This is a genomic window from Marinospirillum insulare DSM 21763, assembly GCF_000686905.1.
Lineage (GTDB): Bacteria > Pseudomonadota > Gammaproteobacteria > Pseudomonadales > Halomonadaceae > Marinospirillum > Marinospirillum insulare.
Map to the genome: position 1 here is coordinate 1 of NZ_JMLW01000009.1, position 57,671 is coordinate 57,671.

The following is a 57,671-nucleotide window of genomic DNA, read 5'->3' on the forward strand; positions in this document are numbered from 1 at the left end:
GAGCTGTGTGTAGTGTCTCATGTTTGCTTCTCATTCTTGGTCGATTGAAAAGCATAAGATGCTACAGCAGCTTGCCATCCAATCCTAGTTTAATGAGTTGCACTTGAGAGTTGAATCCAGGTCACTAAATAACAAATACATGCGATACTTTATGGTTGGGTGAATAGAATACATCATAAGATTAGAGTTGGGAGCCAAGATGAAAAAGAAATTAACTAAGCCCACTCTAGGCCAGTTCATTTTAGGCTGGTGGCGTTTTGTAGCTTTTACTGCCTTTTGTTTAGTGTTTCTTTTAGCCAGCAATGCTTGGTTGGTGGGTATGACTTCAGAGAGGGTTATTCAGCCAGGAGAAGGCTGTTCTAGCGACTTTGAAGTTGCACTAGTGTTTGGTACTAGCCAGTTCTTACGTTCAGGTCGCGCCAATCCGCACTATTACGGGCGAATTGATTTAGCTGCAGAGCTTTATCAGCAGGGTAAAGTAGAGCATTTGCTTTTGTCGGGCGATAACCGAAGCCTTTACTATAACGAGCCTGCCAAAATGCAGCAGGATTTGTTAGATAGAGGAGTACCCTTGGCAGCAATGACGCTAGATGCAGCCGGATTTAGCACCTTTGATAGCTTAAAACGTAGTCAAGATATTTATGGCCTACACCGACTGCTGTTGATTACTCAAGACTACCATTTGCCACGCGCACTGTTTATTGCTGATAACCTAGGTATAGAAACGAGTGGTTGTGCAGCTGAAGGGCCAGAATGGTCGGCCATGCGTAAAGTGTGGTTTAGAGAAATAGCCGCTAGATTAAAAACCCTCGGTGATCTGTATATTTGGCAAAGAGAACCACGTATTTTAGGTGACCCTCAGCCAATTAGTCTTGGAAACTAATACGCATTAATAACAAGTAATCTTTAGTGACAAGAAAATAGCGACAAGAAACTAGACCTTTTGCTCTAAGTTGCCTAGATTATCTAAATGTCAGCCTATTTATGTGGTATTAATGAGCAGCTTATGAATTTACTATCTTTCTCCACTACTAGTTCAACATCGAAAGAAAATGATGAATTGCTCTACTTTACCGACGAGTTAGAAACTTCGGCAGATGCAAGCCAAGATGACCCTGCTGCGGTGTTTAAAGTTTTGATTGTTGATGATGATGAAGACATTCATTTGGCTACACGCCTGACTTTAAAAAATATGCGGTTTAAAGGGCGAAGATTAGAGTTTATTGATGCCTACTCAGGCGAAGAAGCTTATTACCTACTCCAAACCCACCCAGATACGGCAGTGATGCTCCTAGATGTGGTGATGGAAACCGAGCAGGCAGGTTTAAACTTAATTGGGCAAATTCGTCATCATCTAGGTTTGCAAAGCCTACGAATTATTTTGAGAACAGGGCAGCCGGGTTACGCTCCAGAACTGCAGACGGTTGCGCGTTATGACATTAACGACTACAAAACCAAAACAGAGCTAACGCACGACAAGCTGCACGTTATTATGATGACGGCTCTACGCAGTTACCTGCTGTATGAAGAGCTAGTGACTCTCGCTTATGATGATGCCTTAACAGGCTTGCTTAACCGTAATGGTTTGATAAACATGCTAGACCTGCAGCTAGGCATCTGCTTAGACCAAGATGAGCAGTCGCTACAGCTAGCTTTGATTGACCTTAACCAATTCTCTGTTTTGAACGATACCTTTGGAACACGCCAAGGTGATCTGCTTTTAAAAGCCTTTGCACGGCGTTTAGAAAGCCAAGCAGGATGTGTGGTTGCTGCTAGATTAAACGCAGACCATTTTGCTTTAGTTTACAAGGGTGATGCTGAACAGTTAAAGGCTAGAGAATCACTGACTGAGCCTATTTTATTTGACGATATAGAACACCCTTTAAGCTTTTGTATAGGTGTTGCTACCTGTACAGAAGGTATGACAGGTGATGAGCTACTTAGTTATGCCACCATGGCTTTGAAGCGAGCGAAGAACCAAGGGCATGGTAGCTGTGTTATTTTCAATCCTTCCATGGTTGAAGAGCTACGTTATCATTCACAAATGTTACGAAGCCTAAAGCGTGATTTAGATTTAGGGCAGCTATTTTTAGAATATCAACCGCAAATTGATCTGGCGACCAGTCAACTCTTAGGTGTAGAGGCTTTAGTGCGCTGGCACCCTGCTGGTGGGCAACGCATTCCGCCGGATCAGTTTATTCACCTTGCCGAACAGTCTGGCTTAATCATTAAATTGGGCGACTGGGTTCTACAGCAGGCTCTACTTGACTTACAAGAGTTGCTCCCTGAGTTTCCAAACATTCGTATGGCAGTGAATGTTTCAGCCCTTCAGTTTAATCAGCCAGATTTTGAAACAAAAGTTGCTAAGGCATTAAAAAATAGTGGCGTAAGTGGACAAAATTTAGACCTTGAAATTACTGAGTCAGTAGGTGTACTCGGTTCTCTTGAAGTTGAAAATAAGTTTACCTACTTAAAACAGCTGGGGGTTACACTTTCAATTGATGATTTTGGTACTGGCTTTTCTTCACTTTCTTACTTAGAAAAACTCAGTGCGGATAGATTGAAAATTGACCGCAGCTTTGTTGCAAAACTTGATGCTTCAGACTCAGGCCAAAGAATTGTACAAATGATTATTGGGCTAGGTCAGCGTTTAAACCTACAGGTTTTAGCTGAAGGCATAGAAACCAACTCACAACTAGAAGAGCTAAAAGCTTTGGGCTGCCATGAAGGGCAAGGCTACCTAATAGCTCGACCACTAGCCTTAGACGCTTTACTGGAGTGGATAGATCAGTGGGACTGCTGATTGCTAGTATTCTATTTCTTAGCGGTGCGCTTCTGCTGGCTTTATTATTTGTTATGCAGCGTGAAAAAACCTTAAAAGCACGCGAAATTCAACTGGAATCAATTTTTGACACCTCGCCGACTCCTTTATTAGTGGGCTATTGGCTAGATGGCGACTATGCCACTGAACGGGTGAACTCTGCATGGATTAAAAAGTTTCAAATTCCTGAGGCGCAAGTTGCAGGTATTAAGGCGGGTGAGTTTTCTTGGTGGGTTTCTGCTAGTGATAGAGCAAGGCTGATACACCAAGCACATGCTGGCCTAGCTGTTAAAGAATTTAATGTTTGGATGAGGCGAGCTGATGGAGAAGAATTTTTAGGCTCTCTGTCTTCTCAAACACGGTTGGTTAAAGGGCGACAAATGCTGGTTATTGCCTATGAAGATATTTCTAGCAACTACCAAATGCAGCAGCAGCTGAGGGAACTGAACCGAACCTTGGAAGATAGAGTTGAACAGCGCACCTTCGATTTAAAACAAGCCAACACCAAGTTAGAAGAAACCTTACAAAGCCTAGAAAAAGCCCAGCAAGATTTAATTCAATCAGAAAAGTTAGCTGCCTTGGGCTCCTTGGTTGCTGGTGTTGCTCACGAGCTAAATACACCGCTAGGTAATGCGCTTATGTCTTCAACAACCTTAGGTAAAGATATAGAAAACTTAAACCATGCTTTGCAAGCGGGTTTAATGCGCTCAACCTTAGAAGATTTTTTAACTGAAAGTGGACAGTCGCTAGCTATTTTGCAGCGTAATTTACAAAGAGCCTCGGGCTTGATTAGTAGCTTTAGACAGGTTGCTGTTGATAGAACAACCTCTCAGTTAAGGCAGTTCAACTTAAACAAAGTGCTAATAGAGGCAATCACGCTTTTACAGCCACTATTAAAAAACACCCAATATGAAGTGCTCATTGATGTGCCTGAAAGCATTGAGATAACGAGCTATCCTGGCCCGTTAGGGCAGGTTATTACTAACCTAGTTCAAAACACTCTTCTGCATGCTTTTGAAAACCAAGAACAAGGGTTAATTACTCTTAAAGCTCACTTAATTAGCGATCAGTCGTTAGTTGAGTTAAGTGTGCAAGATAATGGTGCGGGTATGAGTGAAGGTTTACAAAAAAAGGTGTTTGATCCGTTTTTTACCACTAAGATAGGTCAAGGCGGTACGGGCTTAGGTTTGCACCTAGTACACAATATTGTTACGGGTATCTTAGGTGGGCGTATTCAATTGACCAGTGAGTTAGGCCAGGGTAGCAACTTTATACTGACCTTCCCTAGCCAGATATAAAGTGATTGCTTGGTTAAGCTTTAGCAATTAAAGCTGCTTTGCTTTCTTCCATGGCTGCTAGTTCATCTTCATAGAAAAACTTTTCTTCACCTAATGCAGGTTCTAGGTGGTTAAGCCAGGTTGCTTGGTCGTTATACTTAGCAAAGAAAGGTTTTTGTACCCAGTCAGCATCTCGCCCTTGAATTAAACGCAATACCATAACCTTTTCGCCATGAATTTCAGTCACCCCTTGAATTTCAACTTTACCAGGGTCAGCAGACATGGATGGACCACGCGCAGTACGACACAAGCCAGGCACTTGCTTCATGGCTGTACGGTAAATCTCCCAGGCTTCCACTAAGGGTATTTCAAAATAATGCCTAGCGCCCGTATCACGCTCAACAAACATATAGTAAGGAATCATGCCCTGCTGTACCTGCACCTTCCACATTTTAACCCATTGATCAGCATCGTCATTTATGTGGCGTAACAAAGGTGCTTGAGTGCGAATTTCTGCACCCGTGGCACGAATACGCTTGACTGCTTCACGGCAAACAGGGGTATCCATTTCTTGCCAATGATTAAAGTGCGCCATAAAGGCAATATGCTTACCCGCAGCAATGAGTTCACGGAAAAGCTCCAAAATATCCTTGGCATCTTCGTCGGTTACAAAACGGTAAGGCCAGAAAGAAAGGCTTTTCGATCCAATGCGAATATTTTGTACATGGTCTAGTTCTGGCTTCATTAAGCCTTCTAAATACATGCGCAGGTGCCTAGCTTTCATCACCATAGGGTCACCACCGGTTAATAACAGGTCGGTCACTTCTTTGTGCTCAGCTAAGTAAGCATGCAGTGTTTCAGCCTCGTTAGATGAAAAACGTAGGTCTTTATCGCCCACAAACTGTGCCCAGCGGAAACAAAAGGTGCAGTAACTATGGCAAACCTGGCCTTGGCTAGGGAAGAACAAAACAGTTTCTTGGTATTTATGCTGCATACCAGGTAAGGGTTGGCCATTTAACATCGGTAGATTCATGTCCATTTGCCCTGCAGGGTGAGGGTTCAAATCTTCACGAATGCGCTCAACAGCAGCTTTTAACTCAGCAGCGGGGGCTTGGTTTTTTAACAGCTCAGCTACTTCATCAAAATGTTCTGGTTTTAGCATGCCACGTTGAGGAAAAGTTAGCTGGAAAACGGGATCATTCGGTACAGCTTGCCAGTCAATTAGCTCATCAATAACATAATCGTTAACACGAAAGGGAAGCACTTGGCTAACAACCTGCATATCAAAGCGCAGGTCTTCAGGTAGGTTTTTTAAGGCTTCAATTTTATCGAGCTGGCGCTGGGTATAAACTTTGAAGGGGCGGGCCTCAATAAAAGGCGTAGTTAGAGTTGTGTGTTGATTCATCGTCCGTCTCCTCGGTAGAGCACAATATTTATAATCTATATTTATTGGGAGAGACTTTTACACAAGAAGGCAAATATTTGCAAGTTAAAGAGGGCTTTATAGCTTTTAGACCCAAAAAAAGCCTTTAATGCAAAAATATTTGCGTTAAAGGCTGGGCTGACAAACTAGCGATTAGCTTTTTTCTGCTTGATGAAAAACCCTTTGCGGGTAAGGAATGGTGATTTTTTGTTCATCAAAAGAAATTTTAATTCGCTCCATTAAGTCCCATTTTAATGCCCAGAAATCAGCAGAATTGACCCAAATTCTAAGGGTGAAATCGACTGAGCTTTCACCAAAGTTAAGAATAGCAACTAGGGGTGCTGGGTCTTTTATGCTGCGTTCATCAGCGTTAGCAAGCTCTAGTAACAAGTCTTTAACTTTGCGTACATCATCGTCATAGCTGACTCCAACAAACAAGTCTAAACGACGCTTAGATTCAGTTGAGTAGTTAACTAGGTTGCTGTGAATTAATGAGGAGTTGGGGATCATGACTGTTTTGTTATCAGGCGTTTTTAGGTAGGTGTGAGACAGGGTGAGTCTGTCTACACTGCCGCCAGTACCTGCGCCCTCTATATAGTCACCTTGTTTGAAAGGTTTGAGTGCAACCAATAAAAAGCCAGAAGCAAGGTTTTGCAAAGAGTCTTTTAATGCTAAACCTATAGCTAAGCCAGCAGCACCTAAGGCAGCAAGTAAAGAAGTTGTGTTGATACCTAGCTGACTTAAAGTTGCCATAAAAAGCATTATTAACAATAGAATACGCACTATTTGGTCTAGAAAATGGGCAGTAGCGCTATCCATTTTTTTGGTTAGTAGTTTTACCATTAACTTACGTAGCCAGCCAATTGCTATCCACCCACCAACGAGCATTGCTAGGGCAGGCCAAAGAGTGTTTATAGCTAACCAAGCTTCAGGTGTTAAGCTACCCGATTCACTTATTAAAAAGTCCATCAAAATTCCTCAAAAATAAAGTTAAATCTAGACTAACATGACCAAAGGCATTGGTTAAAAGGAATTTATAGGCTATACCTTAGCCAGCCCTACTAATTACAAATGCCAGCTAAGAGGCCTGCTTATGAGCAACTTGATCGCAACCTTCCTAACAACAGTTTTACGTGCCTTTGGCTTAAAAACGCTGGATAAGCAGTTTTTATTTTCTTATGCCTTAATTTTTTTATTGGCTTCCACTGCTTCTATCTCTCTTTATATGAGTCTCTCTGTTTCACCTGAAACAATTAATGTGGCCGGTGCGCAGCGAATGCTAAGCCAAAAAATGACCAAAGAAGCCTTGTTAATTATTGGTAAGGTTGAAAATAAAACCGTGCTAGATAAAACGGTAGCTAGTTTTGAGACTGCCCATAAAGATTTGATTGCTGGAAACCGTGATAGAGATATAACAGCCTTTGATGATTCAGAAATACAGCAACAAATGCAGCAAGTTGATCAACTCTGGCAGCAAATGAAAGTTAGGTTGGACCAGGCTTTAGTTCAGCAAGACAGTAAAAGTATTCAAAGGCTTCAAGACCAGTCTATGCAGCTATTAAAAGAAATGAATAATGCGGTAGTTTTAATGACACGCAAGGCTGAAACTAGTCAAAAATTTCAAGTATGGCTAGCCTTTGGAAGTGTCACCATTATTTTAGTATTGGTAGTGTTTGGGCGTATTTTTGGTATGAGCCAACTGATGGATAACATTCAAGTTTTATTAGCTGGTATGCGTCGGGTGGGTGAGGGCGACTTTAAAATGCGCATGCAGGTTAAATATAAAGAAGATGAAATTGGGCAGATGTTTACTGCCTATAACCGAATGCAAGAAGAAGTTTTGCGTTTAATGGTGCAAACCAAGCAAACAGCACAAACAACCAGTCAACACGTAAAAGAAGTGGTAACAGCTGCTCAGGCTACAGGTGAGGGCGTTAGGCAACAGCATGAAGATTTAGATCAGGTTGCAACGGCCATGAATGAAATGACTGCAACGGTTGCTGAAGTAGCTAACCATGCAGCCAGCGCGGCAGATGCAGCCGATGCAGCAGACGATCAAGCTAGAACAGGTCAAGCGCTAGTACTGCAAACAGCAGAGCAGCTTAAGCACTTGTCGAATAATTTAAAAGAAGGCGCTAAAGATTTACAAGAACTACGTGAAGAAACCAACTCAGCGGGTACAGTGCTAGAAGTAATAACTGCCATAGCAGAACAAACTAACCTGCTGGCACTTAATGCAGCCATAGAAGCTGCAAGGGCGGGTGAAGCCGGAAGGGGCTTTGCGGTAGTAGCTGATGAAGTACGTAACTTAGCTAGCCGTACTCGTGACTCTATAGGTGAAATAGAAACTATAGTCGCCAATCTACAAGCAGAAGCTGGTAAAGCTTCCAAAGCAATGGTGGTTTACTCTGAGGAAGCTGCAAGCAATGTTGTGCAGGTAGAAGAAGCTACCACTGCCCTAGAAGCGATAGTGGGCGCGGTAGATATGATTCGTGGTATGAACACACAAATAGCTGCAGCAGCTGAGCAGCAGCATCAGGTGGCTCAAGATATAGATCAACGCCTAGTACATATTGCAGGTATTGCAGACAGTAATAGCCAGGCAGCTGAGAAGGTAGTCAGTACCAGCAAGCTAATTCAAACAGAAGTGGGGCAGCTGAATGAACAGCTAGATCATTTTGAAACCTAAGTGAGTCTCTGTTTTTTAGTAGCTTTAAACAAAGCCTTTAATATAAAAGCCCCTAGTTTAACTGAATAAGCTAGCTTGACAGAGACCGGGGGCTTAGTTATTTGAGTTATTGAGCTACTGGTTAAGCTAGTAGTTGTACCAATCACCGTTAGCTTGAGGCATTAGCCATTGACGGGTAAACCAGAAATAGCGATTTTGGGTTTTGTGAGGTGCAGTACAGTTGTAGCGGGGTCGTCCCGTGTGTAAGTCTTTATCAGAAGTAACATTAATTTCTAAGTTGCCATCTGCAAGGGTCTTTCTACTCACTTGCAGCAGTTCAGCATTCGGTCCATAACAGCGAAATTGCTTGATTCGGTATTCTCCGGGCATGACTGTTAGCTTTAAACTGGGGCGGCGATTACTACCATCTAACACGGCAGTTACAGGTTCCTCATTAACAACAGGAAAGGGTAAGGCATGTAGCTTGGTGCGCAGGCTAGTAGGGTTAGCTGAGGTTCCATTAGCAGCATAGCGTGGAAGGCTGGTTATATTGGTGTAAGGACTAGCTGCACCAGAATGTTGCCCAAAAGCTATATAGCCCATTTTTTGAACAAGCTTTTGAATTTCAGGATTATATTCGCCATAAGGGTAGGCAAAAATTTTGGGTGCGCTACCTAAGTGCTTAATAATTTCTTGTTGATTAGCGGCTATTTCATGTTCAACCCGTTTAAGCCATGCTTCTTCAGTTTCATCGTCTAGTTTACGAATGAGGTGGGTGTGACTTAAAGTATGGTTAGCAATGATTCCACCAGCCTCCTGAGCCTCCTTCAACTCAGCCCAGCTCATATACAAAGGGCGCTTTTCATTGATTGGGTCGGCATTTACAAAAATAGTAAAAGGTAGTTCTCTTTCTTTTAAAATAGGTAGGGCTTCTTTATACACGCTGATATAACCATCATCAAAAGTAATAACAGCTACCTTATCTGGCATTGGGCGACGGCGTTTTATTTGTCGGGCAACTCGGTCAATTGGCCAAACTTCAAAGCCATCTTTTTCTAGCATATCGAGGTGTTGAATAAAATCTGCTGGCGAGGTGCTGGTAGAAGGTGGTGTGCTAGTACTAATGTGATGATACATCAGCACGCTAGCATGGTAGTAGGCAACGGGAGTTTCTTGCTCATCAGCCTTAGCTAGGGCTGTTAGGCTGCCTAAGATCAACAATAGAGGTAGTAGTTTTTTTAATAACATAGTTAGGTATTCCAGCATTTATTTAAGCAGGGGGCGTAGTACTTCCATTGCTTCATTAATGGTTTGTAGTTTTTCTGCATCGCCACCTCGGTCTGGGTGATGCAACATAGCTAATCTACGATAGCTAAGTTTTATTTCTTTAGTCGATACACCTTCATGTAAACCCAGGGTTTTCAGTGCTTTAGCTTTAAGTCCACCACCACTAAAAACACTTTCCTCGTGTAAGCGTTTCCAAAAGTTGTTCAATGCTGTTTCTATGTCTTGTTGGGTGGTTTTTTCAAGCATGTCCATGTCTAGGTAGTAGTCACGCATAGGGTCATGCTCTTGTAGGGCAGGGCTACCAGGTATATAGGCTTGTAGTTGTAAGCGCACAGCTGTAATTTCTAAGTGGCCTTTAGCAGTTTGCCATAAGTCATCGCGTAACTGATAAAGGGCATTGTAAAGAAGGAAATGGGTGCGAAAGAGTTTTACGTTATCACTAAAAGTGTCTGGTTCAAGTTTAATCGTTCCTTTTTCATCTAGCGCTTTTAATAGAGTATGTTCGTTAACGCCTTCGGGAAAGGAGCGTAAAACTTCAATTAAATCTTCAAAAAGTCTAGTTTCCTGTAACGCTGTCATAGCTGAGGTGGCCTTAAATATTTTATTCTAGTCGGGATATTAGCAGGACTAAGCGCGTTAGAATACGCTTCTGACCATTTACATTTTATGAGACTTTGGTTAACTTGCGCCTTTTATAATTAAGTAAAGGGTACTAGCCATGCAGGATTTACTTCCTAAAGCCCGAAAAGAGTTTAATAAATTACAAAAACGCCTGCGCCGAGAAATGGGTCAAGCCATTGCTGACTTTAACATGATACAGGAAGGTGACAAGGTTATGGTCTGTCTCTCTGGAGGCAAAGACTCTTTTACCCTTTTGCATATTTTAATGGCGTTGCAAAAAAGTGCCCCTATTCAGTTCGAGTTGGTTGCGGTCAATTTAGACCAAAAACAGCCCGGCTTTCCTGAAGAAGTTTTACCTGCTTATTTGCAACAGCTAGGTGTTGATTTTCATATACTTGAAAAAGATACCTACAGTATTGTTAAAGAAAAAATTCCTGAAGGTAAAACAACCTGTGGCTTATGCTCCCGCTTGCGTCGGGGCAACCTTTATGGTTTTGCAGAAAAAATTGGAGCAACTAAAATTGCCTTGGGTCATCACAAGGATGACATGCTAGAAACCTTGTTTCTGAATTTGTTTTTTGGTGGTAGTTTAAAATCCATGCCGCCCAAACTTTTATCTGATGATAAGAAAAATATAGTTATTCGGCCTTTAGCCTACAGCCGTGAAAAAGACATTATAAGCTTTGCTGAGCAAATGGATTTTCCAATTATTCCTTGCAACTTATGTGGCTCGCAAGAAAACTTACAGCGCCAGACCATTAAAGGAATGCTTGCAGATTGGGAAAAACAGTACCCAGCGCGTATTGAAACCATGGCAAATGCCCTACAGAAGGTTGCACCCTCTCAGTTGGCAGATACTAGTGCTTTTGATTTTGCTGGCTTGGAAGAAGAAAGAGCCAAGGCCCAAGCTGATAGAATACAGCTAGTGAACACCTTGGCTACAGAGGCCTGAGAAGAAAAGGCAGCTATTCGCCTTCAAAGGCCATAATTGAGTAAGCACTAATGCCTAACTCAAGCAGACGTTCGCTACCGCCTTTATCGGGAAGGTCAATTAAGGTAGCGACTTCGTGTACTTCAGCTTTTTGACGACGAATAAGCGTTGCTGCGGCAATTAAACTGCCACCACTAGCGAGTATGTCATCAAATAAAAGTACTCTGTCACCCTCATTTAACATACCTTGACGCATTTCTAAGGTACGGTCACCCTGGGTGCTAGGCGCACGTTCAAATAAGACTTCGCCTGGCTCTTCACCAAAGTCTCTAATAAGTGCCAGTGGTAAATTAAGTCGATAAGCTAAGACAGCAGCAAACATAGTGCCACGACCTTTTAGAGCAACAATACGATTGATTTTAGAGCCCAGATAACGCTGAGCTAATTCGCTGGTTATAAAGTGGAGTGCGCCAGTTTCATTGAGTAAACTTGAAAGGTCTCGTGTATAAGACCCTTTTTTAGGGAAGTCCTTATGTATTTTAACTAGCTGTTTAAGCGAAAATTCATCAAGCATAATTCTTGCCCTCTTCTTTTATTAACTAGATGCATTATTTACTGGTTTGCAGCAATTTTACTGCCTATCTCTGCATCATAGTCATTTAGATCAGCCACTTCTAATAATTGTTGCTGGTCTGTAATGTGAACTTCCTTACCATTGACTGCAATCATTTTTGTGCTTTGGAAACGCGTGAAAACTCGGCTGACTGTTTCTACCGCTAAGCCTAGGTAATTACCTATTTCGTTGCGAGACATGGGTAAACGGAAGGTATAAGGCGAATAGCCTCGTCGCTTAAAACGAGCCGAAAGGTTAGCTAAAAAAGTGGCAACCCTTTCTTCGGCACTTTTTTTAGAAAGAAGCAGCATCATTTGCTTGTCTTCACGCAGTTCTTTACTCATGCAGCTAAAAATTTGCTGGCGTAAATCTGGCAGGGTGTTAGACAGTTCTTGAAGTCTTGAATAGGGTATTTCACACACAGTGGTCGTTTCTAAAGCTTTAGCGGAAATAGGGTAAGAAACACAGTCTATTCCATCTAAGCCTATAAGCTCACTGGGCAGATGAAAATTAGTGATTTGCTCTTCGCCATCGTTAGTCATTATGTAGTTTTTTAAGCTACCCGACCTAACAGCATAAATTGAGTCAAATTCATCACCTTGTCTAAAGAGGTGATCACCTTTTTTTAAAGGTTGCCGACGCTTTATAATGTTATCAAGCTGGTCTATATCTTCTAAACTAAGTGATAAAGGCAGGCAGAGTGAACTTAAACTACAAGTCATACAGCGTGGCTCTTTACTTAAGTTCAGGCAGCTTCCTTTTTTTTGTAATCTGCTGTTCATCACCAACTCTCCTGGTTCAAAATCTTGATATATCGCAACTACTTTTACCATGAGTTAAGCGGTATGGCAATTAAGCTAGGGCTAATGCTTAGTCGGCTAAGGTCAAGGCTAGTACTAAAGATTTAGATGATTCGAGAAAATGCTTTCCCTAAGGTATTTTTATCTAAATAAGCATCAAACACCATACAAATGCTGCGTACTAGTAAACGTCCTGCAGGAGTGACCTCTAGCTGATTGCCCTCTATTTTTACTAGTCCATCGGCCTGGTGTTGTTTTAATAGGTTAAGCTCTTTAGCAAAATAGTCAGCAAAGTTTATTTTATGCTGCTCAGAGAAAAGGTCACCGTTTAATTTGAAATGGCATATTAGTTGGTTAATTGCAGCACGACGAATAATGTCATCTTGGCTAAGTGTCATGCCCTTAATGGTAGAAAAATTGCCTTGGCCAATTTTTTCTTCGTAGCTTTCTGTCGTGTAATCATTTTGAGCATAGGTAGGCCCTACTTGGCTTATTGAGGAAGTACCCATAGCCACTAGGTCGCATTCAGAGTGAGTAGTATAGCCTTGAAAATTCCGGTGTAGACGACCTTCACGTTGGGCTATAGCTAGGCTGTCTTCAGGCTTGGCAAAGTGATCCATGCCAATATACACATAGCCTGCATCAACTAAACGAGTAATGGTTTGTTCAAGAATTTTTAACTTGTCATCTGGGCTGGGTAAATCTTCTGCATTAATTCGGCGTTGAGGCTTAAAACGTTCGGGTAAGTGTGCGTAGTTAAATACAGACAAACGGTCAGGATTAATTTCAATCACTTCTTCTAGCGTGGCAGCAAAAGTTTCAGGCGTTTGGTGTGGAAGACCATAAATAAGGTCTAGGTTCAATGAACGAAAGCCAAGCTGTCTAGCTTGAACAATGGCTGCTTCGGTCATTTCTCTGGGTTGAACACGATTGACTGCTTCTTGTACTTTGGGGTTTAAATCTTGTAGACCAAAACTAACCCGATTAAAACCTAGCTCACGCAGCATGGCTAGAGTGTCTTCTTGAATTTCTCGAGGGTCAATTTCAATAGAGTAATCACCTAGGTCATCATCACGCAAATTAAAGCGTTTGCGAGTTTCAGACATAAGTTCACGCATTTGCTCATGGGATAAAAACGTGGGTGTTCCACCGCCCCAATGCAATTGATTGACGGGGCGGCTGGTATCTAAGTGTTTTGCTACTAAATCCATTTCTTTAAAAAGGTGTTCTAAATAGGGTTCACAGCGACCTGTGTCTCGGGTAGCAATTTTATTGCAGCCACAATAAAAACAAATTTTAGCGCAGAAAGGGATATGAAAATAAAGGGAAAGGGGTGCTGAGCTGGCATTACTATTGATAAGTGCTTGGGTAAATTCATTTGATTGGAAGCCAGTATGAAACTGGGGTGCTGTAGGGTAAGAGGTGTAACGAGGCCCGGCTAGATTGTAACGATCAACCAGCTTAGGGTTCCACTCAAAAGCCTTGTAGTTTATTTCGCCCATGATTTACCCCTTTATTGAGTCAGTAATAAGAAAGTTCATTAATTGATTAAAGGCCAGGCTAACCAGCCAGCAAAGCCTAGCAGTAGAAAGGCAGATATTTGTCGCCACACAGGTTGGCGCAATAAACTGGTTAATTGCCTTGCCGCAGCGCCAGTGGCTAAAAGTGTAGGAAGTGTGCCTAAACCAAAAGCTAGCATTAGTAACCCACCGTTAAAGCTGCTGCCACTACTTAATGCAAGCAGTAACATTGAATAAACTAGCCCACAGGGTAACCAGCCCCAAATTAAGCCGATTAATAGTGCTTGGCCAGGGTTTTGCACTGGCATAAGTTTGCGGCCTAAAGGTTCTAGGTAACGCCAAAGGTATTTACCCAAGGCTTCAACACGGGTGAGTCCTGTCCACCATTGGCCAACATAGAATGCCATAAGTACCAGCATGACCACGGCCAGCCAGCTAAGTAATTGAGTAATGGCTTTTATTTCGCCAATAAGTAACTGGCCTAAGCCACCAATTAACATGCCTGCCAAGGTGTAGCTAGTTATACGCCCTAGGTTATAAGTCAGCATTAAGGCTGCAATACGCAAGGGGTGGCGGCGGCTGGGTGGTAAAGCAAAACTTAAAGCACTAACAATGCCGCCACACATGCCTATGCAGTGACCACCGCCTAAAAGACCTGCCATAAAAGCGGTAATCAGTCCTGCACTTAATAACTCAGTCATTTCTCACTGGGTTCTTTGGTAGGTGTTTCTTTTGTTTCAGATTCTTTTATTTCTGATTCTTGGTTAGTGGTTTTTTCAGCTTTATTAGCTTTGGGCTCGTCATCATCAAAAAGGATGGAGTAGGCAGGTCCTTCTAAGTCTTCAAACTGGTTGTTTTTAACTGCCCAAAAAAATGCCCAAATGGCTAAGCTAAGTAGCACTAAAGATAGTGGTATCAACAGAAATAATATATTCATAAGTTGCCCCTTAAATGCTTTTGGCAGATTGCTGAGTTTGCACTTGTTTTCTTTGCTCGCTCAAGCGCTGCTCGCTGGCTTTGTCTCTTAAACGTAGTGCATTGAGTACAACTAACAAGGAGCTGCTTGTCATTCCAAGTGCTGCAAGCCAAGGCGGTACTAAACCCATACTAGCAGCAGGTAAGGCAATTAGGTTATAGACTAAGGATAAGCCAAGGTTTTGTTTTATCACTTGGCTAGTTAAGCGTGCCTTTTTAAATGCATGTGGAATTTTTATTAACCGGCTAGAAAGTAACAGGGTGTCAGCGCTAGTTTTAGCTAAGTCTGTAGAGTCACCCATAGCAATAGAGACTTGAGCACCAGCTAAAACAGGAACATCATTAACACCATCACCCACCATTACTACTTGACGCCCTTGCTTTTGTAGCTCTTTCAGTCGCTCAAGTTTAAGCTCGGGCGTTGCATTAGCTGTGAAGTGAAGCATTCCCAACTCTTTAGCGATGCTTGCTACCGAGCCTTCTTGGTCTCCAGAAAGCAGTTCATAGGTAATTCCCAGGGACTTAAGCTGCTCAAGCATTGCTTGGCTATCTGGGCGTAACTGATCGCTTAAATGAAACCAGCACAGGGGAGTATGTTCATCTGCAAAGAGTAACCACTGACCTTCTTCTTCGGGCGGTGTTAAAACTGCATTTTGCCAAGCAAAGTCTGCCCGTCCAAGGCGGTATTTATTTTCTCCGATAACTCCACTTAAGCCCTGGCCAGTGAAGGCCTGAATGGATTCTGCCATTAAATTGGGGTCACGCGCTTCAGCAAAGGCTCTAGCAATAGGGTGTTCAGATTGAGCTTCGAGTGCAGCAGCGTAGCTTTTAATTTGATTTTTTCTAGGGTCAGTTGCACTTCCCAACCAACGCACAGCTTTTAGTTCGAGCCTACCTTCTGTCAGTGTTCCTGTTTTATCGAAAATAACATGATCTGCTTTAGCTAAGCCTTCTAACACATGGCCTCTTGTGATGAGCACACCTTGGCGTGCCAAGGTGGAGTTGGCAACCGCCAGTGCTGTAGGGGTTGCAAGGGCAAGCGCACAAGGACAGGTAACAACAAGCAAAGCTATTAGCACCCAAAAAGCTCGTGAGGAATCGATACCTAACCAAACAGTAAAGACCAGAGTTGAGATAATCAGTAAGGCTGCAACAAAGTAACGTGAGGCTTCGTTTGCAATACTGGCAATGCGGGGCTTTTCAGCAAGCGCACGCTCACTTAACCTAGAAATGCTAGCGAGGCGAACATCTTGCCCTGTTTTTTCAACACGAACAGTGAGAGGGCTGTCAATATTTTGTGTGCCTGCTAAAACCTGGTGCCCAGGGTGGCAAGCTACAGGTAGGTATTCACCTGTCATAGTAGCTTGGTTAACACTAGAGCGACCGCTAACAATTACGCCGTCTATGGGTAGCGTATGACCCGGCTTAACGAGTATTAGATCACCGGGTTTTAGGTTACGGCTAGGAATAAAACTTTCTTGCTGATTTTCATCGAGTAAAATTGCAGCTTGAGGAATTAGGTCTTGCAGCGCATTTCCACTGCTACCTATACGGTGGCGAGTGCGCATTTCAATATAGCGCCCAAACAGCAGAAAAAAAGTGAACATGGCAATAGCATAAAAGTGTAGCTCACCCGTTTGAGTGACCAATGCCCAAACACTAGCGGAATAGCCTAAACCTATCGCGAGTGAAACAGGAACATCCATATTTAAACGGCGATTTTTAAGCTCATTTAAAGCACTAGCAAAGAAAGGCCAGGCAGAGTAAATAACGACGGGTGTCGTGACTAGGAAAGAGAGCCATTGAAAAAGGAGGATAAACTCTGGTTCCATAAAGTTGGCCAGCATGCCAGCTTCTAAGGAAATACCAAACATCATTGCTTGCATAGACCCTAAGGCAGCAACAATTAAGCGACGTATGGCTGTTTTTTGTTCTTTTTCTAGCTTTTTTTGCTGCTCATCAGCTTGCCAAGGCTGAGCACTGTAGCCAATGGATTTAAACTCAGCTAATAGCTTGCTTAGTGGAAGTTTGTTTAAGTTCCAGCGCAGCACAGTTCGTTGAGAGGTGAGGTTAACGCCTGTGTATTCAACACCTTCCAAACCATTGATTTGGTTTTCAATTAACCAAGCACAGGCTGCACAAGTAATGCCCTCTATTGCTAGGGTAGTTTCAGCAAAGCCTTCTTCATTGACATGAACAAACTCTTGTAGCAGCTCGGGAGCATCGTAAACCTTGAGTTCAGCAAGCTCACTTTCACTTAACTCAGGTCGAGCGGGTAGCTCAGTACGAAACTTATAGTAACTTTCTAGGCCACCATAAACGATTGCATTAGCAACAGCCTCGCAGCCTGGGCAGCAGAGGCTTTCTTGTTGTTCGTTAACAGTGACACTAAAGTGGCTATTTTTTGGAACAGGTTCACCGCAGTGAAAACATGCTTCCTGTGACATGGTGATTAAGTCCAAACGGCCTAAAGACCGCTAATTATGTTTAGCGTTTACTAGGCAAAAGATCTAGAGGTTGCTGCAAAGGAAAATGACCACGACCATAGAGTCGCCATTCTTTTTGCGGCCCGTAAAGCTTTACATCCCAATCATAGTTAACTTTTTGGGGTAGGTTGCCAAGGTAGCGACCCGAGCCTAGGTGTTGCACAGGAACAGAAAAATCTAAAGATGAACGGGTAGGATTTTCCATTAAAACAACTAGCTGATCTGGAAATGGAGCTAAGTCGCCCACCAAAACCATATTAAGCTGACCCTGTGCAAAGCTCAGGCTAGCCTTCAAACCTTTTCTTTCTGCAACTCGGTCTTGTTCAAAAGACTGGTTAATACCCCGGCCTTCCTTATAGTAATTTTCGTTTACTGTTCCATCATAGTTAATTGAACCAACAACTAGCAGAGTAAGGCCGGTTAAAACACCGGCAATGGCCGGCGAAAACGCCAGCCAAACCATGCCATTTTTATACCAAGGTTGATTGTTAGAGTGACTACTCATTAACGAGATGCCCTTATATAGAAGCGTGATGTACGAGTGCTATGGATACTTGGATCAGACTCGGATTCTAGGTGTAGCTCTATTTCAACGGCTGGTGATTTAGGCAATTGCTTAGGGTCACCAATTAATTGAATAGGGTATTGCTGAACCTCACTGGCTACCAAAGTGAATACCGTTTGAGAGTCTATTCTAATACCATCAGCGTTTTGCAAACTGAGCTTGTAGGTATGCTCTTTTTGGTCTTTATTGGCAATACGAATCAGGTAGCTGTTTTCAATTTCGCCAGTATTAATCATACGGAAAAGTTGGTTGCGGTCACGAAGCACCTCTAGTTCTAAAGGTACTCTACCACTGAGGGCGATAATAAAGGCAATCACCATAGCCGTTAATACAGTGAAGTAACCGATTAGGCGTGGACGCAAAAACTTGGTGGTACGACCAGCCAACTCTTCTTCTGTAGTGTAGCGAATTAGCCCTCTTGGATAATTCATTTTATCCATAACCTGATCACAGGCATCAATACAGGCTGCACAGGTAATACACTCATACTGTAAGCCATTGCGGATATCGATGCCTACTGGGCAAACTTGCACACAAAGGTCGCAGTCAATACAAGAGCCTAAACCTAACTCTTTTGGATCGGCAGATTTTTTACGTCTTCCACGAGGTTCGCCACGAGCTGCATCGTAAGAAACAATGAGGGTGTCTTTATCGAACATAACAGCTTGGAAGCGTGCATAGGGGCACATATAAATACAGACTTGTTCCCGTAACCAGCCAGCAAAGAGGTAGGTAAAGAAAATAAAGAAACCTAACCAGAAGGTTTCCCAAGGCCCCAAGTTAAAGGTAAATACACGTGGTATAAGTTCACGAATAGGCGAAAAATAGCCTAAAAAAGCTATCCCTGTAGCTGTAGCTATCAGCAGCCAAATTAGGTGTTTACTTCCCTTGCGAAGTAGCTTGTTAGCAGACCAAGGTGCTTGGTTAAGCTTTTTACGTTGATTAGGGCTACCTTCGGTTTTGTCTTCAACAAAGATAAATATCCAGGTCCAGACAAACTGTGGGCAACTGTAGCCACACCAAACACGGCCAGCAAAATTAGTAACAAAGAAAAGGGTAAAGGCTAGAATAATGAGTAGCCAAGCCAAAAGCATAAAGTCATGCGGGAAAATAGTGGTGCCAAAAAAATGAAACTGGCGGTTAGGTAGGTCAAATAGTAAAGCTTGACGATCGCCATAAGGAATAAATGAGGCTAGAAAAAAGCCTGTTAATAATACCCAGCTAGCAGCAGCACGCAGTTTTTGGAAAAGCCCCTGCACGCGTTTAACGTATATATGTTTGCGTTTGGCGTAAAGTTGGTTTTGTGGTCCGCCCGTAGTGGGAGATTTGCGTTTACTCCCAGCATTTACAGGAGTTACGTCTTGGGTAGGAATTTTATCAGTCATTCAATCATCACCAGGCTGGAGTTAGCTTTATGGTAAAACTGAAACCTTTGGCTTGTTAGCAACAAACTCAGGTTTTCTTAGAAAGGAATATTTGTATATGTATTTTGCTACTATCCTCCAGTAAAAAGCAAAAGGGAATGCGACAGCCTGCCGCATTCCCTAAAGCTAGTACTTACTTACCTTGGTTAAGGCTATAAATATAAGCCGTTACCAAGTGAAGTTTTGGCATTAGTTCAGCTTTCTCTTGTGAAGTCAGTGAATTAATGTTTGCGGGTAGCTCAACACCATAGTCTAGGTAACGTGCCTGAGCAGGCATTAAGCCGTTACGACCATGACGCAGGGTATAGCTAACCGAATCATAAACGCTTTCGCCTGGCTGTTGGTACAACCAAGTGTTAGCGGTTAAGTCAGGTGCACCAATGCTATCGATGCCCATAGCTGCACTACCCTTACCATCTGTACCGTGACAGGAAGAGCAAATAGCTTGGAACATAGGTGCTGCTTCTTGTGCTTTAGCAGCGTCATGTTCAAGACCCGAAAGTTCTAGAACATAGTGAGACATAGTGTCTACACCTTCATCACCTAACATATCAACCCAAGGCGGCATTAGGCCGTTACGACCATTAATAATGGTGTGACGAATGGTTTCTACATCACCACCATAAAGCCAGCTGTTATTGGTTAGGTTAGGGAAGCCATAACCACCGCGAGCAGAAGAACCATGACAAACTGCACAGTTGTTCTGATAAAGGCGGTTAGCTACCTGCATAGCTTCAGGATCATTAGCTAGAGTCTGAACGTCAATTTGAGCGTACTGATCAAAAATGGGCGCATAAAACTCTTCTGCGTGGGCCATTTCGTCTTCCCATTGACCGGAAGAACTCCAGTTTAATAAACCCTTATAGTTACCTAGGCCTGGGTAAAGTGCTAGGTAAGAAAGACCGAAAACAATGGTGATAACGAACATAAGAAACCACCAGCGAGGCAGGGGGTTGTCATATTCTTCGATACCATCAGCTGCGTGGCCAGTGGTTTCAACTTCACCATTAGTAGCCTGCGCTGAATCGGTTTTGCGGTTTCCGTAAAGGAGCCACCAGCAGAAGGCAATCACACCCAGTGTGATTACTGAGATCCACAGGCTCCAGAAGCCGCTCATGGCTTGGCTAGTCATGCTTTTTATTCTCCAGTGATGAGCTTGCATCTTGGTTAGGGTCGTCGTTTTCAGCCTCGTCAGCAAAAGGCAGGTTAGCTGCTTCATCAAAAGATTTCTTTTGCTTCTTACTATAAGCCCAAGCAATGATGCCTAGAAATGCAAATAATAAGACAACTGACATTAGGCCACGAAAAACGTTGATATCCATAACCTTACCGTGTGTCTTTTAGGACAGTGCCCAGTTGTTGTAAATAAGCAACAACGGCGTCCATTTCGGTTTTTCCATTAACGAAATCCTTGGCACCTGCGATATCTTCATCGGTGTAAGGTACGCCAAGCACTCTAAGACGCTGCATTTTAGTGCCAGTGTTGCTGCCATCCATTACTTGGTAGTTCATCCAAGAATAGGCAGGCATTACTGACTCAGGTACTACATCACGAGGGTTGAACAAGTGAGCATAGTGCCAGTCATCACTGTAGCGACCGCCAACACGGGCTAAGTCTGGACCAGTACGCTTAGAGCCCCACTGAAAAGGGTGATCATAAACAAACTCACCCGCTACTGAGTAGTTACCATAACGCTCAGTTTCAGCGCGGAAAGGACGAATCATTTGTGAGTGGCAGGTATAGCAACCTTCACGCACATAAATGTCGCGACCTTCAATTTCTAACGCGTTAAGTGGTTTTAAGCCTTCTACTGGCTTAGTGATATTATCTTGGAAGAATAGCGGGGTGATCTCAGCAAGACCACCGAAGCTGATTACAACCAAGATAAGAACCATCATTAAGCCAACGTTCTTTTCTACTATTTCGTGTTTCATTCAGCTAACCCCTTTAGGCCGTTTGTGCAGCAGCTTTTTCGGAAGCTTTGCTGGATACAGTCATATAGACGTTGTAAGCCATAATCAGCATACCCGTTAGCCAAAGAACACCACCTAACCAGCGAACGATAAAGCCAGGGTGGCTTGCTTCAACTGATTCGATAAAGGTGTACATCAGGGTGCCATCAGCGTTGACCGCACGCCACATTAGACCCTGCATGATGCCGTTAACCCACATAGAGGTAATGTAAAGCACAGTACCTACAGTGGATAGCCAGAAATGCACGTTGATTAGATCAACAGAATGCATGTCTTTTTTGCCAAACAATCTAGGAATCATGTGGTAAACGGAACCGATAGAAATCATCGCAACCCAACCTAATGCACCCGCATGAACGTGACCTACAGTCCAGTCAGTGTAGTGAGATAAGGCGTTAACGGTTTTGATAGACATCATCGGGCCTTCAAAGGTAGACATACCATAGAAGGAAAGAGAAACAACTAGGAAGCGTAGGATGGGGTCAGTACGCAGCTTATGCCAAGCACCAGACAGGGTCATCATACCGTTGATCATACCACCCCAAGATGGAGCTAGTAGAATTAACGACATAACCATACCTACAGATTGTGCCCAGTCTGGCAAAGCTGTGTAGTGAAGGTGGTGAGGACCAGCCCACATATAAACACAGATTAAAGCCCAGAAGTGCACTATAGATAAGCGGTAGGAGTAAACAGGGCGCTCAGCTTGTTTAGGTACAAAGTAATACATCATACCCAAGAAGCCAGCTGTCAAGAAAAAGCCTACTGCGTTATGGCCGTACCACCACTGAACCATTGCATCTGTCGCACCAGCGTAGATGGAATAAGAGTGAGTGAGGCTCGTTGGCAGTTGCATGCTGTTTACAATATGTAAAACCGCTACGGTCAAGATAAAGGCAGCAAAAAACCAGTTGGCAACATAAATGTGCGAGGTTTTGCGCTTATAAATTGTACCGATAAAAACAGCAGCATAGCTTACCCAAACGACTGCTATTAGCGCATCAATTGGCCAGATTAGCTCAGCGTATTCTTTACCTTGAGTTAAACCTAAAGGCAAAGTAATGGCTGCTAACAAAATAACTAGCTGCCAACCCCAAAAGGTGAAAGCGGCTAACTTGTCAGATATTAGGCGTACCTGGCAGGTGCGCTGAACAACATAGTAAGAAGTAGCAAATAATGCTGAACCACCAAAAGCAAAAATGACTGCGTTGGTGTGAAGCGGACGTAAACGTCCGAAGCTTGTCCATGGAAGGTCAAAGTTCAAAAGTGGCCATGCCAACTGAGCCGCTATCCAGACGCCGACAAGCATGCCGACGATACCCCAGACTACGGTCATTATGGCAAATTGCCGAACCACCTTATAATTATAGGTAGAATGTTCTATTGCTGTGCTCATGTCAGGTTCCCATTACAGCAGTTAGTTTGGAGGAATCCAGCGCCAAGTTTCGAGGAGCTGAGGTTTCCCAGCCATGATACAAGTCAATGGATCCTACTCATTCTATCGCAGCCGCTGTATGACCTGAACCTAAGTGTGCCTATTAGTTTCATAATTATTTACATTAAATAAAGCTTATATAATAAAAACTATGTAAATCAATAGGTTAGCTTTATGTGACAAAATACCGCTTAGACGAAAGTCTGGTTGTGGGTTGACAGAGTTTGTTTTCAATAAAAACCGGTTATTTTAATGTTGAGCGTGTTAAATAAGGTGTTTTGCTTAACCAGACTTGGCTGCAAACTAGAAAGTAACTGCTGCTATTTATACGGAATTCAAGTTTTAATGTGAAAAAAACACACTGAGTTGCATGGAAGTTTCTGAAATAGTTTAAAAAAAGGGTTTGACAGGCGGTCAAAAGACTGTAGAATGCGCTTCGTTATCAGGAAGGGCGGTTAGCTCAGTTGGGAGAGCACCAGCCTTACAAGCTGGGGGTCACTGGTTCGAACCCAGTACCGCCCACCAACTCTTAGTTAGTTATTTACTAGCATAAAAGTTCCTTCCCTTGATGACGACTGTAATGCGGACCGGTAGTTCAGCTGGTTAGAATGCCGGCCTGTCACGCCGGAGGTCGCGGGTTCGAATCCCGTCCGGTCCGCCACACAGTAAACCTAAGTTAAGAAAATATGCGGACCGGTAGTTCAGCTGGTTAGAATGCCGGCCTGTCACGCCGGAGGTCGCGGGTTCGAATCCCGTCCGGTCCGCCAATTCTTAGCCTAAGGGCGGTTAGCTCAGTTGGGAGAGCACCAGCCTTACAAGCTGGGGGTCACTGGTTCGAACCCAGTACCGCCCACCATTTAAAGTTCTAAATAGATTAAACCGCCGCTACTTCAGCTGCGGTTTTTTTGCGTTTAGTGTTTTTATTTCCTTTCTGTGCTATCTCCATCTTTTTATTCAATATATTCAATGCCTTGTCTATTTTAATAACATGCGTTTCAAACGAGCGCTTGACACTTTGCTAAGACTTAACAAGACTAGGCTATTCATAATAAAAAGTTAATTAGGAGCTTGCCGTGAGTAGCCAAACCTACCCCCATATTTTTCAACCCCTAGATTTAGGTTTTACCACGCTTAAAAATCGCGTGTTAATGGGTTCCATGCACACCAACCTAGAAGAGACTAAAGGTGGCTTTGAACGCCTAGCTACCTTTTATGCGGAGCGCGCTGCAGCAGGAGTAGCTTTAATTGTTACTGGTGGTATAGCCCCTAATGAGCAGGGCGTGGTCTTTCAAGGCTCTGCAAAAATGACTAGCCCAGAAGAAGCTGCAGAGCATAGGGTAGTTACTCAAGCCGTGCATCAGGCAGGTGGTAAAATTTGTATGCAGATTTTGCACACAGGTCGTTATGCCTATTCAAACAAGCTAGTTGCACCCTCAGCAATACAGGCACCAATTAACCCTTTTGCACCAAGAGAGTTGACTGCTGAAGAAATAGAAGAGCAGTTAGCAGACTATGTGGTCAGTGCAAAGTTAGCTAAAGAAGCTGGCTATGATGGTGTTGAGGTGATGGGTAGTGAAGGCTACTTAATTAACCAGTTTATTTCCTTGCGTACTAACCAGCGCCAAGATGAATGGGGTGGCAGTTATGAAAACCGTATTCGCTTTGCTGTTGAGTCTGTGCGTCGAGTGCGTGAAGCAGTAGGTAAAGAGTTTATTATTATTTTCCGCTTGTCCATGTTAGACCTAGTAGAAGAAGGCAGTAGCTGGCAAGAAATAGTTCAGCTAGCTAAGGCCATAGAAGCTGCAGGGGCAACTTTAATTAACACGGGCATAGGTTGGCATGAAGCGCGGGTACCGACCATAGCAACCAGTGTGCCTCGAGCAGCTTTTACACAAGTAACTCAGCGGATGAAGCAAGAAGTTAACATCCCGTTAATAACCACTAACCGTATTAATATGCCAGAAACTGCTGAAGAAGTTCTAGCCGCAGGTCATGCAGATATGGTCTCTATGGCGCGACCCTTTTTGGCAGATGCAGAATGGGTTGCCAAGGCTGAGGCAGGGCAAAGTAAGACCATTAACACCTGTATTGCTTGTAACCAAGCCTGTTTAGACCAAGTGTTTACTGGTCAGCCTACTTCCTGTTTAGTCAACCCACGTGCTTGCCATGAAACGCTTATGCAATCTGAACCTACTCAACAAGCTAAAACAATAGCTGTGGTAGGTGCAGGTATGGCAGGTTTGTCTTGTGCTACAGAGGCTGCAAAGCGTGGGCACCAAGTCACCTTGTTTGAAGCAGCAGCCGTTATAGGTGGGCAGTTTAACCTAGCTAGAAAAATTCCGGGTAAAGAAGAATTTAACGAAACTATGCGCTATTTTGGTCAACTACTAGAGCAAACCGGGGTTAATTTACAGCTAAATACTCGGCCCAGTGTTGATCAGTTGGCAGGTTTTGATGAGGTAGTGGTTGCTACGGGTGTAGTGCCTAGAAAACCAGACATTAAAGGCATAGATCATCCAAAAGTTAAAACCTATGTGGAAGCCATTCAAAACCCAGATTCCCTTGGAAAGAAAGTTGCTGTACTAGGTGCGGGTGGTATAGGTTTTGATGTTTCCGAGCTGTTAGTACAAGCACCTGCCTCACCAGAAGGCCAGTCTACTCAAGACTTTATGCAAGAGTGGGGAGTTGACTTAGAAGTGAAACAACCCGGCGGTTTAGTAGCACCCCAGCCACCTAAGCCTGAGCGGGAAGTTTACCTGCTACAACGCAAAGCATCTAAGCCAGGTAAGGGTTTAGGCAAAACGACTGGTTGGATACATAGAGCGTCTTTAAAAGCTTACCAGGTAAAAATGCTTGCAGGTTGTGAATATTTAAGCATTGATGACCAGGGTTTACACCTGAGAGTTGCAGGTGAGGAAAAGTGCTTGGCGGTTGATAATCTAGTGCTTTGTACTGGGCAGGAGTCAGTGAACCAACTGTTTGCCGAGCTAGAAACTGCAGGGCAAAAAGCTCATCTAATTGGTGGTGCAGAATTAGCCGCCGAGCTAGATGCTCGACGGGCTATAGAGCAGGGTTATAAATTAGCAATTAGTTTATAACTAGTTAGCAAAATACTGCTGCAGATAAGTATCAAAATCGATCTTATCTGCGGCTTCTATTTCTTGCTGTTGCTTAATGGAATGGCTGCTGAGCTGAGTAAACAAAGTTTCTCTTGCCTGGTTAATTGGGCTAGCAAGCAATTGTTCGCGTTGTGCTCTGGCTAGTTCTAAAACAGCAGGTACAAAACCATTGCGTTCTTGGGCTAATTTCAACATTTGTGCCGAAGGGGTTAGGTTTACATCATCTACCTTGGCTTGTTGCTGGTTAAGCGCATCGCAAAAAGGAGTTAGGTCTGGGGTGCCACCATCTAAAAGCTGGCATACCGGGCGCAAACGCTTTAAGAGAGCAGCCGCTTCTTGGCGCAAAGGTTTTCCGTTAATCAGTGTTTCAGGATCACGCGCAGCATTAACGGTTTTCTTTAAATTGATGTCAATGTTTTGGCAGGCTTCGTCATTTAGCTTAGGGCTAGGTTCTAATAAGCAGAAGAGCAAAAATGCATCTAAGAAATACATTTGAGCAACGTCTATTCCGCCGGGTAAGAAGGGATTGATATCTAAGCAGCGAACTTCAATATACTCTACGCCTTTGGTTTGCAAAGCTTCATTGGGTTTCTCGCCACTGTGCATGACACGCTTAGGGCGAATATCACTGTAGTATTCATTTTCAATCTGCAAAATACCAGTGTTTAGCTGACGGTATTCGCCGTCAACCTTAGTGCCAATTTTTGCATAGTCAGGGTAGGGCTGACTAATCGCTAGCTCTAGGGTATTAATATAATTTTCTAGTGAGTTGAAACAAATTTTCAAACTGCCTTGTACTTGGTTTTGGTAGCCTAAATCAGACATGCGTAAGCTGGTTGCGGTAGGTTCGCCCCAAGTACCAGCGGCAAGCTTTTTAAGGGGGTGCTGATCATGGCCACTTAAAAAGCTTTCATCTAAAACTGGGCTAGCACCGAACAAGTACATGAGCAACCAAGAATAGCGGCGGAAATTACGGATAAGATCGAAGTAGCGAGTAGAACGCCAATCTTTATCTGCAGCTTCTTCAGGTAAGCCCTCTAGTTTAGCTAGTAGAGGCCAGAGTTCGTCAGGAAAAGAAACATTGTAGTGAATGCCAGCAATGCTTTGCATAATGCGGCCATAGCGAGCATCTAAACCACGGCGGTAAACATGCTTCATAAAACCTACATTGGAGCTGCCATATTCACCGATACGCACACTGTCATTACCGTCAAGCTTACAAGGCATGCTCGCAGGCCAGAGTAGCTCTTGGTTGTCTAAGTTAGACAAGCTAAAGCGGTGCAGGTCTAGTAAAAACTCAAGTGTTGTTTCGCGACTCGTACTGACAGGTGTAATAAACTCGACGAGAGCTTCAGAGTAGTCAGTAGTAATATGCGGATGGGTCAGCGTTGACCCTAAAGCTTTGGGGTGATCCCCTTGGCTTATTTCACCTTGAGGAGTTGTGCGCAGGGTTTCTTTTTCAATGCCGCGTCGAATTGAATTAAAAAGCCCTTGGTCTGCAGTGCTTTGTAAGCCTTGCAGGTAGTCATTTAGATTGAGTGTCACTGGACATTAGCCTTAGAAAAGTTGAGAGCCACAGTAGGACTAGAGATATTGGGCGCATCTTAGCTAGTTTCAACAGCTGCAACAAGTCGAAATAAAAAACACCCTAACCTGTTGCAGCAGTCCTAGACACTAAAGAATTAACTGTTACCGCTTGAGTTGTGAGGCAGCAGAACGAAGTGCGGTACGAACTCCTTCCTCAAGTACAGGATGGTAGAAAGGCTGAGCAAGTATTTCTTTTAAGGTGAGCTTTTGCTGAATGCTCCAGGCTAAAAGGTGCACTAGGTGCTCAGCTCTAGGTCCAAAAATTTCTGTGCCTAATAGCTGCCCCGTTTTTTTGCAGGCATAAATTTTCATTAAACCCTGGTTTTGCTGCATAACCCGCGCACGACCTTGCTTAGAAAAATCCATACTGCCAACTACAACACCTTCTTCACCTAAGCGCGCTTGAATTTGTGCTAAAGACTCACCCGCTAAGGCAATTTGTGGTTCACTAAATACCACCGCTAAAGGTGTGCGGCGTGCTTTAGGCTTAAAGTTAGGCCAGCCAGCAGCATTACTGCCTGCAATAAAACCTTCATCATTGGCTTCATGTAATAAGGGCCTAAAGCCTGCGACATCACCAGCAATAAAGATATGCGAAGGGCTGCCATCAGCATTAATACACTGGGTGGTTTCAGGATTAAACTCAGGTTGCTGACGCTCATTAAGTTTTAAGCCAGCCGCCTCAATATTAATTTTATCTAGGTTGGCTTTACGCCCAGTAGCAGCTAATAAATAGTCGAAAGTTTCAGTGGTGGGCTGGCCTTGGTTATCTATAAAGCTAATAGCAACACCTCCATCTGTACGGGTGATAGACTGGACTTCATTGCCTGCCATGATTGGAAACTCTTTATTAAAAGTTTCATGGGCCAGTGTTTTCATGCTTGGGTCTTGTAAAGGACCAATACCATCACCACGGCCAAATAAACGTAAGCGCACACCTAAACGACTCAGCGCTTGGCTTATTTCTAAACCAATCACACCTGGGCCGAATACAGCCACTGACTCGGGCAAATCATCCCAATCAAAAACGTCATCGTTAATAATTAAACGGTCGCCTGCAGCTTCGAACATGGGTGGCACAGCTGGGCGAGAGCCCGTGGCAATAATAATATTGCGCGCTCTAATTTTTTTACCACTGGTGGTTTCAAGGGTATTAGGGTCAATAAAGTGGGCTAGCTCATCTATACGTTGGTCATCTGCTAGCTTAGCTATATCTTGCAAAACAAAACTAACAAAACGATCTCGCTCAGCTTTTACCCTTTGCATCACTGCTTTGCCATCTACCTGGTAGCCAGCAGTCAGCTGAATACCAAAAGCTGGTGCAAGCTGCATTTGGTGAGCGCTTTCAGCAGCAGCGATCAACAACTTGCTAGGCATACAGCCAACACGAGCACAGGTAGTGCCATAAGACCCACCTTCTAGCATTACTAAGGAATCAGTTACTTTGCGGGCTGCATTAAATGCACTCATGCCTGCGGTACCTGCACCAATAATGGCAATATCGACCTGTTGAATCATTGCAACCTCTCAAAATTAATACTCATTCAAATAAGCGCTAGTTTAACAAAAACAAATATAAGTATCTGCTTATTTAATCTTTGCTCTAGGTAAAGGCTAGTCAGTCTAGTTTAGATTATTTATAATTCGTTAACTTAAAAACAAGCAAGGGTTAACCAAGTGATCTATTTGTGGAGTGTGACTTTTTTATGGGCTTTTTCATTTAGCCTGATAGGTGTGTACCTGTCAGGTAGTGTGGATGCCTATTTTGCAGTATTAACACGTACTTTTTTAGCTAGCCTCGTATTTTTGCCCCTGCTTAAATTTGCTCGTATTCCCTTAAAGCTGGCGCTGAAGCTAATGCTTATAGGCGGTTTTCAGTTAGGTGTTATGTACCTTTGCTTGTATCAGTCATTTAGTTATTTAACTGTGCCAGAGGTGGTGCTCTTTACCATTTTCACCCCAATTTATATCACTCTAGCGAATGATTTACTGCAAGGGAGGTTTACCCTCTGGTATTTACTGACTGCCAGCCTAGCAGTAGTGGGCGCAGGCATCATTCGTCTTAATGCTATTAGCGCAGATTTTTTTGTTGGGTTTTTACTAGTGCAGGCAGCCAACCTTTGTTTTGGGCTGTCTCAAGTGGCCTACAAGCACCTAATGGCCAATTTAAAAAGTTCGGCTTCCCATCTTAAGCATAGAGATGTGTTTGGCTACTTTTACTTAGGTGCATTGTTGGTTGCCAGCTTAGGTATGTTCCTGTTTGGTAATTGGCAAAAGTTACCCACTACAAGTACTCAATGGATTGTGCTTTTATGGCTAGGTTTGGTGGCTTCTGGGATAGGTTACTTCTTGTGGAATAAAGGAGCTACCCTGGTAGATGCAGGCGCCCTAGCGATAATGAATAATGCCCTTGTACCTGCGGGTCTTTTGGTTAATTTAATTATATGGAACCGTGATGTGGATTGGTTAAGGTTGTCCTTGGGAGGCTTGGTTATTCTTCTTGCGCTCCTTATTAATGAGCGTTGGGTTAAACCCAGAGTTGAGTTACAAGAAGTAAAAGCTGGTTAAACACCACTCAAAAACTGGCAATCAATGCTTTTTAAGTGTTTAATCAGCCTCTAGATTTTTGAAAAAAACTAAGGAGAGTACCGATGTTTCGCTGGTTGCCTGCTGTTTTAGTCGGTTGTTTACTTTTACCTAACGCTGGTCAGATTTATGCCTACGATGATTATAGTGAAATTCATGGCTATGTAAGTGGTGGTTTGCATCACTGGACCAGTGATGATTCGAGTGCTGAAGGCCTTAAAATACGGTTTGGTCAGCAGCTAACAAGTTTTATAGGTGCAGAAGCCCAGTTTGCTATAGGTGGCGAAGACTCAGAAACAGAAGTTTCGCTAGATCGCCTCTTTGGTATTTATGGTAAGTTTGGCTTGCCCTTAGGTATGTTCACACCCTATGCAAAATTAGGAATGACCTCTGCTTCTTTAAAAGCAGCCGATGAAAGCACAAGTGAATTTGAAATGAGCTACGGTGTGGGTTCAGAGTTTAACCTAACATCCCGCTTTTATGTTGATTTGGAATATATGGTTTACTTAGATACTGCAGACCTTGAGCTAGAAGGCTTTACTTTTGGTATAGGTTATAAACTACCATGAAAAACCCTGGCTTCCGCAATATTGGTTTAATCGGACGTTTGGGTAGTAACAAGGTAGTTGAAACACTTAAGCGGTTAATGCGTTATTTGGGCGAGCATAACTATCAGGTAATTATTGAGTCTCGTACTGCTGAGGTTATCTTAGGTCATGGATGTCAAGAAGCTGACCTAAAAATGTTAGCCGAAATTTGTGATCTGGTCATAGTGGTGGGTGGTGATGGCAGCTTACTAGGTGCAGCTCGAGCTATGGCTAAAACGGGTGTGCCAGTTTTAGGTGTTAACCGAGGCCGTTTAGGCTTTTTAACCGACATACTGCCTGAAAAAGTTGAAGAAAAGGTTGCCGAGGTTTTAGCTGGCAAATACACCTCAGAAAGACGTTTTTTATTAGATGCTGAAGTGTATCGTGAAGGCGAATTGATCGGCAGTGCTGATGGTCTTAACGATGTAGTGCTCCACCCGGGTAAATCAGCACGAATGATAGAGTTTGATTTACACATTGAAGGGCAATTTGTTTATAACCAGCGGTCTGATGGATTAATTGTTGCCACCCCCACAGGTTCTACAGCCTATGCACTATCGGGTGGTGGCCCTATTATGCACCCCAAGTTAGATGCATTAGTGCTTGTACCTATGTTCCCTCATACCCTATCCAGTCGCCCTATAGTGGTGGATGGTAATAGTGAAATAAAAATCTTCATTAGTGGCAGCAATGAAACCTACCCGCATATTTCTTGTGATGGTCAAACTCACCTAGTCACTAAGCCAGGTGATGTACTTTATATACGCAAAAAGTCTCAGAAATTAAAACTGATTCATCCCTTAGGATATGACTTTTACGAAATCTGTCGCACTAAGCTGGGCTGGAATTCACAGCACAGTAATTACTGATCGACACTCGTTAAAAACGGATAGTTTATGCAAGGTTATGATCTGATAGGTGATGTACATGGTTGTGGTAATACCCTAAGGCGATTACTAGAACTCATGGGCTACTCACGTCAGTCAGGTGTATGGCGACACCCTGCTGGAAGGCAGGTGATCTTTGTTGGCGATATTGTAGATCGTGGCCCAAGAATTCGTCAGGCATTACATGATGTGAGAGAAATGGTTGAAGCAGGCACAGCGCTGATGGTGTTAGGTAACCATGAATACAACGCCCTGGCCTACTCAACGCTTAACCCACAAGGCGAGCCTTTACGCTCCCACTCTCCTAGACACCAAAGAGTCATACAAGAAACCCTGGATCAGTTCGACCCTTGGCCTAATGAATGGCAAGACTTTTTGAATTGGTTTATGACCTTGCCGCTGGCCCTAGATTTAGAACAACTCAGGGTTGTTCATGCCTGTTGGGATGACCAACTCATGCCAAACTTCTTTCAAAACTACCCTGACGGCACTATGACTGAAGAGTTTTTACAAGCTTCAGCGATTATAGGTACCGATGAGTTTAGAGTGGTTGATCGTTGTACACGGGGCACTTGGTTACGCTTACCTGAAGGGCAAACCCAGAAAAGTGGTGATGGTTTTGTAAGAGACCGCTTTCGCACTTCCTTTTGGATAGACAACCCACGCACTTGGGGCGATGTGTTGTTTCAGCCAGATAGACTAACCCCAGAAATAGAAGCAACCCTTATATCAGCAGAAGACCAGCGCCGTTTAAGCTATTACCCACCCGAAGATAAACCCTTGTTTTTTGGTCATTATTGGTGCCAAGGCTTTCCATCAGTCATTCGGCCTAACCTAGCTTGTTTAGATTACAGCGCCGTTAAATATGGCAGATTAGTCGCCTATCGTTTTGATGGCGAAGCAAAACTTGATGCTGAAAAATTTGTGTGGGTTGAAGTACAAAGAGACGAGTATCCACTACTAGAAGAGTTGCGGGCAGAAATGCTTGCAGAGCATATTCAAAAAATTTAAAAAAAGTGGGAACTAAAATAGTTAAGCTGCGTCTTATTAGTCGTAGTTTCCTCATGATAGTCCTGCTTTGGCGGCTCCTTCTTTTTTTATTAAAGAGTAGCCGCCATTTTTTTTAACCCCATCGATTAAAAATTAGCGACTAGATTAATGTTTAAATTCCTGGTCTTACCAGCACACCAAGACCCTATGCCACTTTCACGCCACTTATGGAAAGCGCGTATCGGTCACCGTATTCTGCCGGATGAAGCAGGTAACCATGCTTTTTGGTTGCTGGATGTTACTCTGCTTCCTTATGTGCAACTGGCAATAGATGACTGGCAAGCTGGTCGACCAACTCAACCAGCAAATATTAACCCAACCTCTTTAGCTTATCGTATTAAAAAAGTACCTGTAACTCTTACACTGCTCCTGCTTGGTTGTTTGGTTACCTTGGCTTTTGAATGGCTATTTGGCCCTATTGTTTTTTTACTGGTTTCTTTTACACCCATGGAGTTTGCAAATGGTCAGGTGGTTAGCCTGCCTTTAAGCGCAACACTTACCTCCGGGCAGTGGTGGCGCTTAATTACGCCAATTTTTTACATTTTGGCATAATGCACTTGGTTTTTAATTCACTTTGGATTTGGGTTTTAGGTGAAATGATTGAAAGAAACCAAGGACAGGTTAAACTTATCTTATTAATACTTTTTACAGCCTTGGTATCTAATTCAGCACAATTTTTAATCAATGGTTCTAGTCAGTTTGGTGGCTTATCTGGCGTGGTCTATGGCTATTTAGGTTATATCTGGCTAACGGGTCGGCTTAAACCTCAAGAAGGCCTAGCCCTCAGTAATGCCTTGGTAATATTTATGCTGGGCTGGATGCTTTTAGGTATGACAGACTTTTCACGTTCTTTAGGCTTAAATATGGCCAACGAAGCGCACCTAGGTGGGCTTTTAGCAGGGTTAGCTTTTGCACTTTTACCCTGGCCTAAAAAGAGGAAACACGTATGACCTTTGCAGCTATGATAGAAAAAATGAGTCCGGAAATTTATACGGCATTAAAAAGCGGTGTAGAACTAGGACGCTGGCCTAATGGACAGGCATTAACTCAAGAGCAAAAAGAAATTAGTATGGAAGCCGTGCTACGTTACGAAGCACAAAGCAATATCCCTGAAGAAGAAAGGGTGGGTTATATTGCACCTAAAAAGAAAAAGCTCGCGACCAATGAAGAAGCGCCAGTAAAAATTTTAGGGCAGGAATAATAGCGTGCTAAGTTTAGCCGGTCGTTTACGTAAAATGGGTACAGAGCATACTGCACAGGTAAGTTATGAGTTAAAACTTGCCGATGGTGAAGGTGGTTTGCAAAGCCTAGCTTTAAACCCCTTGTTAGGAAAAGTGCTTAGCCTTGAATTTAGCGGCAATATTCATTGCATTCATTGTGAGCGAAAAACCAACAAAAGCTTTGCGCAAGGTTATTGTTACCCCTGTTTTAAAAAGCTAGCGCAGTGTGATACCTGCATTGTTAAACCAGAAACCTGCCATTATCACCTAGGCACTTGCCGCGAGCCAGCTTGGGGTGAAGCGCATTGCTTTAAAGAGCATACGGTTTATCTAGCTAGTACTACCGGCTTAAAAGTAGGCATAACCCGCGAAACCAATATGCCAACACGCTGGATGGACCAAGGAGCGATTGCTGCTTTACCTTTAATAAAAGTGAATAACCGCCTAGCTTCAGGCCTAGTAGAAACCACCCTAGGTCAAACCATCAAAGATAAAACCGCTTGGCAGCGTATGCTAAAAAATGAAGTCGAAGACTTAGATTTGGTGAAAGAAGCACAGCAAGTCTTGACGGAATACCAGCCCCAGTTAACCGCCCTAGATAACCTGGAATATGAAACGCTGACATTAAAACCTTTGTTTTTTGATTATCCAGTTTTAGAGTATCCAACCAAGGTTAAGTCACTTAACCTAGATAAAACACCTAAAATAGAAGGGCAACTACTGGGTATTAAAGGCCAGTATCTTTTGTTAGATATAGGCGTTATTAACCTGCGCAAATACGCTGGCTATGAGGTGCGTTTTTCTGCTCATTAATCAGCCAATAAAAAATGGCTCAGCAGTTAGTCTTTATTGGTTGGGCTTACTGCTGTTTTTATTGTTGAATCTGTTTTATTTCCCGCAAGCTGCTGCCGCAGACAAAAAACGCTCAGCTTTGGTTTTAAAACTAGAGCCAGAGCTAGCCCCAGTGCGTAATAATATTGAAGCCTACCTAGGTACTATTGAAGAGCGTAATACCGATGAAATGCGCCGCTATGCACGTTTTGCTAGAGAGCAAATAGCTCAGGCTGTAGAAGCTTTAGGTTATTATCAATATGGCCTTCATTTAGAAGTCAAACCTGGTGACCCAGCTCAGTTACAAGTTAATCTGCTGCTAGGGGAGCCTGTTAAATTACAGCAGGTGAATATAAAACTGGCTGGAGAAGCCGCTGGCCAAGCCAATTTTACTCTACCCTCAACTAAGAACCTGCAAATAGGCCAACAATTAAATCATGCTCACTATGAAGCAGCTAAAAAACACTTTTTAGACCAAGCCCTAAGTTATGGCTATTTTGCTGCTGATTTTTCTAAAAATACCCTAACAATTCTGCCTGAAGCTAATGTAGCTAATATAGACTTGCATTTTAATTCAGGGCCTCGTTACCGCTTTGGTGAAGTCAGTTTTGAGCAGCAGGGTCAGTTTCAAGAAAGCTTTATTAAAAAGTTTGTGCGTTTTAAAAAGGGTGATGCCTTTGATGCAGAACGCCTCAGTGAATTAAGTCGTGAACTACGCGCCAGCAACTACTTTAATGAAGTGTTAGTTGATATAAATGAAGACCTAACCACAGCTAACCTTGAAGTGCCTGTTGAAGTGCTACTGACCCGTCGCAAACCCCACAGTCTAGATTTAGGTATAGGTTATTCAACCGATATAGGCCCCCGCCTAAGTGGTAGTTGGACACAGCATTGGTTGAATGACCTAGGGCATAGTCGAGGCGTGAACAGTGAGCTTTCCTTACCGCGCAAAGCTGTCAGTGCTTGGTATCAGTTGCCCCTTAGCCCGCCTATGACAGACAAGCTACGTTTTACCACCTCTGTAGAAGATGAACGCTTTGACGATCATAAAAGTCAGCGCTTTAGTGCCGCTATTCAATGGCAACATCAACAAGCTAATAGCTGGGATAGAAACCTCTCATTAAAAGGGCTACAAGAAAACTTTCAAATTGGTGAAGAAGAAGACCGAACCTGGTTAACCTTGCCTGGTATTACTTTAAACCGTTTATACACAGATCAGCGAGTAGACCCAACAAAAGGCTACCGTTTACATTTTAATTTAGCTGCTAGCCATCAAGAGTTTTTGTCAGATATTAATATATTTCAGGTCACGGCTTTTGCGCGAGGGCTCTACACTTTTTATGATAATCATCGCTTCTTAACTCGAGTGCAAATGGGTGATTTATATACAGAAGACTTTTCAATTACCCCTGTTTCCTTGCGTTTCTTTGCTGGGGGTGACCAAACGATTCGTGGTTATGGTTATCAAGAAATAGCACCCAAAAGTGAAACAGGTCGCCTTTTAGGTGGGCGTTATTTAATAGTAGGCAGTACCGAGTACCAATACAGCTTAAGCCCAACCTGGCGCTTAGCTGTATTTGTTGATGCGGGTAACGTCAGCCTAGAAAGAAAAGAATTACAAAACCTTAAGGTAGGCCGAGGTATAGGGCTACGCTGGATATCGCCCGTAGGGGCTTTACGTTTAGATGTAGCCCAAGGTTTAGATGAGCTAGAGGGTGGCTGGCAGCTGCACTTTTCTATGGGGCCAGAATTATGATGCGTAAGCTTGCTTATGGATTGATTACAACCCTCACTAGTTTGCTAGTAACCCTCTTAGCCCTAGTGGCTTGGTTAGCTTTTACTAGCTCGGGTGGCCAGTGGCTAGTAGGGCAGCTACCCGGCTTAAAAGTGAATGGCTTTCAAGGGCAGTTAGCCAACCAGTGGCAAGCAGAGCGTGTTGAATGGCAAAACACTCAGCTTAAATTGGTTTTAGAGAAGCTAAGCTTTAGTTGGCAGGTGAGTTGTTTAACTGATAGAAAAGTCTGCTTAAACAAGCTACAGCTAGCTAGGGTTGAAATAACCACTCATACTCAGCAGCCAGCAGAGCCAGGTGTTGATTTTAACTGGCAAGATTTGCGTTTGGCTGACCTAAGCCTTCCCGAGTTGAGCCTTCCTCAGCTGAATTTACTAGAGCTTACTCAACTTAAAGGCCTAGAAATAAACCAGCTAGGTATAGAAAGTTTGGTTATTAATAATCAACAACAACTCAGCCAATTAAAGCTAGCTGCTAACTGGCAAGCTGAAAAAATTAATATTCAATCTTTAGAAATAGCTAGTCCCTGGTTTAGTAAATGGCTAAGTAAAGGGTCAAGTAAAAGGCTAAGCAAAAGGTTAGGTAAAGCTATAAAAGAAAGTCCTGATCAGCCAGCCAAGGTTAGGTTAACCGGTTGGCTAGCAACCCAAAATAACTGGCCATTGAAGCTAAATTTAGCCAGCCAGTTGAGTGACTACCCCTTGCAGCTGGCGCTGGCGGGTGACTTAGAGAAACTACAAATACAAACCACCTTAAACCTTTCAAACTTAAGCCTTTCAAACCTAGAAGAAGATGCCTCAATTAACCTAAAAGGTTGGGTTAACCTGCTGAACACCAAGGCACCGCTAAATTTAAACCTGAGTTGGCAAAACCTTAACCCTAGTCAAACTTACTCAGAATTAATGAATGGCCTAGAAGATTTACAATTAAAAACAGGCCAGCTAAACCTAACCGGTAATCTAAAAAAAGGCTGGCAACTAGCCCTTGATAGTCAACAAACTGTAAATCACCAACCCGTGAGTTTAAGTTTGGCAGCCAATATCAGCTGGCAAGCCTTAGCTTTAGAAGAGCTATACCTCAATTGGGCTGGTGAACACTGGTTAAAGGCAAAGTTTAATTTAGTGGAGTTAAAGCCAAAAGAGTTGAGCCTAGATGGAGAAATAGCGGGGCAGCTAAAAGATGAATTACTGAGTGATTTAGCCTTTGCTACTAACTTTAGTGGCTTTTTAGATACAGCGAGTCTTAACAACAGCGACTTAAAAAATAACAGCAACTCAAAAGACAACAGCAGCCAAAATAGCCAAAAAATTAATTACCAATTTAATTTAGATGACCTAGTCATATCCACCAAGCAAGAAAGCTTAGCTTTGGCGCTCAATCTAAATTCTGAAACCTGGCAAGCAGAAACCAAACTAGAGCTAGCTAACCTTAGCAATTTAGCGCAAACGCTTCTTAAAAGGCTTAAGCCTCACCAAGCAGAAGCACTAATTGCCAACGACCCTTTAGCTGGTGATTTAAAGCTAAATGCCAGCCTAAGCTTGCCAGCCTTGCCTTTAACAACACAAGCAGACTTACAGCAAGTTTTGTCGCGAGTGGACCAGGGGCAGTATCACCTAGAATTAGTATCTAATGAATTAAGCTATGCTGCTAACCAGCTAACCAATACCGATTTAAACTTTAGCTACCTAGATAAGCAATCTAATCTAACCCTGACTAGCCAGCAGCTAAACCTTGCCACAGATAATACAGATAATACAGATACCAACAGTGAAGTTTTACTGGAGGCAATCAAAATAAGCCTTGCAGGCTTAGTGAGTAATCACCAGTTGAGCGCTGCTTTGCAGTTGAATAAGCAGCCTTTACAGCTGAGTCTTCAAGGTGGACTAGACCTAGAAGATCCACTAGGAGTGAATTGGCACTACACTTTAGCTGAGGTATCAACAGAGCTAATTAAGCCTTGGTTGCCACCAGACTTACGTTGGCAAGATAAAATTACCGGTGAACTGCAAGGCCAGTGGCACAACCAGCAGCTTAGCAGCCGGTTAGACTTATACTCTGGCCCGGGAGAATTAGCCGTTAAGCTAGAAGACAAGCTGAATGAAACCTTTAGCTGGGTTCCCTTAACCTACCACCTTTTAAACCTAAGCTTTGAGTTAGAAAATGAAAGCTTGGTCACCCGCTTAACGCTTGATGGCGACCAACTAGGCTATTTAAACAGCCAAGTGGCTATTAATTTAAAGCCAGATGCAAGCAGCAATACAAGAAAAATTAAAGGCCATTATCAACTGGAAGGTTTGCAGATTCAGGCTTTCTCACCTTTTGTTAACCTAGATGAACTTAAAGGTAGGATTAAGGGGCAAGGAGAAATTCGAGGGCATCTTTTAGCACCAGAGTTGTGGGGTAATTTACAGCTAGAAGAAGTGGTAGCTGTTAATTCACGTTGGCCAGTCACCTTGCAGCGTTTAGATGGTGAGTTATTGCTGCAAGGCGAACAACTAAGTTTAACGGCTGACTTTTCTACAGGTGAAGGGGGGGATGGTCAGTTAAAGGGAGAGTTGCTTTGGCAGCCAAATTTATCAGCAGCTTTAAACTTAACTGGTGAAGCCTTCCAAGTTAGGGTGGAGCCTTGGGCAAATTTACAGGTAACGCCAGACCTCAACTTTAGCTATCAACAAGAAACCCTAAGCCTAGCAGGAAAAATAAAAATACCTAGTGGGGCTATTAGCGTGAAGCAACTACCTAAACAAGCCATTAAAGTTTCAGATGATGCGCAAGTTTTAGGCAGAGAACAGGCAGCTAAACAAGCACCTAACTTGAATTTAGATATAGAGCTACAGTTAGGTAATAGCCAAGAACCCGATAAACCACCTTTAAGCTTAGAGGCCCTGGGCTTAAATGCTGAAATTCAAGGCAGGCTTAAGCTAGGTAACGAACTGCAAACTCGAGGTGAGCTAGCCCTAATTAAAGGGGTTTATCAGTCTTGGGGGCAAGATTTAAAATTAAGAAAAGCCCGTTTAAATTTTGCTGGGCCAGTTAGCCAGCCATTTTTAGACCTAGAAGCTGTGCGAGAAGTGCAAGATATTACTGTGGGCATTCGCATCACAGGACGAGTTGACCATCCTGAATCTGAAATTTTTTCAGAGCCTCCTATGGCTAATGAGCAGGCTTTATCTTGGCTGATTTTAGGTCGCCCATTAAAAACGGAAAAAGATGAAAATACGCTCAATGCTGCTGCTATTTCCTATGGTTTAAAACAAGCTTCAGGCGTAACAGAACGCCTAGGTAAAAGTTTAGGTTTAAAAGACTTTCAACTGGTTGCCGAAGGGGGTGGAAGCGAGGCCAGTGTGGTTGCCTCTGGCTACATTAATGATAAGTTAAGTGTTGGCTATGGCGTTGGGGTTTATGATGAAGTGAGCCGCTTTGTGGTGCGCTACGAGCTTTCACGCCAGGTTTATATTGAGGCAGCTAGCGCTTTAGCCAGCTCCCTCGATATTTTTTGGCGCTTAAATTTTTAGTGGGTTTAACCATTTAGCAGGTTTTACTTTAAAGATTGTCTAAGCCTCGTTCAGCCATAGCCACTGCCCTAAAAATAGCTCGGCCTTTATTTAAAGTTTCTTCCCATTCCATTTGCGGAATAGAATCGGCGACTACGCCAGCACCGGCTTGAACATGCAACTGCCCATCTTTTATAACGGCTGTGCGTATCGCTATGGAGGTATCCATATTGCCGTACCAGCTTAAATAGCCCACTGCACCACCATAAACTCCACGTTTAACGGGTTCTAATTCATCTAAAATTTCTAAGGCTCTAATTTTAGGTGCGCCAGATAAAGTGCCAGCAGGAAAAGTTGCTCTTAACACGTCGATTGCACTGAGCTCTGGGCGCAGTTTACCTACCACGTTAGACACTATGTGCATAACATGCGAATAGCGCTCTATAGCCATGCTGGCGGTTACTTCCACACTACCAGTTTGTGCAATACGGCCAACATCGTTGCGTCCTAAATCGATCAGCATTAAATGTTCTGCTATTTCTTTAGGGTCAGCTAAAAGTTCTTTTTCTAAAGCCAGGTCTTCTTCAGGTGTTGTGCCGCGCTTACGCGTGCCAGCTATAGGGCGCACTGTTACTTCACCTTCTTCTAAACGAGCTAGAATCTCAGGGGAAGAACCCACAACTTGAAAGGTATCTAGGTGCAAATGAAACATATAAGGCGAAGGGTTTAAAACCCTTAAAGCACGATAAAGCTCTAAAGATTGCGCTTTATAAGACAGGCTCATACGTTGGGAAACCACGCACTGCATGATATCGCCTGCATGGATATAACCTTTTATTTTATCCACAGCGGCTTTAAATGCCGTTTCAGTAAAGCCCGATTCAAAGTCACTTTCTTTGACGGGTTCACGACCCGTACCCGGGCTAGTGGTATTTAAAGTCGCTGTACGCAATTTGACTTCAAGTAACTCTAATTTTTGCTGAGCTTTTTCTAAGGCATTATCTTCAGCAGGGTTGGCATGGGTAATTAAGGACAATTTACCTGAGAGGTTATCGAACACCACGACATCCTCAGAAACCATTAAAAGAATATCGGGTACTTTTAATGGGTCTGCCATACGAGCTGCAGCTTCAGGGTTATTTAGGCTCGGCTCAATGTAGCGAATGGTGTCATGCCCAAAGTAGCCCACCAGCCCACCGGTAAAGCGTGGCAAGTTAGGCAAAGGTGCAACCTTATACTGAGCTTGGAAAGCTTCAATAGTGGCCAGTGGATTAGCGACTGTCTCGCTACTGATCAGCTGATTATTTCTAAATAATTTAAAATCGTAGCCATCTACTTCAAGGCGTTCATTAGAAGGCAGACCAATAATGGAATAGCGACCCCATTTCTCACCCCCCTGAACTGACTCAAGCAAATAACTGTAGGGCTGTTGTGCTAACTTCATATAGGTAGAAAGCGGCGTATCTAAGTCAGCCAAAACCTCACGGCTAACAGGAATACGGTTGTAGCCTTCAGTGCTTAGGGCTGCAAATTGTTCAGGGGTCATGCTTAAATTCCTTTAAGTTCTTCTCTCAGTGCTTTAATCACTGAGTCATAACGGTTAGGGTCTTCAGCTTGGGCAGCGCCAAAAATAGCGGAACCAGCTACAAAAGCATTGGCACCAGCGGCGGCAATTTCAGCAATATTATTTACGCCAACACCACCATCAACTTCAAGTTTTATGGGGCGTTCACTAGCAATAATACGCGCTCTTGCTTCACGCAGTTTTTGTAGGGTTTGCGGGATAAACTTTTGCCCACCAAAGCCAGGGTTCACACTCATTAGTAGAATTATATCTAATCGATCCATGACATAATCCATTAGGTTCAAAGGTGTTGCAGGGTTAAATACTAAACCAGCCTTGCAGCCACCATCACGAATCATTTGTAAGCTGCGGTCGATATGCTCAGAAGCTTCAGGGTGAAAAGTAATGCTAGTAGCACCCGCTTCAATAAAGTCACCTATCATACGATCAACCGGCTTAACCATAAGGTGTACATCTATTGGTGCGGTAACACCATGGTCTCTCAGTGATTTACACACCATTGGGCCAAGGGTTAAGTTAGGTACATAGTGATTATCCATCACATCAAAGTGAACCCAGTCTGCACCAGAAGCGAGTACTTTATCGACTTCTTCACCCAAGCAGGCAAAGTTAGCAGAAAGAATGGAAGGGGCAATAATAAAGTCAGAAGTATTGGCAGACATAGTAAGTTTGTGTCTCTATTAAGAAGTATTTAGAAGCCTTTAGGCATTTTAAGGCATTCAGCCAAGTTGTGCAGCTTTGTTACATCTTTACAGGGGTTGCCGTGTGTAGCAACATTGGTACCGCAGAATTAAGTGATCAAGGATATTATTCAAGTGAAAAGATTAACCTTTCTTACCTTATTGGCTTTTACACATCTAGCTTTTATTAGCCTAGCTCAGGCAGCTGATACCCCTTTTGGCTTGGATGATGAAGAAGAGCAAGAGGTTAAAGTCGAGCGTGCTAACCCAGACCCCATGGGCGAAATGCTTGCCGCCTTGGTAAAAGAATTACCCGCTGAAGAAGTGGTTAACCTAACTTTAAATGATGAAGAAACATTTTTAGCTTTAGAGAGGGCAGCACTTAGCTTTAAACCTAAAGGACAGGTGTTAATGCTACCCGGCGACAGGCAACACCCTAATTGGCCGCAAGGTATCGCGCCCTTAAGGCAGGTTTTACCTGAATACGGTTGGACTACCCTCGCTATTTCTTTACCCATTTATAAAAGTGCAGGGGTTGCTAAAAGAACGCTAGGGCCTGGTCCTTTGCTTGGTTATATCAGTAAAAGCAGCGAACCTGCTAAAAGTTCAGAAAAGTCTGATCCAGATACAGGGGCCGATGTAGGCTTTTTAGGTGGCGATGAAGATGAGCAAGAAGAAGTGGTGGTTGAGGTTGTTGATCCAGTCGAAGCGCTGAATGCACACCGAGCTTTAATAGAAGCGCGCTTGCAAGCGGCTTTGCAGCATTTAGGCAACCAGGGTAAGCAAGTTTTGGTTTTGCAGGGAGAAAGTATTTATTGGTTACAGCCTTGGCTTAAAACAGACAAGCTTCCAAAAAAATCACCACTTATTTTACTTTATGTTGAAGCCCCTGCTGGTGCCGATTCTGTAAGTTTTGCCGAGCTTATTAAACACCTAGGTAATCGCCCTATCTTAGATATTTATGCAGGGCAGAACACCTTGCAAGCCAGTTGGGCAGCCGAGCGTAAAGCTGCTTATTTAAGGGCGGGTAATAAGCAAGCAGTGCAAATGGCTGTTAAAGTGCCCGTGAGTAGCAGTGATGGCACGGATAGCCGCTGGTTAACGCAAAGAGTTGAAGGTTGGTTAAGGGGGCTTAGATAGTTACAGCTTTTTAGAGTCCTCGTGCCTTTTTTAAAAGCCCATAGGCATGCTGTATTTCTTGGGCTCTTTCTTTACCCTTTTCTAAAGCTAGGTCTGTAATGCCTTGCGCCATTAACTTATCTGGGTGGTGCAAGCTCATAAGCTTACGGTAGCTGAGTTTTATCTCTTCAGGTTTAGCGTCACTATTAATACCTAAAGTGCGATAAGCCGCTAATAAAGCAGGCTCGCTAGCAGACTTATCTTGTTGGTAGGTTTGTTGTGTTTTATAGCCTTTTTGCATGCGTGTACGTTGATGCAAGCGATCAGCCTCTACTTGGCTAATATTAAGCAAAGCTAAAAAAGAGTAGATCACCCTGATTTGGTTTTCGCTAGCAGGGCCGCCTGCATAAGCAATATTAAAAAGCTGATCTACAAAATCTAAACGCCTAGCTTTTTTATTTGCATAGCGTGTACGCAGTAACTCAAGTTTGGAGTCAATTTGGTCAGTCGCCAGTTTGCCTTCGTTAAAGCGGGCGATAGCCAGGGCTCTTTCTTGAGGCTTTAGCTTCATGCGTTTGAATACAGCCTCAGCAGCGGCTATTTCTTGTGGTGATATACGACCATTTTGCTTGGCGACATAACCTAGGCAAAGAAACAAAGTATCACGGTAAATCAGCTCACTAGACTTAGGTAAGCTCATGCGCGGCAAGCGCTTTAAGGAATTTATTAAAAGAGTGAAGATGGAGTGACGATGAAAGTCAAAGCTGTGCCCAAGTATAATGCCCAGTGCTGCACCTGCCCAACCTCCAAGCATAAAACCTAGTAAAAAACCAACCGCCTTACCTGCAAAGTGAGGTAGCTTTAGCCTTCTTAACTTCATAATACTTTTATTCCCTTGCTAGCCTTGTTTTCTCTGTTTGTTCTATTATTTTCTTTGCTAAACGTGCATTCAGTTCAGTTAAACGCTCGGGTGTACCCACATCTACCCAATGGCTCGTTAAAACTGCTGCATTTGCCTTTTGCTCATCAATCATTAAACGCAGCAAAGGCGATAAAATAAAAGCGTCACCTACTTGGTGCTGGTGCTGATAGGCTGCATAAAGCCAGCTTTCATCTAGCAGGGCAGGATTAATGCGACTGACCCCTGCAAATGTTTTACTTTGCATTCCAGCCCTAGGCTGATTAGCTAAACTGCCTGAATCTTCTGCAAAGAAAAAGTCCCCTTGAGGGTTGTGTTCAGGGTTATCCACTAAGAGCATAAATAGCAGCTCATCTTGAGTAGCAGGTGGCAAGTGGGGTAATTCACTGATCCAAAGGTCACCGTTAATTAGCAAAAAAGGCTCTTCACCTAATAACTCTTTAGCTTTTAGTAAGCCTCCACCTGTTTCTAAGGGAGTGTTTTCAACTGAGTAGCTAACCTCTAAACCCCAAGCAGAGCCCTCTTGAACTGCATCAATAATTTGTTGGCCTAAATAACTAACATTAATAACAACCTGTTTAATGCCTTGGGCAGCTAGGTTTTCTAAATGCCAAAAAATAAGTGGTTTGCCTGCTACTTTTAGTAGGGGTTTAGGTGTGTGCAGGGTGAGTGGCTGCATACGTTTGCCTTCGCCTGCTGCAAAAATCATAGCCTTGTTAGTCATGATTAGGCTGCTGTAAGTTGTTGCCTTGCTGTAAATAGGCATTGAAACTAGGGATAACCAGTTCACTTAACCAAGTTTGTATATCGGCAAAATCTGCATAATTTTGAGTTGCCCTAAGCAAATGCTGCAAGGTGAGTGGAATATCTTGTAAATAATTTGGCTTAGCATCACGCAGAGCTAGGCGTGAAAAAATGCCTGCAACTTTTAAATGGCGATGGATACCCATCCAATCAAACCAACGCTTAAATTCAGCCAAGCTTACAGGAGTCGCTTGTTGGCAGTAGGCTCGATGAAAATAGGCAAGCCAAGCCTGCTGAGTTTGTTCTGGCCAATCTAGGTAGCAGTCTCTAATAAGAGAAACAGCATCGTAAGTACAAGGGCCATAAACAGCATCTTGAAAATCAATAATGCCGAGTTGATTTAAACCTAAAACCATAAGGTTGCGTGAGTGGTAATCGCGGTGAACCGTTACTTGAGGTTGCTCTAAAGCAGAAACAATAAGGCTTTGCTTAAATGCCGCCCAGTTTTTAGGAAGGCTAGTTTTAGGTAGCTCAAGCAAACCTTGGTAGAACCAATCGTCAAATAAATTTAACTCTTGGGTTAAAAGCTCTTTCGAGTAGTCTGGCAGTGGGTGGTCATTTGTTGCTGTTTTGGCTAGTTGTTGAATAGCCGTTAGTTGGTTTAAAGCTTGGTGATAAAGGGTATCTACTTCAGATGTGGGTAGCTGGGTTACCTGCTGCATAAATTGCAGATCACCAAAGTCTTCAAGTAGGGCAGTGCCTAGCTGCAGGTCATAGGCAAGAACTTGAGGAACTTTAATACCCTGCTGGCGCCAGGCCTTAGCTAAACTAATAAAGCTATGTGAACTTTCTTTTTCAGGCGGCGCATCCATTAAAATCATACTCTTGCCCCTGGTGTTTTGCTCGGCAGCTACACGATAGTAACTACGAAAGCTTGCATCCCCCGCTACAATGCTAAGTTCAGCATCAGGGTTGGTTAACCAAGGCTTTAACCAAGCTCTAATAGCGAGTGAACGATCTGTTTTTGTGGATGTCTGGTTAAGGCTCATAATAGTTTTAGTCGTGGCAGTGGCAAGTAGATTAGCTATAATACGCAATTTTGCGGACTTTAGCAGGTTAGTGCAGCCTGCTAGCTTAGTCCTTTTGCTCTGGAGTGGTGCTTGAAGTTGATGTTTTTTAAAAACGACTTACCCATAGCGGCTCTAATGCTGGCAGCTTCTGCTGTGCATTCTGCGCCGCCTAAAGCACTGGCACCTGAGCTTTTAGACTGGCAGGTATATTCAGAGCAGCCGGTTGGAGAAGTTTGTAGAGGTTATTACTTAGCGCCAGAACTTGATTTACCCGAAGCCCACCTACCTATCGAACAAGCACGCTTATTTGCTGCTGCTCAGCAACTTAACTATTCCGCTCAGGGCGGCCTGCTAATGCAAGGCGAGGTGAACCTACGCAAAGGTTCGCTTTATTTAACTTCTGACCAAGCCAGCTTAAATGCGGCGCGAGATTATGCCAAATTAAAAGGCAATATTAGTGTGCGTCAGCAAGGTTTGTTATTGCGGGGTGCAGAAGGCGACTATCAGCTAGAAAAAGAAGAGCTGCAAATGAGCGAAGCTCATTATGTTGTTCATGAGCAGCGCTTGCGCGGTAGTGCTTGGACATTAGAGCAGGGTGCAGATGGCATAGTAACCCTTAGAGATAGTTCTATGACTAGCTGCTCGCCTGGAGACAATGCTTGGCGTTTAGTAGCAGGCAAGCTAAAGCTAAACCGTGATACAGGTTTTGGTGATGCCACCAATGTGCGTATGGAAATATTAAAAGTCCCGGTTTTTTACTGGCCTTGGTTAAGGTTTCCAATCGACGATCGTCGCCATACGGGTTTGTTATCACCGAGTATTTCCTGGTCAAAAACTAGTGGTTTAGATTACCAGCAACCTTTTTATTGGAATATAGCACCAAACGTTGATGCAACCTTCTACCCCAGACAAATAGATAAACGGGGCTTTATGCTGGGTGGCGAACTGCGTTACCTAACAGAGCGAAGCTCGGGTGAAATTTACTATGCAAGGCTGAATGAAGATAAAGAATTTGCAGATTTAGACCGTTGGAATTTTGCTGCTAAACATCAGGGTCGCTTAACTAGCCAACTTAACTATCAAATAAATTACTCTCAGGTTAGTGATGATCTTTACCTAAAAGACTTGAATACCAATACTTTTACCACTTCAGATACCGAGCTACTCCAACAACTGAGCTTTAACTATGCAATTGACGGTTGGCGTACCCGCTTAAATTTTCAGGGTTATCAAAAACTGAATACCGCCAATAACTCACCAGAAACACCCTACCAACTATTTGATTTTCGTTCTGGGCGTAAAGCAGGTTTTCAAGATTATTACCGACTACCCCAGTTAGAGGTGCGTAAAACTACGCGCTGGAATAATGTTTTGCAAAGCAGCTTGCTTGTTGATCTTACCCAATTTAGTAAATTATTTGATAAAGAGCTAGGCGGCTATAAGGTTACCGGATTAACTCAAAAGCCAGGTACAAACAATGACTATTATTTTACTAGCTGGGGTGCGCCTGATACCTTGCGTCTTCACTTAGAACCTAGCCTAAATGCTGAATGGCGTTGGCCTTGGGCTTATATACGTCCAGCTGCTAAAGTAAAATTTAATCAATACCGTATTAATCCTTACTGGGCAGCTAGTGTTACAGCCATAGAGCGGAACAATGTTGAACTAGACCCTTCCGCGCTAGTACCAGTGTTTAGTTTAGATACTGGCTTATTTTTAGAAAGAGACACTGGCTTGTTTGGTAAAAAGCTAGTTCAAACCCTAGAGCCAAGAGCCTTCTTTGCCTATGTGCCTTTTGTAGAACAGTATGATATCCCCAACTTTTTTGATGGTGGCTTTGTTGAAGATGATTATGGGCAGTTATTTCGTGCTGAACGTACTACAGGGCAAGACAGAGTCGGTGATGTTAAAAAGCTAACCCTAGGTGTAACCCAGCGTTTAATAAGTCAAAACACCGGTCGTGAATTAGGTAGCTTAGGGGTTGCCAAGGCTATTTATTTAGAAGATAGACGGATAGATAATAGCTATTTACATCCAGACCATACAAACCGAGCTGATAACAAGCCTAGAGAAGATCAAGCCTACAAGAATGTACGCACTACCTCTAACCTAGCAGTGCAAGCTAGCCTTACGCTGACTAAAGATTTAAAGCTAAGCTCTAGCTTAATGTGGGATGATTATTTCCACAAAACCGAAAACTCCAATACCTATTTAACTTATACTGGTATAGAAAATAGCCAGTTTAACTTGGGGCATAGTTATACTTCTAACTATAACCTAGGCTTTAAAGGCCCTAGGCCAGATAAAAATGGGTTAGATGCCTGGTCTTATTTGCAGCATGCCGAAGAGCAGGTGTATGCATCTATGATTTATGCACTAAATGAGCATTGGCGAGTATTCGCTAAACAAGGCCACGACTTAAAGCGTTCAGAAAAACTCGATAGTATTACAGGACTAGAATACAACTCTTGCTGCTGGCAAATACAACTGGTGTACCGTGACTGGGTTGATAATCCAGACACCTCGCCCGGCTACCAAGGCGCAGCCAGTGACAATGCATTTGAGGCAAGAGAGCGTGATTATGGAGTTTTCTTAAATGTGGTATTCAAAGGCTTAGGTGGTGTGGGCCAGCCCATACCGCAATTACTCAGTGAAGAAGTCCAAGGTTATACCGATCGCCCCTAACGGAGAATTTGAGTGTTAAAAAAAATCTGGGTCACCAGCCTAATGTTAGGTTTGCTAATGAGCTTGGCAGCCAAGGCTGAACCACGTTTAATTGATAAAATTGTTGCTGTTGTTGATGAAGAAGCTTTAATGCAAAGTGAATTAGAGCAGCGTATTCAGCAGGCCAATGAGCAGATAGCCGAGCGAGGTATTCGCCCACCCCCTGCTGAAATTTTACGCCAACAGGTGCTTGATCGTTTAATTATAGACACTATTCAGCTACAGCTAGCTAAGCGGGGGGGCTTACGAGTCGATGATCAAACCCTCAATGAAACCCTAGCTAATATTGCTCAGCAAAATAATATGACGCTGCGCCAATTCAGCCAAGCCATAGAAAATGATGGTATAACCTTTAATGAGTTTCGTGAACAAATCCGTCATGAAATGTTGATTTCACAAGTTCGCCAGCGTCGTGTGGGCGAGCGTATTCAAGTGAGCGAGCAAGAAGTAGATAACTACTTAACTTCTCCCGAAGCCCTGCAGCAAGACGGTCGTGAATACCGAGTTGGGCACATCTTAATTTCAATACCCGATAGCCCTAGTCCAGAACAAATAAAGCAGGCTCAAGAGCGAGCTGAAGCCTTGAAGCAAAAGTTAGCTGCTGGCGCAGATTTTCAAGAGCAAGCCATAGCCAGCTCTGCAGCAGACGAAGCTTTAAGTGGTGGAGACCTTGGCTGGCGTTCAGCACTTGCCTTGCCTTCAATCTTTACAGACCAAGTGCCTAAATTACCCTTGGGCGGTATTGCTGGGCCGATTCGCAGCCCCAGTGGTTTTCATATTATTAAGCTGCTAGAAGTTCGTGGTGGCGACCAGTTATTTATTGACCAAACCCAAGCGCGCCACCTTTTGTTAATGCCAAATGCAGTAAGAGATGAACAAGCTACCCTGGCTGAAATACGTAAAATAAAACAACGCATTGAACAAGGCGAAAGCCTAGCCAGCTTAGCAAGAGAGCTATCCGATGACCGAGGCAGCAAGCAGTCAGGGGGGAGTCTTGGTTGGGTTAATCCGGGGCAAATGGTGCCAGAATTTGAAACGGCTATGAATGAGCTAGCAGTAGGGCAAGTGTCTCAACCTGTAAAGAGCCAGTTTGGTTGGCATTTAATTCAAGTCGAAGAACGCCGCAAATCAGATATGACAGACCTAATGCGCCGCCAGCAAGTTCGTCGTATTTTATCGGAACGTCGCTTTGAAGAAGAAGTACAAAACTGGTTAAGAGAAATCCGTGACTCAACCTGGGTAGAAATAAGGAGTTAATATGACTCAATTATCCACTCTACTCATAACGCCTGGTGAGCCAGCAGGAATAGGCCCAGACTTAATTACCCTCTTAGCTGCAGAAGGCTGGTCTTCGACTTGGGTGGTGGTTGCTGATCCTGCCTTGCTAGTTGAGCGCGCTAAACATTTGGGTTTAAGTTTACAGATAAAAATAGTCTCCGCTAAAACGCTAGACGCACCCTGCGAAACCCATGAAGTGAAAGTTTTACCTGTGACTTTGCGAGCACCAGTAACGGCTGGGCAGCTGAACTCAGCCAATGCAGCTTATGTGTTAGAGACCTTAACGCTAGCGACAGACCTGTGTTTACAAAAACAAGCCAAAGCTTTAGTCACTGGGCCAGTGCATAAGGGTATTATTAACCAAGCAGGCATTGCCTTTACGGGTCATACAGAGTTTTTACAAGAACGCTGTGTCAGTGAGCAGGTGGTTATGCTCTTAGCTACAGAGGAGCTGCGTGTAGCCTTGGTGACGACTCACCTACCTTTAAGGGAAGTAGCAGATGCCATTACACCTCAACGCATAGCTCAGGTTACGCGTATTTTGCATCACGATTTACAAACCCGTTTTGGTTATAAAAACCCACGTATTTTAGTTTGTGGGTTAAACCCTCACGCAGGTGAAAGTGGGCATTTAGGTCGAGAAGAAATTGAAGTTATTGAACCTACCCTAGAAAAGCTTCGAGCAGAAGGCATTAACCTTGTAGGGCCTTTACCCGCAGATACCCTGTTTACCGAAAAGGTTTTAGCAGAAGGTGATGCGGTACTTGCTATGTACCATGACCAAGGTTTACCAGTGCTTAAGCATCAAGGCTTCGGGCGTGCGGCCAATATAACCCTAGGCTTACCCATTATTCGTACCTCGGTAGACCACGGCACAGCTTTAGACCTAGCCGCTAGTGGTGCGGTAGACACGGGTAGTCTTAAAACTGCCCTAAATTACGCAACCCATTTTGCAGTATAAATTTTAGAGAGTTAATTAATGGCTTCACTGAGCGGGCATAAAGCACGTAAGCGTTTTGGACAAAACTTTTTACACGATACCGGCATAATTCGCAAAATTGTGCGCTCCATTGCACCCTCGGCTAAAGACCACCTAGTAGAAATTGGCCCAGGCATGGGCGCAATCACTGAACTACTACTAGAAGAAAATGGCCAGTTAGACGTTATAGAGCTAGACAGAGACTTGATTCCTGGTTTAAGGGTTAAGTTTTTTAATTATCCAGAATTTACTATTCATGAAGCCGATGCCTTAAAGTTTGATTTTGCTCAGCTACGCAAAACCGATGAAAAGCTTCGTATTGTGGGTAACCTTCCCTACAACATTTCTACGCCACTTATTTTCCATCTGCTTTCTTTTCAAGGCTTAGTGCAAGACATGCACTTTATGCTGCAAAAAGAAGTAGTTGAGCGTTTAGCTGCAAAGCCAGGCACGGGAGAATGGGGTAGGTTAAGTGTCATGGCACAGTACTACTGTGATATAGAGAAGCTGTTTTTAGTGCCCCCCGAATGCTTTAAGCCTCAGCCTAAAGTAGAGTCAGCCATAGTGCGCATGACTCCCAAGCAGCAACCCACTTTTAAAGCCTTAGATGAAGCAGTGTTAGCTGATACCTTACGTTTAGCCTTTGCTCAACGGCGTAAAACCCTACGTAATAACATGAAAGGCTATGTGACGGGTGAGCAGTTAGAGGCGTTAGAATTAGACCCGCAGCGCCGCCCAGAAACCTTAAATTTAGAAGAGTTTGTTAGGCTGGCAAACTTTCGAGCTGAATAAGTATGGCAACCTACGCAATAGGCGATATTCAAGGTTGCTATCAAAGCTTCAAACGCCTTCTAAAAGAAATTAACTTTAAGCCTTCACGCGATACCCTTTGGTTAGCAGGTGACCTGGTTAATCGGGGTAAGGGTTCGTTAGATGTTTTACGCTATGTGATTGACCTAGGTAAAGCAAGTAAGCAGGTGCTTGGCAACCATGACTTTCATTTGCTTGCCGCTGCAGAGGGCCTACGTAAGCTTCGCAATTCAGATACGCTAGAAGAAGTCATTAAAGCCCCCGATGCCAAAGCACTGATCGACTGGTTAAGCCAGCAGCCACTTCTGCATTACGATAAACACCTGGGTTATGTTATGACCCATGCTGGTATTCCCCCTATCTGGAAGTTAAAAAAAGCTCAAATGCTCGCTGCAGAAATTGAAAAGCTTTTATCATCTAAAGCGCGTAAAGAATTTTTAGAAAATCTATTTGGCAATGAGCCGCTTTGTTGGTCTGATGACCTAGAGGGTGAAGATCGCCACCGTTCTATTGTTAATTACTTTACCCGAATGCGTTTTTGCCAAGCCGATGGCAGCCTAGACTTTACCAGCAAAAATGACGTAGCTAGCGCACCCAAAGGTTATGCACCCTGGTTTAGCTACCCAAGCAAGGTGACTAAAGACACTGAAATTATTTTTGGTCACTGGGCAGCCTTAGAAGGCCATACAGGGGTAAAGTCCATTCATGCTTTAGATACTGGCTGTGTATGGGGAAACCACCTTACCGCCATGCGTTTAGAAGACCGCAAAAAGTTTAAAGTGGCAGCAGTTAAGCAAGACCTTATATAATGCAGAATCTTAAAAATTTAAACCTAGGTAAACTAAATGACTACTAGCACTATGAACGCTCAGCAGGCTTGTGAGCTGTTAAAAGAAGGTAAGCTAAAGGTAGTGGATATACGCGACCCACACAGTTACAGCACTGGCCGAATTAAAACAGCTGAGCGTTTAGACAATAGTAATTTGCAAGAATTTATAAATAATAATGCTAAAGACCAGCCAGTATTGGTATGTTGTTATCACGGTATGGCCAGCCAAGGTGCAACCGATTTTTTAAAAGCCCAAGGTTTTACAGAGGTTTACAGTCTGGATGGCGGCTTCGAGTTTTGGAAGGTTTGCCACCCAGAACACTGTGAATAATGATTTATTTTTTTACCAAGCTATGACCAAATCACCCTGCTGAATATTGACCATTTCTGGCAGGGTAACTAGCTTACCCCTTGAAAAATTAGGCTGCACCCTTTCTAAGCTTAAGGTTAGGTCAACAGGCACTAGCTCTGTGAAAGACCGCTGAGTGTTGTCGTAAAAAGTATTTAAACGGAAAACGCTTAAAGTATCACCCGGTTTTAAACCAGCATCAGAGCCAGTATCTATATAAAGGTGCTTATTATCGGTGCGAGTAATACGTGCCATAAAGGGCTGACAGCCAATTTGCACATTTAAGTCACTCACCATCTGTTCAATGAGTAGGTCAACTTTTTCACCATAGTCAGTTTTCCAAAAACGTGGATTAGCAAAGCCAATTTTTTCAGTGCGGTTTTCTGTCCAATTACCTTGGGTAGCATAACTGCGGCTAGTAACGAGTTCGCCACTAAAGCCATCGTGAATGAACAAGTCAACTTTAAGTGCACGCGCAAAACGCTCACCTTTATAACGAGTGCGCTCATACAAACCCTCAAACACACCCCTTTCACCTGCCAGTTCAGGATTAATTAAATCCATACTACGAATAACACCCGTTAATACATATTGGCTACCAATACGGGTGGCGGTATCTACTGCAGTAGTGAGTGAGCCGCGGTCGTTAACCGAAGTAGGAATACTGCTGACCTGGTTATACATTTGAAAGCTGGTTGCATCTAAGGCACGTAATTTATCTTGGCCTTGCATACGCTGCAAAATTTCTTTGGGGAGAGCTTCGCTGGCGTTGTGTAAAGCACCCATATTAGCGGACTGAGGTCTTTCCATATAGAAGTTACTAATCGCTAGGCTACGCTTATAACCATTAGCATAATTTCCACCCTCACAGCTGCCACTGCTTTCAACCAAGGCTCTAATGGTTAAAAGCAGCAAACCATTTTTAACTTCTTCTTTAAGCACTTCCATTTGGCTGATACTGCTTTGCGTATCGATAGAAAGTTGGTCGGTATGCAGTTCACCTTGGCTCATAGCCTGATAGCCATTCACCTGTAAAGCACCTTGGAAGCTTGCTTGCCTAAGCGCATCACGAATAGCCGCACGGCGAGCTTGTACTAAATCTTGGTGGCCGATAACCGAAGTGCCCGTTGCTTCAACCCATTGGGCAGTAGCAGGGAAAGAAAAGAAAAAAAACAAAGTAAAGATGAGGGCTTTATACATGAAATTAGGTCCATTAAAGCAAAAACGGGAAGTATCAGATTGATACTTCCCGAGCTAATTGTCTAGTTAGATTTAGCTTTTTTAGTCGGCATTAATTTAAGTGGTAGCGTGCTCTAGGCTGATTTTGTGAAATAGGTAGACGCTGGCTAGGGTGTTCACCATGAATAGTGTACTTAGCACAGCTAGGATCTGCAGCCATAGATTCGCTTCTTAACATGCAGTGTTGAAAGCGCGGCTCTAAAACCAGCTCCATCAGTGTTTCATAAGAACCATTGCCCAGATCACGAGTAGAAACCACCTTGGCACCCCTAACTAGGTTGTCGACATAGCCGCGAATGTGATCATCACGCGTTGCTAAGTTCTGTACCGTGGTGTTACCTTGAATGCGTGTACCATAAACACGCTCAGCCATGCTGCGGTAAGCATCTAGCTTAGAAGCACGCATTGCCATTAAATTACGTTGGTTAGGGGTTGTTTGCACATCAGTTTTGCCGTGTGTACCGTAACCATTTACGCGAAGTACAACAGGATCAAAACTGCCCATATCAAGAACTCGAACCTCTTTTTCTGTTACTGGTTCTTCAGCTTCATCTTTGGAGGCACAGCCTAGGATTAGTGTAAGACCTAAAAGCATTAGGCCTGTTAAAAGGGTTTTGTTTATCATGCTGACTCCCAAGTCCATATTTTGTTGGTATCAAGTTAACTAACTTTAACCTATATTCGACAGAAACAGTAATTGTTTTAGCTAAATTGAGATGTATCTATGCAAGTATACCTAGTTGGCGGTGCAGTGCGTGATGAATTATTAAATTTATTTGTAAAAGATCGTGACTGGGTTGTAGTGGGTGCTACGCCTGAGCAAATGGAAAAACAAGGTTTTCGCCCTGTGGGTAAAGATTTTCCGGTATTTTTACACCCGCAAACCCATGAAGAATATGCGCTAGCTAGAACCGAACGAAAAGATGGAAAAGGCTATAAAGGTTTCACGGTCATTGCCAGTCCTGAAGTTACCCTAGAAGAAGACTTGTTGCGCCGAGATTTAACCATTAATGCTATCGCTAAAGATTCAACAGGTCAGTTAATAGACCCTTACAAAGGGCAGGAAGATTTAAATAATAAGCTACTTAGAGCCGTTTCAGATGCTTTTAATGAAGATCCGCTCAGAGTATTACGTACAGCCCGTTTTGCGGCTCGTTTTGCTTATTTAGGTTTTAAGGTGGAAGCAGGCACGCTTGAAAAAATGTGCCAAATAACTGCCAGTGGCGAGTTAGGTTACCTTACGGCTGAGAGAGTTTGGGTAGAAGTTGAAAAAGCCTTAACCGCTCAAACACCCTCAGTGTTTTATAAACTTTTGGCTAAAGTGGGTGCAGTAGAAAAACTTTGGCCAGTCTTAGCTAAGCAGCTAACTAATAACCCTGATTGTTTAAATTGGCTAGATAAAGCTGCACAGCAAGCCTTTAGTTTACCGAAGCGTTTTGCTTTATTGGGTTGGGGTGCAAAGCCAGTATTTTTAGAAGAATTGGTCGAGCACCTTAGCTTGCCTAAAGAATACCAAAAGCATTTAAAAGCTTTGTTATTTATGCAAAGTGAACCTGGTTTAACCAGTTTAAAAGCTGAAGAGATTATGCAGCTGTTTGATCGGCTAGATGCTTGGCGACAACCCGAGCTATTTAATGCAGTAGTCGAGCTGATGGAATTAACCCAAGCAACCCACCAGGCTGAACTATTAAAAAATAGTTTACAACTCGCTAGAAGCATTAGTGCTAAAGATTTAGTAGCCCAGGGTATTAAAGGGCCGGAAGTAGGCGTAGAGCTAGCCAAACTACGCCTGAAAAAAATAAGAGAGCTAGTTAATAATGCTAACCAATAGCTAGTAGTTAAAAGTTAGCAGTTTAGTTCAACAGGCTTAAGGACTTGTTCAGGGTGAGCATGCTCTTGCCATAGTTCTAAATAAGTTTGTGCGTAGCCTGTAGGTTTTTGGTTGGGTGCTAGCTCGGCCAGGGGTAGTAGTACAAAGTCATGTTTAAGTAAGTCTGGGTAGGGAAGCTGCACACCATCCACCTCGCCACTGGCTTCGTCCCAACTAATAATGTCTAAGTCTAAAGCGCGTACATAAATGCTTTGGTCTGCTGGCATCAGGTATTTTTCATTACCTTCAATACGCTTAAGCAGTTTATTTAATTCACCTGGTTTTAAACAAGTATAAAAACCAGCAACCAAGTTATAAAAAGGTGCACAGCTTTTTGCTTTAATTCCAACTGGTTGGGTTTCATACACTTGGCTAATGCTTAAATCCCCAAACTCAGTTTGCAAGGCCTGTAAGGCACGGCTAATTTGATAATCACGCTCGTGGTTGCTGCCCAAACTAACCCAGCAGTAAACAGGTGTCATAAAGTAGGCTCTTGGCGTTGGCGAGTAATTTTAACACCAACACTGGCAGCAGCAGGCACAGCACTAGGTTTGCGTAAGGTAAGGCTAACCTGTTGAGTATTAAAGTTATGTAGAAGCTGACTAGCTATTTTTTCAGCGAGGGTTTCAATTAAATCGTGGTGCTGAGACTGAGCTAAATTAATAACGAGCTCACTAACAGCTGCATAGTTAAGGGCTAAGTTTAAATCATCACTCGCAGCCGCTGGGCGAGTATCTGTGCTGAGTTCTAGGTCTAGCACCAGCTTTTGCTCAAACTGTTTTTCCCAATCAAATACACCGATACTAGCTAAAAAGCTTAACCCTTCAATAAATACCGTATCTTCAAACTTACTTGTTGCCTTATGCATTAGCCCAACCCCTGTAGTTCGGTTAATGGCCAGCGAGGTCTTAAAGGAGCAGGAGTAGCGCCATCGCTCTGACCTGAAGCTAAGCGTTGTGCACCGGCAAAAGCAATCATTGCGCCATTGTCGGTACAGTAGGCTAAAGAAGGATAAAAAACCTGACCACCCATGCCTTTTAAGTTCTTTTCTAACTGTTCGCGCAAATGTTGGTTAGCGCTGACACCACCAGCAATGACTAAACGCTTCATGCCAGTTTGTTTTAAAGCCCGTTTACACTTAATAACCAGCGTATCGACTACGGCATCCTGAAAAGCCCAAGCCACATCGGCCAAGGTTTGCTCGTCTAAAGGTGCTTCTTCTTTTAAACGGTTAACACAGGTGAGGGTGGCAGTTTTTAAACCACTAAAGCTAAAATCTAAACCAGGGCGATCAGTCATGGGGCGAGGAAAACGAAAGCGGCCCTGAGTGCCTTGTTCGGCTAGCTTGGCTAAACGTGGTCCACCCGGATAACCCAAGCCCATCATTTTAGCGGTTTTATCAAAAGCTTCACCGGCAGCATCGTCTAAAGACTCGCCGAGTAATTCATATTCACCAAGGGCATCCACACGAATCAGCTGGGTGTGTCCACCTGAAACTAAAAG

52 protein-coding genes and 4 tRNA genes (1 of these 56 running past the window's edge) are annotated in these 57,671 nt (G+C 43.4%); 28 read left to right on the top strand and 28 right to left on the bottom strand.

Annotated features, from left to right (window positions below):
- Window positions 1–199 precede the first annotated feature (199 nt).
- The 3 genes from BP27_RS15250 to BP27_RS16685 all read left to right on the top strand — a co-directional run bounded on the left by BP27_RS15250 (window position 200) and on the right by BP27_RS16685 (window position 4,119).
- Window positions 200–883, top strand: coding sequence for a SanA/YdcF family protein (locus tag BP27_RS15250; RefSeq protein WP_051610316.1), 684 nt, complete (start codon window positions 200–202; stop codon window positions 881–883).
- Window positions 884–1,006: 123 nt separating this feature from the next.
- Complete coding sequence (locus BP27_RS0104815; RefSeq protein WP_160169818.1) at window positions 1,007–2,803, top strand: EAL domain-containing response regulator; 1,797 nt, start codon at window positions 1,007–1,009, stop codon at window positions 2,801–2,803.
- Window positions 2,791–4,119 carry a PAS domain-containing sensor histidine kinase gene (locus BP27_RS16685; RefSeq protein ID WP_051610318.1) on the top strand — a complete coding sequence of 443 codons (1,329 nt, stop codon included), beginning with the start codon at window positions 2,791–2,793 and terminating at the stop codon, window positions 4,117–4,119. The genes BP27_RS0104815 and BP27_RS16685 overlap by 13 nt, the downstream gene beginning before the upstream one ends.
- A 13-nt stretch (window positions 4,120–4,132) precedes the next feature.
- Here the strand turns inward: BP27_RS16685 and BP27_RS0104825 are convergent, their stop codons facing one another.
- Window positions 4,133–5,503: a KamA family radical SAM protein gene (locus tag BP27_RS0104825; RefSeq protein WP_027850589.1), complete on the bottom strand. Its 1,371-nt coding sequence runs from the start codon at window positions 5,501–5,503 to the stop codon at window positions 4,133–4,135.
- Window positions 5,504–5,674: 171 nt separating this feature from the next.
- Window positions 5,675–6,490, bottom strand: coding sequence for a mechanosensitive ion channel family protein (locus BP27_RS0104830; RefSeq protein ID WP_027850590.1), 816 nt, complete (start codon window positions 6,488–6,490; stop codon window positions 5,675–5,677).
- 124 nt (window positions 6,491–6,614) lie between these two features.
- Here BP27_RS0104830 and BP27_RS0104835 point away from each other — a divergent pair, with 124 nt between their 5' ends.
- Entirely contained in the window at window positions 6,615–8,210 is a 1,596-nt protein-coding gene (locus tag BP27_RS0104835) for a methyl-accepting chemotaxis protein (protein WP_027850591.1), read from the top strand.
- Between the two features lie 126 nt (window positions 8,211–8,336).
- Here the strand turns inward: BP27_RS0104835 and BP27_RS15260 are convergent, their stop codons facing one another.
- Complete coding sequence (locus BP27_RS15260) at window positions 8,337–9,437, bottom strand: polysaccharide deacetylase family protein (protein ID WP_160169819.1); 1,101 nt, start codon at window positions 9,435–9,437, stop codon at window positions 8,337–8,339.
- Window positions 9,438–9,455: 18 nt separating this feature from the next.
- Entirely contained in the window at window positions 9,456–10,055 is a 600-nt protein-coding gene (locus BP27_RS17375; RefSeq protein ID WP_027850592.1) for a DNA-J related domain-containing protein, read from the bottom strand.
- Window positions 10,056–10,194: 139 nt separating this feature from the next.
- On the opposite strand from BP27_RS17375, the gene ttcA reads away from it, so the two are divergent.
- Window positions 10,195–11,049 carry a tRNA 2-thiocytidine(32) synthetase TtcA gene (gene ttcA / locus BP27_RS0104850; protein ID WP_027850593.1) on the top strand — a complete coding sequence of 285 codons (855 nt, stop codon included), beginning with the start codon at window positions 10,195–10,197 and terminating at the stop codon, window positions 11,047–11,049.
- A gap of 13 nt (window positions 11,050–11,062) precedes the next feature.
- Here ttcA and BP27_RS0104855 read toward each other — a convergent pair whose 3' ends face one another.
- From BP27_RS0104855 to ccoN, 12 genes are all read right to left on the bottom strand, one after another.
- Window positions 11,063–11,602: a purine phosphoribosyltransferase family protein gene (locus BP27_RS0104855; RefSeq protein WP_051610320.1), complete on the bottom strand. Its 540-nt coding sequence runs from the start codon at window positions 11,600–11,602 to the stop codon at window positions 11,063–11,065.
- Window positions 11,603–11,640: 38 nt separating this feature from the next.
- Window positions 11,641–12,423, bottom strand: a complete 783-nt coding sequence (fnr, locus tag BP27_RS15265; protein WP_084324516.1) for a fumarate/nitrate reduction transcriptional regulator Fnr — start codon at window positions 12,421–12,423, stop codon at window positions 11,641–11,643.
- 122 nt (window positions 12,424–12,545) lie between these two features.
- Window positions 12,546–13,943 carry an oxygen-independent coproporphyrinogen III oxidase gene (gene hemN / locus BP27_RS0104865; RefSeq protein ID WP_051610321.1) on the bottom strand — a complete coding sequence of 466 codons (1,398 nt, stop codon included), beginning with the start codon at window positions 13,941–13,943 and terminating at the stop codon, window positions 12,546–12,548.
- Between the two features lie 38 nt (window positions 13,944–13,981).
- Window positions 13,982–14,662, bottom strand: coding sequence for a sulfite exporter TauE/SafE family protein (locus BP27_RS0104870; RefSeq protein ID WP_027850596.1), 681 nt, complete (start codon window positions 14,660–14,662; stop codon window positions 13,982–13,984).
- Complete coding sequence (ccoS, locus tag BP27_RS0104875; RefSeq protein ID WP_027850597.1) at window positions 14,659–14,898, bottom strand: cbb3-type cytochrome oxidase assembly protein CcoS; 240 nt, start codon at window positions 14,896–14,898, stop codon at window positions 14,659–14,661. The genes BP27_RS0104870 and ccoS overlap by 4 nt, the downstream gene beginning before the upstream one ends.
- Window positions 14,899–14,908: 10 nt before the next feature.
- The gene (locus BP27_RS15270) at window positions 14,909–17,383 is read right to left on the bottom strand and encodes a heavy metal translocating P-type ATPase (protein ID WP_051610322.1); all 2,475 of its coding nucleotides are present in this window, start codon (window positions 17,381–17,383) and stop codon (window positions 14,909–14,911) included.
- 40 nt (window positions 17,384–17,423) lie between these two features.
- Window positions 17,424–17,927 (bottom strand): FixH family protein, encoded by a 504-nt coding sequence (locus tag BP27_RS0104885; RefSeq protein ID WP_027850598.1) that lies wholly within the window; start codon window positions 17,925–17,927, stop codon window positions 17,424–17,426.
- Window positions 17,927–19,372: a cytochrome c oxidase accessory protein CcoG gene (gene ccoG, locus BP27_RS0104890; protein ID WP_027850599.1), complete on the bottom strand. Its 1,446-nt coding sequence runs from the start codon at window positions 19,370–19,372 to the stop codon at window positions 17,927–17,929. The genes BP27_RS0104885 and ccoG overlap by 1 nt, the downstream gene beginning before the upstream one ends.
- A gap of 172 nt (window positions 19,373–19,544) precedes the next feature.
- A complete protein-coding gene (gene ccoP / locus BP27_RS15275; protein WP_084324519.1) occupies window positions 19,545–20,552 on the bottom strand; it encodes a cytochrome-c oxidase, cbb3-type subunit III in 1,008 nt (335 codons plus the stop codon).
- Window positions 20,536–20,733, bottom strand: coding sequence for a CcoQ/FixQ family Cbb3-type cytochrome c oxidase assembly chaperone (locus tag BP27_RS0104900; protein ID WP_027850600.1), 198 nt, complete (start codon window positions 20,731–20,733; stop codon window positions 20,536–20,538). Before BP27_RS0104900 ends, ccoP begins: the two co-directional genes overlap by 17 nt.
- Window positions 20,734–20,737: 4 nt before the next feature.
- On the bottom strand, window positions 20,738–21,346 hold the full coding sequence (ccoO, locus tag BP27_RS0104905; RefSeq protein ID WP_027850601.1) for a cytochrome-c oxidase, cbb3-type subunit II: 609 nt from the start codon (window positions 21,344–21,346) through the stop codon (window positions 20,738–20,740).
- A 13-nt stretch (window positions 21,347–21,359) separates the two neighbouring features.
- Window positions 21,360–22,781 (bottom strand): cytochrome-c oxidase, cbb3-type subunit I, encoded by a 1,422-nt coding sequence (gene ccoN / locus BP27_RS0104910; RefSeq protein WP_027850602.1) that lies wholly within the window; start codon window positions 22,779–22,781, stop codon window positions 21,360–21,362.
- 488 nt (window positions 22,782–23,269) lie between these two features.
- On the opposite strand from ccoN, the gene BP27_RS0104915 reads away from it, so the two are divergent.
- From BP27_RS0104915 to BP27_RS0104935, 5 genes are all read left to right on the top strand, one after another.
- Window positions 23,270–23,345 (top strand) — tRNA-Val (locus tag BP27_RS0104915).
- A gap of 59 nt (window positions 23,346–23,404) precedes the next feature.
- A tRNA-Asp gene (locus tag BP27_RS0104920) sits at window positions 23,405–23,481 on the top strand.
- Between the two features lie 29 nt (window positions 23,482–23,510).
- Window positions 23,511–23,587 (top strand) — tRNA-Asp (locus BP27_RS0104925).
- 13 nt (window positions 23,588–23,600) lie between these two features.
- Window positions 23,601–23,676: transfer RNA gene (locus tag BP27_RS0104930), tRNA-Val, on the top strand.
- A 217-nt stretch (window positions 23,677–23,893) separates the two neighbouring features.
- Entirely contained in the window at window positions 23,894–25,918 is a 2,025-nt protein-coding gene (locus tag BP27_RS0104935; RefSeq protein ID WP_027850603.1) for an NADPH-dependent 2,4-dienoyl-CoA reductase, read from the top strand.
- On the opposite strand, the gene gshA is transcribed toward BP27_RS0104935, so the two are convergent.
- Together gshA and BP27_RS0104945 are read right to left on the bottom strand one after the other, a co-directional pair.
- Entirely contained in the window at window positions 25,919–27,484 is a 1,566-nt protein-coding gene (gene gshA / locus BP27_RS0104940; protein ID WP_027850604.1) for a glutamate--cysteine ligase, read from the bottom strand.
- 144 nt (window positions 27,485–27,628) lie between these two features.
- Window positions 27,629–29,044 (bottom strand): dihydrolipoyl dehydrogenase, encoded by a 1,416-nt coding sequence (locus BP27_RS0104945; protein WP_027850605.1) that lies wholly within the window; start codon window positions 29,042–29,044, stop codon window positions 27,629–27,631.
- A 159-nt stretch (window positions 29,045–29,203) separates the two neighbouring features.
- On the opposite strand from BP27_RS0104945, the gene BP27_RS0104950 reads away from it, so the two are divergent.
- The 10 genes from BP27_RS0104950 (at window position 29,204) to BP27_RS0104990 (ending at window position 39,994) form a co-directional block, all read left to right on the top strand.
- The gene (locus tag BP27_RS0104950) at window positions 29,204–30,094 is read left to right on the top strand and encodes a DMT family transporter (RefSeq protein WP_027850606.1); all 891 of its coding nucleotides are present in this window, start codon (window positions 29,204–29,206) and stop codon (window positions 30,092–30,094) included.
- Window positions 30,095–30,177: 83 nt separating this feature from the next.
- The gene (locus BP27_RS0104955; protein WP_027850607.1) at window positions 30,178–30,681 is read left to right on the top strand and encodes an outer membrane beta-barrel protein; all 504 of its coding nucleotides are present in this window, start codon (window positions 30,178–30,180) and stop codon (window positions 30,679–30,681) included.
- A complete protein-coding gene (locus tag BP27_RS0104960) occupies window positions 30,678–31,568 on the top strand; it encodes an NAD(+) kinase (protein ID WP_027850608.1) in 891 nt (296 codons plus the stop codon). Before BP27_RS0104955 ends, BP27_RS0104960 begins: the two co-directional genes overlap by 4 nt.
- A 27-nt stretch (window positions 31,569–31,595) precedes the next feature.
- Window positions 31,596–32,597, top strand: coding sequence for a metallophosphoesterase (locus BP27_RS15280; RefSeq protein WP_051610324.1), 1,002 nt, complete (start codon window positions 31,596–31,598; stop codon window positions 32,595–32,597).
- Between the two features lie 147 nt (window positions 32,598–32,744).
- Window positions 32,745–33,188, top strand: a complete 444-nt coding sequence (locus tag BP27_RS16690; RefSeq protein ID WP_051610326.1) for a hypothetical protein — start codon at window positions 32,745–32,747, stop codon at window positions 33,186–33,188.
- The gene (locus BP27_RS16695) at window positions 33,188–33,586 is read left to right on the top strand and encodes a rhomboid family intramembrane serine protease (protein ID WP_051610328.1); all 399 of its coding nucleotides are present in this window, start codon (window positions 33,188–33,190) and stop codon (window positions 33,584–33,586) included. Before BP27_RS16690 ends, BP27_RS16695 begins: the two co-directional genes overlap by 1 nt.
- Window positions 33,583–33,837 carry a YeaC family protein gene (locus BP27_RS0104975; RefSeq protein WP_027850609.1) on the top strand — a complete coding sequence of 85 codons (255 nt, stop codon included), beginning with the start codon at window positions 33,583–33,585 and terminating at the stop codon, window positions 33,835–33,837. Before BP27_RS16695 ends, BP27_RS0104975 begins: the two co-directional genes overlap by 4 nt.
- Before the next feature lie 4 nt (window positions 33,838–33,841).
- Window positions 33,842–34,669 carry a DUF2797 domain-containing protein gene (locus BP27_RS0104980; RefSeq protein ID WP_027850610.1) on the top strand — a complete coding sequence of 276 codons (828 nt, stop codon included), beginning with the start codon at window positions 33,842–33,844 and terminating at the stop codon, window positions 34,667–34,669.
- Window positions 34,644–36,443: an autotransporter assembly complex protein TamA gene (locus BP27_RS0104985; protein WP_051610330.1), complete on the top strand. Its 1,800-nt coding sequence runs from the start codon at window positions 34,644–34,646 to the stop codon at window positions 36,441–36,443. Before BP27_RS0104980 ends, BP27_RS0104985 begins: the two co-directional genes overlap by 26 nt.
- Window positions 36,440–39,994: a translocation/assembly module TamB domain-containing protein gene (locus BP27_RS0104990; protein WP_027850612.1), complete on the top strand. Its 3,555-nt coding sequence runs from the start codon at window positions 36,440–36,442 to the stop codon at window positions 39,992–39,994. The genes BP27_RS0104985 and BP27_RS0104990 overlap by 4 nt, the downstream gene beginning before the upstream one ends.
- A 28-nt stretch (window positions 39,995–40,022) precedes the next feature.
- On the opposite strand, the gene trpE is transcribed toward BP27_RS0104990, so the two are convergent.
- Window positions 40,023–41,519 (bottom strand): anthranilate synthase component I, encoded by a 1,497-nt coding sequence (gene trpE, locus BP27_RS0104995; RefSeq protein ID WP_027850613.1) that lies wholly within the window; start codon window positions 41,517–41,519, stop codon window positions 40,023–40,025.
- 2 nt (window positions 41,520–41,521) lie between these two features.
- Window positions 41,522–42,220 carry a ribulose-phosphate 3-epimerase gene (rpe, locus tag BP27_RS0105000; RefSeq protein ID WP_027850614.1) on the bottom strand — a complete coding sequence of 233 codons (699 nt, stop codon included), beginning with the start codon at window positions 42,218–42,220 and terminating at the stop codon, window positions 41,522–41,524.
- Window positions 42,221–42,373: 153 nt separating this feature from the next.
- Here rpe and BP27_RS0105005 point away from each other — a divergent pair, with 153 nt between their 5' ends.
- Window positions 42,374–43,378 (top strand): DUF3530 family protein, encoded by a 1,005-nt coding sequence (locus tag BP27_RS0105005; RefSeq protein ID WP_027850615.1) that lies wholly within the window; start codon window positions 42,374–42,376, stop codon window positions 43,376–43,378.
- Window positions 43,379–43,388: 10 nt separating this feature from the next.
- Here the strand turns inward: BP27_RS0105005 and djlA are convergent, their stop codons facing one another.
- The 3 genes from djlA to BP27_RS0105020 are packed head-to-tail and all read right to left on the bottom strand — an operon-like array spanning window position 43,389 to window position 46,069.
- Window positions 43,389–44,237: a co-chaperone DjlA gene (gene djlA, locus BP27_RS0105010; protein ID WP_027850616.1), complete on the bottom strand. Its 849-nt coding sequence runs from the start codon at window positions 44,235–44,237 to the stop codon at window positions 43,389–43,391.
- 7 nt (window positions 44,238–44,244) lie between these two features.
- A complete protein-coding gene (locus BP27_RS15290) occupies window positions 44,245–45,000 on the bottom strand; it encodes a nucleotidyltransferase family protein (protein WP_051610332.1) in 756 nt (251 codons plus the stop codon).
- Window positions 44,993–46,069, bottom strand: a complete 1,077-nt coding sequence (locus BP27_RS0105020) for an aminoglycoside phosphotransferase family protein (protein WP_160169821.1) — start codon at window positions 46,067–46,069, stop codon at window positions 44,993–44,995. The genes BP27_RS15290 and BP27_RS0105020 overlap by 8 nt, the downstream gene beginning before the upstream one ends.
- A 120-nt stretch (window positions 46,070–46,189) precedes the next feature.
- Between BP27_RS0105020 and BP27_RS0105025 the strand changes: the two genes are divergently transcribed.
- From BP27_RS0105025 to glpE, 6 genes are read left to right on the top strand one after another with little or no spacing between them, the layout of a single operon-like run.
- Window positions 46,190–48,775 carry an LPS-assembly protein LptD gene (locus tag BP27_RS0105025; protein WP_027850618.1) on the top strand — a complete coding sequence of 862 codons (2,586 nt, stop codon included), beginning with the start codon at window positions 46,190–46,192 and terminating at the stop codon, window positions 48,773–48,775.
- A 12-nt stretch (window positions 48,776–48,787) separates the two neighbouring features.
- On the top strand, window positions 48,788–50,071 hold the full coding sequence (locus BP27_RS0105030) for a peptidylprolyl isomerase (protein WP_027850619.1): 1,284 nt from the start codon (window positions 48,788–48,790) through the stop codon (window positions 50,069–50,071).
- 1 nt (window position 50,072) lies between these two features.
- Entirely contained in the window at window positions 50,073–51,053 is a 981-nt protein-coding gene (pdxA, locus tag BP27_RS0105035) for a 4-hydroxythreonine-4-phosphate dehydrogenase PdxA (RefSeq protein ID WP_027850620.1), read from the top strand.
- 18 nt (window positions 51,054–51,071) lie between these two features.
- A complete protein-coding gene (gene rsmA / locus BP27_RS0105040; protein ID WP_027850621.1) occupies window positions 51,072–51,863 on the top strand; it encodes a 16S rRNA (adenine(1518)-N(6)/adenine(1519)-N(6))-dimethyltransferase RsmA in 792 nt (263 codons plus the stop codon).
- 2 nt (window positions 51,864–51,865) lie between these two features.
- The gene (locus BP27_RS0105045; protein ID WP_027850622.1) at window positions 51,866–52,690 is read left to right on the top strand and encodes a symmetrical bis(5'-nucleosyl)-tetraphosphatase; all 825 of its coding nucleotides are present in this window, start codon (window positions 51,866–51,868) and stop codon (window positions 52,688–52,690) included.
- Window positions 52,691–52,726: 36 nt separating this feature from the next.
- A complete protein-coding gene (gene glpE, locus BP27_RS0105050; protein ID WP_027850623.1) occupies window positions 52,727–53,041 on the top strand; it encodes a thiosulfate sulfurtransferase GlpE in 315 nt (104 codons plus the stop codon).
- 12 nt (window positions 53,042–53,053) lie between these two features.
- Here glpE and BP27_RS0105055 read toward each other — a convergent pair whose 3' ends face one another.
- Together BP27_RS0105055 and BP27_RS15295 are read right to left on the bottom strand one after the other, a co-directional pair.
- Entirely contained in the window at window positions 53,054–54,259 is a 1,206-nt protein-coding gene (locus BP27_RS0105055; RefSeq protein WP_027850624.1) for a flagella assembly protein FlgT, read from the bottom strand.
- Window positions 54,260–54,350: 91 nt separating this feature from the next.
- Window positions 54,351–54,923 carry an LPP20 family lipoprotein gene (locus tag BP27_RS15295; protein WP_051610336.1) on the bottom strand — a complete coding sequence of 191 codons (573 nt, stop codon included), beginning with the start codon at window positions 54,921–54,923 and terminating at the stop codon, window positions 54,351–54,353.
- A gap of 99 nt (window positions 54,924–55,022) precedes the next feature.
- Between BP27_RS15295 and BP27_RS0105065 the strand changes: the two genes are divergently transcribed.
- Window positions 55,023–56,129 (top strand): tRNA nucleotidyltransferase/poly(A) polymerase-related protein, encoded by a 1,107-nt coding sequence (locus BP27_RS0105065; RefSeq protein WP_027850625.1) that lies wholly within the window; start codon window positions 55,023–55,025, stop codon window positions 56,127–56,129.
- Window positions 56,130–56,143: 14 nt separating this feature from the next.
- On the opposite strand, the gene folK is transcribed toward BP27_RS0105065, so the two are convergent.
- The 3 genes in view from folK to tsaD are tightly spaced (each overlapping or abutting the next) and all read right to left on the bottom strand, a layout consistent with a single transcriptional unit that may run on beyond the window.
- Complete coding sequence (gene folK / locus BP27_RS0105070) at window positions 56,144–56,650, bottom strand: 2-amino-4-hydroxy-6-hydroxymethyldihydropteridine diphosphokinase (RefSeq protein ID WP_027850626.1); 507 nt, start codon at window positions 56,648–56,650, stop codon at window positions 56,144–56,146.
- On the bottom strand, window positions 56,647–57,036 hold the full coding sequence (gene folB, locus BP27_RS0105075; RefSeq protein ID WP_036239436.1) for a dihydroneopterin aldolase: 390 nt from the start codon (window positions 57,034–57,036) through the stop codon (window positions 56,647–56,649). The genes folK and folB overlap by 4 nt, the downstream gene beginning before the upstream one ends.
- Window positions 57,036–57,671: the 3' portion of a tRNA (adenosine(37)-N6)-threonylcarbamoyltransferase complex transferase subunit TsaD gene (tsaD, locus tag BP27_RS0105080; protein WP_027850628.1), read on the bottom strand. 396 nt of this gene lie beyond the right edge of the window; the window shows 636 of its 1,032 coding nt (coding positions 397–1,032); the start codon falls outside the window, past its right edge; the stop codon is at window positions 57,036–57,038. Before tsaD ends, folB begins: the two co-directional genes overlap by 1 nt.

Bases quoted from the DNA above. Each gene is read 5' to 3' on its own strand.
- BP27_RS15250 (WP_051610316.1), top strand. From the start codon at position 200: ATGAAAAAGAAATTAACTAAGCCCACTCTAGGCCAGTTCATTTTAGGC.
- BP27_RS0104815 (WP_160169818.1), top strand. From the start codon at position 1,007: ATGAATTTACTATCTTTCTCCACTACTAGTTCAACATCGAAAGAAAAT.
- BP27_RS0104825 (WP_027850589.1), bottom strand. From the start codon at position 5,503: ATGAATCAACACACAACTCTAACTACGCCTTTTATTGAGGCCCGCCCC.
- BP27_RS0104830 (WP_027850590.1), bottom strand. From the start codon at position 6,490: ATGGACTTTTTAATAAGTGAATCGGGTAGCTTAACACCTGAAGCTTGG.
- BP27_RS0104835 (WP_027850591.1), top strand. From the start codon at position 6,615: ATGAGCAACTTGATCGCAACCTTCCTAACAACAGTTTTACGTGCCTTT.
- BP27_RS15260 (WP_160169819.1), bottom strand. From the start codon at position 9,437: ATGTTATTAAAAAAACTACTACCTCTATTGTTGATCTTAGGCAGCCTA.
- BP27_RS17375 (WP_027850592.1), bottom strand. From the start codon at position 10,055: ATGACAGCGTTACAGGAAACTAGACTTTTTGAAGATTTAATTGAAGTT.
- ttcA (WP_027850593.1), top strand. From the start codon at position 10,195: ATGCAGGATTTACTTCCTAAAGCCCGAAAAGAGTTTAATAAATTACAA.
- BP27_RS0104855 (WP_051610320.1), bottom strand. From the start codon at position 11,602: ATGCTTGATGAATTTTCGCTTAAACAGCTAGTTAAAATACATAAGGAC.
- fnr (WP_084324516.1), bottom strand. From the start codon at position 12,423: ATGAACAGCAGATTACAAAAAAAAGGAAGCTGCCTGAACTTAAGTAAA.
- hemN (WP_051610321.1), bottom strand. From the start codon at position 13,943: ATGGGCGAAATAAACTACAAGGCTTTTGAGTGGAACCCTAAGCTGGTT.
- BP27_RS0104870 (WP_027850596.1), bottom strand. From the start codon at position 14,662: ATGACTGAGTTATTAAGTGCAGGACTGATTACCGCTTTTATGGCAGGT.
- ccoS (WP_027850597.1), bottom strand. From the start codon at position 14,898: ATGAATATATTATTTCTGTTGATACCACTATCTTTAGTGCTACTTAGC.
- BP27_RS15270 (WP_051610322.1), bottom strand. From the start codon at position 17,383: ATGTCACAGGAAGCATGTTTTCACTGCGGTGAACCTGTTCCAAAAAAT.
- BP27_RS0104885 (WP_027850598.1), bottom strand. From the start codon at position 17,927: ATGAGTAGTCACTCTAACAATCAACCTTGGTATAAAAATGGCATGGTT.
- ccoG (WP_027850599.1), bottom strand. From the start codon at position 19,372: ATGACTGATAAAATTCCTACCCAAGACGTAACTCCTGTAAATGCTGGG.
- BP27_RS0104900 (WP_027850600.1), bottom strand. From the start codon at position 20,733: ATGGATATCAACGTTTTTCGTGGCCTAATGTCAGTTGTCTTATTATTT.
- ccoO (WP_027850601.1), bottom strand. From the start codon at position 21,346: ATGAAACACGAAATAGTAGAAAAGAACGTTGGCTTAATGATGGTTCTT.
- ccoN (WP_027850602.1), bottom strand. From the start codon at position 22,781: ATGAGCACAGCAATAGAACATTCTACCTATAATTATAAGGTGGTTCGG.
- BP27_RS0104945 (WP_027850605.1), bottom strand. From the start codon at position 29,044: ATGATTCAACAGGTCGATATTGCCATTATTGGTGCAGGTACCGCAGGC.
- BP27_RS0104955 (WP_027850607.1), top strand. From the start codon at position 30,178: ATGTTTCGCTGGTTGCCTGCTGTTTTAGTCGGTTGTTTACTTTTACCT.
- BP27_RS0104960 (WP_027850608.1), top strand. From the start codon at position 30,678: ATGAAAAACCCTGGCTTCCGCAATATTGGTTTAATCGGACGTTTGGGT.
- BP27_RS15280 (WP_051610324.1), top strand. From the start codon at position 31,596: ATGCAAGGTTATGATCTGATAGGTGATGTACATGGTTGTGGTAATACC.
- BP27_RS16690 (WP_051610326.1), top strand. From the start codon at position 32,745: ATGTTTAAATTCCTGGTCTTACCAGCACACCAAGACCCTATGCCACTT.
- BP27_RS16695 (WP_051610328.1), top strand. From the start codon at position 33,188: ATGCACTTGGTTTTTAATTCACTTTGGATTTGGGTTTTAGGTGAAATG.
- BP27_RS0104975 (WP_027850609.1), top strand. From the start codon at position 33,583: ATGACCTTTGCAGCTATGATAGAAAAAATGAGTCCGGAAATTTATACG.
- BP27_RS0104985 (WP_051610330.1), top strand. From the start codon at position 34,644: ATGAGGTGCGTTTTTCTGCTCATTAATCAGCCAATAAAAAATGGCTCA.
- BP27_RS0104990 (WP_027850612.1), top strand. From the start codon at position 36,440: ATGATGCGTAAGCTTGCTTATGGATTGATTACAACCCTCACTAGTTTG.
- trpE (WP_027850613.1), bottom strand. From the start codon at position 41,519: ATGACCCCTGAACAATTTGCAGCCCTAAGCACTGAAGGCTACAACCGT.
- rpe (WP_027850614.1), bottom strand. From the start codon at position 42,220: ATGTCTGCCAATACTTCTGACTTTATTATTGCCCCTTCCATTCTTTCT.
- djlA (WP_027850616.1), bottom strand. From the start codon at position 44,237: ATGAAGTTAAGAAGGCTAAAGCTACCTCACTTTGCAGGTAAGGCGGTT.
- BP27_RS15290 (WP_051610332.1), bottom strand. From the start codon at position 45,000: ATGACTAACAAGGCTATGATTTTTGCAGCAGGCGAAGGCAAACGTATG.
- BP27_RS0105020 (WP_160169821.1), bottom strand. From the start codon at position 46,069: ATGAGCCTTAACCAGACATCCACAAAAACAGATCGTTCACTCGCTATT.
- BP27_RS0105025 (WP_027850618.1), top strand. From the start codon at position 46,190: ATGTTTTTTAAAAACGACTTACCCATAGCGGCTCTAATGCTGGCAGCT.
- pdxA (WP_027850620.1), top strand. From the start codon at position 50,073: ATGACTCAATTATCCACTCTACTCATAACGCCTGGTGAGCCAGCAGGA.
- rsmA (WP_027850621.1), top strand. From the start codon at position 51,072: ATGGCTTCACTGAGCGGGCATAAAGCACGTAAGCGTTTTGGACAAAAC.
- BP27_RS0105045 (WP_027850622.1), top strand. From the start codon at position 51,866: ATGGCAACCTACGCAATAGGCGATATTCAAGGTTGCTATCAAAGCTTC.
- glpE (WP_027850623.1), top strand. From the start codon at position 52,727: ATGACTACTAGCACTATGAACGCTCAGCAGGCTTGTGAGCTGTTAAAA.
- BP27_RS0105055 (WP_027850624.1), bottom strand. From the start codon at position 54,259: ATGTATAAAGCCCTCATCTTTACTTTGTTTTTTTTCTTTTCTTTCCCT.
- BP27_RS15295 (WP_051610336.1), bottom strand. From the start codon at position 54,923: ATGATAAACAAAACCCTTTTAACAGGCCTAATGCTTTTAGGTCTTACA.
- BP27_RS0105065 (WP_027850625.1), top strand. From the start codon at position 55,023: ATGCAAGTATACCTAGTTGGCGGTGCAGTGCGTGATGAATTATTAAAT.
- folK (WP_027850626.1), bottom strand. From the start codon at position 56,650: ATGACACCTGTTTACTGCTGGGTTAGTTTGGGCAGCAACCACGAGCGT.
- folB (WP_036239436.1), bottom strand. From the start codon at position 57,036: ATGCATAAGGCAACAAGTAAGTTTGAAGATACGGTATTTATTGAAGGG.